Source organism: Bradyrhizobium sp. GW821-FHT13H06, assembly GCF_058803975.1.
The window spans coordinates 446752-499447 of the sequence record NZ_JBXAPN010000005.1 but is presented as its reverse complement, the minus strand read 5'-3'; the positions used below and the strand labels follow the sequence as shown (position 1 = coordinate 499447).

The window sequence follows — 52696 nt, the reverse complement described above, 5'->3', positions numbered from 1 at the left end:
GCGCAGCCTATCGGTGACGACAATCACGTCCTGCCGGACCAGGCCGCCATCGCCCAGGACGTCCACATCCAGGACCTGTATCACTTCGTCCTCAGGTGAGCCTGCCCGAGAGCGATCGCTTCCATCCCCGGATGCAGGAAGTGGCGTCGGCAACATGCTGTTGCCAGCGCCGCATGGATGACGCTAACGTGAAACGTGCGCCATCCTCCAATTTCCGGGCCCGGTCGATCATGAAGGTCGTTCTGTTTTCGGCGGTCTTGCTCGCTTTCGTGTTCGAGCCGCATCCAACATTTGCCGGCGGCACTTGTCTTCTGCATCCGAAGCCATTCACTCTACGCTCCGACACCGTGCGTTGGTCGATCAGAATCAGGCCGGGCGACGAGTGCATCCAAGGTCTGCGGTGGTCGACGATTATTATCGACACGATTGGGATTGAAGAGCAGCCGAAACAGGGGCGCCTTGTTATTCAAGGGCCATCTTTTCGATACCAGTCAAACGGCGATGCGCGAGGCGCCGATTCCTTCAAGATCGCGATCAAGGGAACATCACTTCATGTCGGCGGAACGTCGCTGATCGAGGTTGACGTCAATTCGGAATGAAGTTGCTGCAACAGCCACGATGCATGGTCGATCGCGTCATCGAGGCACATTGGTTCGGCCGCTGTTAATATTCGGATTGGCCGATACAGCCGGCGCTACGCCCTGTCCGATGGGGTTGCTGAAGGGATTGTTGCTTGGTTGAGTGGCCACTGGGGGCCGCGTCTGAGAATTGTACGTTGATGATCTCGATGGCTGCCGCGTGCCTTGCGCCAGCGCGCTCGTTGCAGTCGTCGCAACTAGAAGCGCGGCAATCGCCAAACGAATACCTGACATTGGTTCCTCCATGCGACGCGTTACGGCCACTACCTGAAACGCCTGATTTGGTAGCGCCGCCCGTCCCAAAGAATAGCAGCAAAGCAATATTTTCTGCAATCTATGCGGTAGGTTCCATTGGCGGTCCTGGCGCAGCCCTCTAGCGGCGAGTACCGGATATTGGCTTCCAGCGTCCGCTTCGATCGCATCGCCGACATCGGCGGGAAATAGTTGCGCATCGAGCATATAACAAGAGAGGTCATAGACATCTTGTCCCATGGTTCACGGTCTCGATCATGCGGGCGATTCCGAGAGCAACTTGGACGTCAGTGGACGTCTCTCCAGCTTGGTTTCCTGCTGAAGGAGTTGCAGACCTTTCGAAAGGCCATAATCTCAAGCTCCAACCATATGCCGAAGGCGCCCAAAGTTGGTGTATGATGGCACAGACCTCATATTGAGGCTTCCCGACGAGTTACATACGGCTTACTACAAGGCATCTCTGCAGCGCATGAGAGGGAGATAAGATGTTCGTCAGATGGATAGCCGTTACAGCTGGGTTTCTTTACATCTCCGATATGGCTCTTCCTGTGCCCGCGTCGGCGATCACCGCTGAATTGGCGAAGACTTGTCGAGCGCTTATGGCCAAGCAATTTCCGCCGCGCCAACCCGCTAATCCGGCAGCTGGGAGTGCCAAGGGGTCTGGTCGCGATCAGATCGCATTTTACGAAAAGTGCGTTGCAAACCAGGGCAAGGTAGATGACAGCGGCAACAAGTAAGAGCCGGGAAATGGTCGCGAGCTTCTACCCGTCATGACTCTTTTGGAGGGGGCGGCTCGGGGACATCGCCTTGCCTGGTCATGCAATCCTTGAAATAGGATTGGCGATCGCCGCTCATCCTGACCGAGCCCGGTCGCTTGTACGGATAAGCCAAATATGAAAAGCGCAGGCACTTCCTGGCCACGTTTGGGCTTGGTCCGGCCACCGCTTCTTCCGGCGACAATTGAGCCAGGACCAGGAAGGCCAAAGATGCCCCCAAAATCACCTTCAGCAACGCGCTTCCTTCCTGCGCCGGATAACGTCTTGCGTAAAGCTTAGCCGACCGAGAGTCACGACGCTACAGCTCGTCTGAACGCTCTTGTTGCCTGCCATAGGTTCGTAGCTGATCTTGCGACGGAGTATTACTGGCTCCGCTTTTTGGTATCAACAATCAATGTCGCATTTCCAGGACCTTAACCACGCGATCAGGCGGTTGGTGGCTCTTACCAAACCTTCAAACTCGATGACATAGGCTCGCTCAAATCCTTGCTGAGGTCAGCCATGTTCCGAGCAGTCTCCTCGCCAATTGTCTCCGCTACGATCATTTTGGGGGCTGCATATCCTGCAGCCGCGACGCCGAATTGCATGCGCGACATCCAACCGTACAAACTCGCGGGCGACACCATGCAATGGTCGATGAGGATCAAGCCTGGTGATAACTGCATCCAGGGTTTGCGCTGGTCCACAATGCAGATCTACAACGTCTCGGTATCCGAAAAGCCGAAAATGGGTCATCTCGTGCTTGTCGGTCCCGGGTTCCGCTACTTCGCGGAATCGGATTTTAGTGGAACTGACACGTTCACCATCGTCGTCAACGGCAAGAACCGTCATGAGGTCGGTGTTTCGACCATCCAGGTTGCGATCTCGCGCCCCTGAAACGCCCCTGGTCGTTAGCGCCGCCTCACACGTCGAATAGGAGCGAATCCTTCAGTTGGAAGGTGAGAGCAGCTTCGGCGTCTCTCGTGGATTCGACGCGCATCTGTCGCATACGTCGAATGCAGCGGGTGCATGTCGTACATTTCAGGCGATGTCCGCAAAATCTTGTCGCGCATGGCGGTTGAGATTTGTTCGATTCGCGCAGCAGCCTGCCCTAATGTTGGGCGCGCGGTCGGATAGTGAAATGGTCTAGGGTGTCGGTGGAACATCCGTCATCAACGGAAAGAGTTTTTATGCGCATCGCGATGATCGGAACGGGCTATGTCGGACTGGTGTCCGGAGCCTGTTTTGCGGATTTCGGTCACGACGTCACCTGCGTCGACAAGGACGAGAAGAAGATCGCGTCGCTTCAACGCGGCGAGATTCCGATCTACGAGCCTGGCCTCGACGAATTGGTTGCAGCCAACGTCAAGGCCAAGCGCCTCGAGTTTACGACTGACCTGTCCAAGCCGGTCGCGGACGCCGATGCCGTCTTCATCGCGGTCGGCACGCCCTCACGCCGTGGTGACGGGCACGCCGATCTCTCCTACGTCTATGCCGCTGCGAAGGAGATCGCGCAGTCGCTCCAGGGGTTCACCGTCGTGGTGACGAAGTCGACCGTTCCGGTCGGCACCGGCGACGAGGTGGAGCGCATCATCCGCGAGGCCAATCCGAAGGCCGATGTCGTCGTCGCCTCCAACCCCGAGTTCCTGCGCGAAGGCGCGGCGATCCGCGACTTCAAGTTTCCCGATCGGGTCGTGGTCGGCACCTCCGACGAGCGCGGCCGCAAGGTGATGGGCGACATCTATCGTCCGCTGTCGCTGAACCAGGCGCCGCTGATGTTCACCGCGCGCCGCACCGCCGAGATGATCAAATACGCCGCGAACGCGTTTCTCGCGACCAAGATCACCTTCATCAACGAGATCGCGGATCTCTCCGAAAAGGTCGGCGCCAACGTGCAGGAAGTCGCGCGCGGCATCGGTCTGGACAACCGCATCGGCACCAAGTTCCTGCACGCTGGTCCCGGCTTCGGCGGCTCGTGCTTCCCGAAGGACACCAAGGCGCTGATCAAGATCGCGCAGGACTACGACGTGTCCTTGCGCATCGTGGAGTCCGTGCTGGCGGTGAACGAGAACCGCAAGCGCGCGATGGCGCGTAAGGTCAGCCAGGCGCTCGGCGGCAGCTTGCGCGGCAAGACTATCGCGGTGCTCGGCCTGACCTTCAAGCCCGACACCGACGACATGCGCGATGCGCCGTCGATCCCGCTCGTCACCGGCCTCGTCGACATGGGAGCGAAGGTCAAGGCGTTCGATCCCGTCGGCATGGAGCAGGCAAAGGGCGAACTGCCGAACATCGCCTATTGCGAGGATGCCTATTCCTGCGCGCAGGGCGCCAATGCGGTCGTCATCGTGACCGAATGGACGCAGTTCCGTGGCCTCGACCTCGACCGGCTGAAGGCGACCATGGCCCAGCCCATCGTCGTCGATCTCCGCAATGTCTATCGTCCCGAAGAGATGGCTGCGGCCGGCTTCGTCTATGAGAGCGTCGGTCGGTCCGCGGCTGCGCCTTGAATATCCGAGGCCGCGCTAGGTCCGGCGAATGAACATCTGGTCGCCTATTGTGTCGAGCGCGGAGCCAGTCTCGCTACGCGCAATCATCGCGCATCTGTAAGGACAGGTTGACGAGTCGGTCGTCCGTGAAGAATTGCCAAGCCGTTGCTGTCGGCTACAACTTCCGTCGCCTCATCCGCTGGCTCAGCCTGTTGCTGCGCCAAATCCTCTCGGCTCTTATTGCCACGGTTCAGATTGTTCCAGCCTGAAACCAGGGTTCTTCACGGATGACGAGTCGGTCGCGACGAACCCTGAAGCTTATGTGCGGGCATAGATAAAGAAATCTGCGAACGAGGTATTGTCTTGATCTGCTGGATCGAAGGGGTACCGGTTCGGAATTCTTTCGCTGAGGTCCCAACCCTTGACATGTTTTGAAACCCATTTCGTGAAATTGCGGTGGCGAACGTGCTTGCTTGACCAGTTCTCGTCCCTGTCGCTGGCGTAGATGATCACATACCGCGAGGCAGCCTCGAAAAGCGTAAGCATGTAGCGTTCGAAGACGGCATCTTCAACAAGATGATAGATCACATCGAGTGAGAGTGCGAGTTCAGCAGTCGTCGTCGGGTGCTCTCCCAGAACGTAGAATGTCTTAGTGGGATCGCTCGAAAATTTTGCTCGGCAGCGCTCTACGACGGTTTTCGAGACGTCGACCCCCACAAACGAGGGGTATTCCGCCAACGCGAGTTGTGCACCATCGCCGACACCAAATTCGATGACCGAGGCCACGGAGTGATCCTTGGCAAACTGGTTGATGATCTCCGCCTTGAAGCTCGCGAGACGGTTGTAAGAGCCTGCGCCTGAGTTTCCACCCAAGGCATACCGGTCCTCCCAATACTGACTGGAATCGCGAAATTCGAGCCGCTTGGAAAACGCATCTTTCGCTGCAACCAGAGTATCACCGACTACTGGGAGGGAGCGCAAGAGCCGTTTCAGAGTCTGCATATTGTTACCTCGGACTTTCCCTCTCATTGCAGAATAGCGGTAGGCAGTGGTGCAAGGAAGCGCTTTTCGCTCACTATCGGAGGCACGCGCGAAAATTCTGTCCTATTCAATCTTAAAGAAGCTTGTCCGATTGCTTGCCGCCAAGGACCGGACACTTTCGCAGCTTGTGACTAGAGCATTGCGACATTCTGTCGTCAGCGTCTGGCCGAGCACAAAACCAAGCTCTGGTCAGTAGAAACGCACGCCGCAGCTGCGAATGCCTTCAGGGCCAGAGTTCGCGAAGAAGTGAGATGGAGGCATTACCGGCGACTCCGAAACGATCACCGCTGAAGCGGCGTGGACGAATTGTCTACGTTCTTCACCAGGAACGAAGGCACTTGCCGTTGCGGTCGAACATAGGGCTCGTACAGGCGAAACTGCTCCCGGCGTCGCTTCGATATCGTATCCCGCAGGGAATATCCTGCGGCAAAAGATGCGACCGAGATGGCAAGCATCAGGAGGAGCAAGATTAGCATGAGGCACTCTCGTCGCGCGTGGGTTCCGTGCGTCGTCTATCTTGGTTGCGAGTCGTTCGAGCGGTGCGACTCACCCCCAACAAAGCAGTTGAACACAACTTCGATGTGACCAGACTTTGTTGATGTTAGGGCGACGTCATGCAATCCGCGCGCCATGCAGATTCAAGCAGCGCAAATCGAACGATGTGCTATTCTTTTGCGCAGATTGCTTGCAATTGCATCTGTTCGTCGAGGTTTGCGCTCAATGTGGCGTTAAGAGATCGGTTTTGGGGTCTTCCAGAATGAGGCGGGCATCCAGTCGGAGTAAGTCTGTTATTTACAACTTTGGGGAGAAATGCGATTGTGTCGCCCTCGCTTTGATCAGAAGGTATCATCGAGTATTGCGGTAGGTGCTTCCCGGCGCCCTGATGGCCAAGCTCCGCAAGGGGAGTTCGCTGCTTTTCCTAGGGTGATTTTGCCGCGTAGGCATACAAAGGGAACATCTATACAGATCCCCAGTTGGTTTTAGCCGCACTCACTTGCAGAAACGAGCCGTAGACATACAGGGCGTTGCCCTTACATGCGAAATCAAGATCAGTGGAAGCCCACCAAGTTTGTCCCGACGAGAGCAGGTTGGCGTGCCTCGAGAGATCCCGCGCAGGTATCGCCTGCCTCGCGATTGATTGCTGATATCGTTGCGCGCCAATACGAGGACCTTATTCCAAGGCACGCAAAGGGGCGGTTGCTCGATCACGGTTGTGGCCGGCTGCCCCTTTATGGACTGTACAAGGACCTGGTGTCGGAAGTGATTGCAGTCGATTGGGGCAATTCGTTGCACCCGACAGAGCATATGGATGAGGCCCACGATCTCAACGAGCCCTTGCCATTCGCGAGCGAAAGCTTCGATACCATCATCAGCTCAGATGTAATCGAGCATCTGTGGAATCCCGCTGCAGTTATGGTCGAACTCGCACGGGTCTTGAAGCCGGGTGGCAAGATTATCTTGAATACACCATTCAACTATTGGGTACATGAGGCCCCTCACGATTACTTTCGCTGGAGCCGATATGCAATCGAAGAGCTTGCGCGGCGTGCCGGTCTGCAGGTCGTCGTAAGGCTTCCGTGCGGCGGGCCGAGGGAGGTGCTCGTCGACGTTGCTCTCAAGATTGCTCTGCGGGTTTCGACCAAAGCTGTGTCGCTCGCCGACAGGATTGTCCGGCCTCTTCTCTCAATTGAAGCGACTGGCGATAGTCCATTCACGCTTGGCAATATTGCCGTGCTGGAAAAACGACGACCGATGCAATGACCGCCGAATTTGCCGATCTGCAAGTTAATGGCCGTCCCTAGGGGAACGACGTTCCCAAATTGCGCCATTGGCAGAGATCATTTAAGGGCGCAGCTATCGCCAACAGGCCATTTCAGTATTCTTCGCGCCAGAATTCCAGCGTCAGTTTCAAGACACAGAGGACGAAGCCAATTGCTACGCTCGCAACGAATGCCACCGAGATATATTCGACCATGAACCCGCTCCCCTGCTGCGATGTATCCGTCCGGTGAAGCTTGCAATTACCCACAAAGTCTTCTCCGATCATGACGCCCCAGCGCGATGTCGGTGAGTCGTGACAGCCCGCGCCACATAACGGTGTTGCCGGGCCGCGGATCGCTGGCGCGGGCGAGATAGGCGCCGAGCCGGGCGATCTTGATCAGATAATGCGAGAGCGCTTTCTGTCTTGCTTTTGGTTTGTCGTTGACGAGGTGATCAAGCACGCCGATTTCAGTCGTAGTCAACGCAAGGGTTGGAGGTGCGTCTGGGGCGGAACGGTTGAGCATCGTCATCCAGAAGATCCGCCAACTCAGGATGCAAAAGAGCGAGATCAGATTGGTCAGACGCTGAGCGATCCTGAGCTTTGACTCCTCAGCTTTGCAGCCCGATTTGCGGATCTTGTGGAACATCTCGATTTTCCATCTCAAAGCCTACCATTCGAGCTTCTCAATGGCGTCGGCGCGGGAACCAACAGGCAGGTCGGTGATCAGCTTCCAATCGATCTTCTTTCTGTTTCTCGGCGTCCCGCGCTCTTCGGCATGGATCACCGTCAGGGTCAACGCGGGATAGCGATTCTGCTTTCCGATCGGCGGTAGGGCGCGAATCTTGCGATACCTGATCTCAAGACGGCCTGTTCGGGATCGCCATTGCTGTCTCTGACTTCGATGCGATGGAGCCCTTTGACGGCGACCTCGTCCATTTCGTCGGCAGTCGTGCGATCCCCGTCTCCAGCCAAGCGATCGACGCAGGTTCTGATCAGGAAATGAGTTCCGATCTCCTGTGCTGCGCAGAAGAGCTCGTAGATGTCCACTCTCGCGATCACCGATATGGATGCATCGTCCCGGATGATCCAGGAGTTGCGAAGACTGCTCGAGATTTTCCAACCACCGGACGCTTTCCTTTTTCTCGTTGGGAATTCGTGTCGGATTGATCTTCTTTTTAAGCGCTGCCGTCCCCTTGAATGTCTTCCGGGTCCAGAACCTAACGGCCGCCAACCCCAGCGGCACACCCTCGATTGTAACCGCGAGGCTCGAATGCATCAGGATGCCGCAAACCGTGTGCTATCTGAGGCGACCCCCCTTATCCCATCCACTGTTTATGCTCTTGGTAATGCCGATCGCTTCTGACTTCTCGCGTTGACAGCTAAACGCGGTTGTGTCGTGCAGCACAAGAGCGAGACCTTCAGCGGCGGCCGCACGATCACGTGTCGATTGGAAATGGCCGGCCAGAATGTCCGTTTTGCTGACCCGGTCATTGGAGAAGAAGCGGTGGGCTGCCTTGGTATTCGCCCAATCCTGGCAGACAAGCGGAATGCTTTGTCCCATGGCGCTTCCAATCTGCGTGAGCAGTTTGCGGAATCTATCGCCGAGCCGCGCTTCCCTAAACTCGCATCCACCAGTCTCTCGACCAATCCAACATTCACCTTCCAAGGATCGCAAACAGCCTTTTGCCGATCGATCCCTTAATGTCAGCCCCATAGAGCACCCCTTCGCGAATCAGGTGCTCAGCAAAGAATCACAAGTGATTCTTTCGACTCAAGATTTCGCGATCAGCGGATCAGTCCGAGTGGTCAAAGTTATGGGTAATTGAAAGCCGGTGAAGGCCGCCTTGCCGAATGAGGCGTGTTGTTGAGAACTGTCCTTATGGACAGTGATAGCCGCAGTGCCCAAGTCGAACGGCTTGAGGTGGTGGACACGGGCCGGCGACGGCGCTGGTCCGAGGACGAGAAGCTCAAGATCGTCCTGGAGAGCTTACAGGCGCCGCGCCAGGTTGCGGCAACAGCGCGGCGGTATGGGGTTTCGCGCTCGTTGCTGCTGCGATGGCGACGCTCGTTTCGGCCTGAGCCGAAGGATGCCGCCGATCAACCTGGCTTCGTACCGGCGATGGTGGTCGCGGAATCTGGTCGGCCGCCGCCCTGTCCAGTCGCGCCGGTCAGCAGCGGCGGGGCGATCGAGATCGAGTTTGCGACCGGAGCTCGGATGCGGATCACGGGTTCGGTCGACGCGGCGACGCTGAAGGCCGCCGTGGCGGCGCTGGCAGATGGGCGCCTACGGTGATCCCCATTGCGTCGGGCGTGCGGGTGTGGATTGCGACCGGCCACACCGATATGCGTCGCGGCATGAACTCGCTGGGTTTGCTGGTGCAGGAAGCCTTTAAGCGAGACCCGCACGGCGGCGACCTCTATGTGTTCCGTGGCAAAAGCGGCAAGCTGATCAAGATCCTTTGGCACGATGGACTGGGCATGTCGCTTTATGCCAAGCGGCTGGAGCGCGGCCGGTTCCTGTGGTCGTCGTCGGCTGATGGCGTGGTGACAATCACCCCTGCCCAGCTTGGCTACCTGCTGGAGGGCATCGACTGGCGGATGCCGCAACGTACCTGGCGACCGCAGGCGGCCGGTTGATCGCTGGGATTTGAATCGGTGGCACGATCAGCGGTTCGGACAGCGACCGCATCTTGTGATTCTCTGGTCGGCGATGGGCGCTGATGATTCTCTTCCCGATGATGTGACCACGCTGCAGGCGATGCTGCGCGCCGAGCGAGCGGCCCGGTTGGCCGCGGAAGCCGAGGCTCAGGCGGGGACCTTGCTGATCGAGAAGCTCAAGCTCACAATCAAAAAGCTCCGGCACGAGCAGTTCGGACAGACCTCCGAGCGAGGCGCATTGCTGGACCAGCTCGAGCTACAGCTTGCCGATCTGGAGGAGAACGCGGCGCAAGCTGATACCGCGGCGCAGTTGGCAGCCGAGAAGATTGCGGTGCCATCGTTCCAGCGCCGCAAGCCAGCCCGCCGGCCGCTACCGGAGCATTTGCCGCGGGAGCGCCTTGTCTATCCGGTGCCTGCCACCTGCCCATGCTGCGGCGACAGCCGATTGCGCAAGATCGGCGAGGACGTGACCGAGACGCTGGAGCTCGTTCCGCGCCAGTGGAAGGTGATCCAGCACGTGCGCGAGAAGCTCGTCTGCCGGGCCTGCGAAGCGATCACCCAGCCGTCGGCCCCCTCGCATCCGATTGCGCGCGGGCGTGCAGGGCCCAAACTGCTGGCCCATGTCCTGTTTGCCAAGTACGGCCTGCACCTTCCGCCTCATCGTCAGAGCGACGTCTACCAGCGCGAAGGCGTCGACCTCGATGTCTCGACGCTGGCGGATTGGGTGGGCGCTTCCGCGGCAACCCTGATGCCGCTGGTCGATGCAATCCGAAGCCACATCTTCGCGGCCGAGCGCATCCACGCGGATGACACTACGGTGCCGGTCCTGGCCAAAGGCAAGACCCGGACCGGCCGGCTCTGGACCTATGTGCGCGACGACCGTCCGTTTGCCGGCCCAGATCCGCTGGCGGCCGCGTTCTTCTACTCGCCCGATCGTGGCGGTGTGCATCCGGAGCAGCATCTGGCGGGCTATGCCGGACTGATGCAGGCCGACGCCTACGCCGGCTTTGGCAGGCTCTACGAGGCCAATCGCAAGGGGTCCGATCATCGAGGCCGCGTGCTGGGCGCACGGCAGGCGCAAGTTCTTTGATCTCGCGAGGCTCAGCAAGGCGCCGATCGCGGCCGATACGGTCAAGCGCATCGATGTCCTGTTCGCGAGCGCGAGATCAATAGTCTTGCGCCCCAGGAGCGCCTGCGCGTGCGCCAGGAGCGTAGCCGCGCCCTGATCGTGGAGCTGGAGGCATGGTTGCGCAAGCAGCGCGCCAACCTCTTCAGGAACAACGATACGACCAAGGCAATCAACTATTGCCTCAGCCGCTGGGACGCATTTACTCGCTTCCTTGAGGACGGACGGCCTTGCATGTCGAACAATGCTGCCGAGCGCGACTACGGGCGGTTGCCGTGGGCCGAAGAAATTGGACTTTCGCCGGCTCCGAGGAGGGCGGCCGCGATCTACACCCTCGTCGCTACTGCCAAGCTCAACGACATCGATCCACAGGCCTGGCTCGCCGACGTGCTCGCCCGCCTGCCGGATCATCCCGCCAAGCGCATCCACGAACTCCTGCCTTGGAACTGGCGCCCTCAGAACATCGCTTACGCCGCCTGAAGGCTATCGGCTGTCTGCTCAAAGCGACCTGGCCAGGGCCGTCGCCGGATGCGTACCTCTTGAGCGCCGTGCAGCACGATGGCGTTAGGGCGCTATAACTCTTGATAGGTGCATTCCTAAAAGATTGCGGGTCCGCGAGTAGGACGTGCAGCTTCTAGTCGCCTCGGGCGCTTTTCGGTGATGACTTCAGCTGCGCGTGCTTTCTTCGCTCCCAGCGCATCAGCATTTGACCGAGCTCGCCCTGCGGCTGAGCTTTGTTATTTTGGTTCGCTGGAGGAGCACTTAGCCGGTTGGGTTGAGTGTAAGGGGCCCATACTCGGGCTTCGGCTCGGCGCCGACGAGATACGATATCTCTGGTCAGATAGCCGGCCGCAAAGGATGCCGACAGCATTGCCAAGAAGACGCAAATAGTTAGCACGCAAGCATCCTCGATGATCGGCGAGGCAGACTTGCGGGCGAAGGTTAGCCGCTTTCTATTCCGCCAACTTGACAACCCTCAAAATGCTCGACCCGCGATGATACTTTTCTTTGAAAGCCTTGCTAGACCGGCTCGCAGGACGTCAATGGGAAAAGCAGCTTCCAATGAACTACGGAAAATCCGAGCGCTTTTCTTTGTATATTTGAGCGCCGGGAGCGCGCTGATAGCGATAGCGATGTTGGCCGCACCGTTCTTCCTCCAATCTATGCAGACGTTGACTCTGAAGGCAATGTTTCTGGCGGGCTGCCCAGCCCTATTGCTTTTAGTCCTGTCATGGTTCTGGCATTTGCAGGCCTTGCAAATTGTGTCTGAGATTGAAGACTGAACGGCTGAGACCTCTGTTCGCCGTCTTCAGTTGAGCAGACCGGTGCTCGTATAGAAGCCAGCCACTAGCGCCACCGGCGGAGCGTTGGTGGTCCGAGCCGCTGCGAGCGACGAAATCACAGCGAGAGCCGAACGCAATTTCCGCTACACCAGGGTTCTTCAGGCGACCCCGGCCCCGAGCCAACCGTTCCAATCGGAAGACCGTTGGGCGCGTGGCCCGCGCCTGCATTGCGGAGCGCCTGGTCCCTTGGCGAGCAGGATGCGGACACGACTTCGGCTTTTGCCGAAACGTTCAGGATAACAGCACAAAGGGCTGAAAGGCCAATAACTGTTTTTGCCCACATAGAGAAGATCTATGTGAGATTGGCACAACCGAGTTGACGCATCTCAACTTCGACGATCCTTCGGGCTCGCGATGCACTCTGTAAATAGCACGGCTGCTTGTCGGCATTATCCACTCCCTTCAAGGGAGCCAGTTCGCATCGTCGATCGTCTACCTCCGCCCGTTACCTAGTTTTGAGATTTCGTCGCGCGTCTGTGCCGTTCTGAATCAACCGTGCCTCCTGGCGCCAACATCGCCATCGCCCCGCTGATTCCGCGCTGATTCCCTCCTTGCCAAAGAGGGAAACGGCATGAGGCTGCGTAAGCTGATCAAGCTGTACCAGGAGGTGCCGTTGTCGCGCTGGCATGGCCTGCGCTACGCGACGAAAGCCAATCATCGCAACCTGCTGGGCTAGGTCGAGCGGCGCTACGGTCACGTCAAGCTGAAGAAGATCAAGGGCCGCACGCTGATCAAGTGGCACGCGCAATGGCTTGACTGTAAATCGGCGCGTCCTTTGACCCCCAATCGGGCCCAAGGCTGACCCCACCCCATGCATCATAGGTGTCTCGACACATTCTCGATTCTGCCGCCGCACTGGGGTCAATGTTGGAAGCCGAAAGGGGGCAATATTCGGAGCCGAAACACACTTGGCGCCGAATAGTCTTGTTGGGCGTAATTCTCCGAAGTGTCCTCGCCAAATCTGGAAATTCCTCGTTCGGAAAAGTTGCCTCGTTTAGAACGAGCCAGCCAGAGAGATTTGATTCACGCCCGGTCGGGCCTTTGTTTCCGCCCGGGCGCATACCCAGCTGTGGGCTAGTTGCCTGCTTGGGCAGCCGAGAACTAGTTCAGGCGCGCGTCTTTGCGCATCGGCTGGGAGGCTGCTCAGCAACAGCCAGAGCAAGCAGAGCACATATCTGTGGTGGTTGCCTTCTAGCATCGAAGAACAGCTCAGATCAATCGAGGACAGCGCAAACGCGATGTCGAGGCAGGATCGCGAGCAGCAGCTTGGCGAGCTCGCGCAGCAGCAGCTTACCATAGAGCGGCGAGAGGTCGCGCTGATCCGGCGCGCACGAGCGGAAGGCCAGACCATCGCTTATCGCGTCGACACTAATCCGCAAGCGCTGCTTGGCGTCACGTCGCAAGTGGTTACGACGGCGTCCAGCACCGCGCCGTTCGGCGAGGCAGCGAGGGCGCTGGCCCAAGCGCGCGCGGGCACGGAGTCGACGCGTGCCACTTTCCCAAGACGGCCAATGGTTTGTGCCCAGAATGGCGCTGTATGGTGCGCTCCCTTGTGGAGGGCCGCAGGGCTTGCAGCGCGGCCCGTGGATGAGGCGCCGGCACGAGACGGCCCCGAGAGACCGCTGGCTGCCGGCGGGAGGCCCCACGTGGCTCGTCTGGGTCCTCCTGGAGGGGTGTTTGAGTGCGGGTACGCTGACCCGCTCGCGTCGAGGATATTTGGCACTCGGAATTCGGAGGTTGCAGTTGCAATGAATTCGACACCGAACAAGGTTTCCGCCACGCAAATGGCGACCCACCTGGGTTTGTCACGGCCTTACCTGGACCGCCTTGTTGCCGATGGCACAATCGCGAAAGATGAAGCCGGTAGGTTCGATCTCGACGAAAGCCGGCTTCGCTACATCCGCAAGCTCCGCGAAGCGAGACGAAGCTCGCCAGTGGCCGAGGCGCAAGCCCAATATCAACGTGCCAAAGCCCGGCACCTTGAGCTGGAGAATGCCCGCAAGGAAGAGACGCTAATGGAGGTCGAGGACCACATCGCCGCCATCGATGAAATCGTTGGCATCATGTTGACCCACCTCAGCGGTTTGCCCGCGAGGTGCACCCGCGATCTAGCAACTCGCCGCGCCATCGAAGCGGCAATCGTTCAGATGCGGCAAGAGATCGCCGACACAGCCGCCGAGCGGACGCAACAGCATAAGTCGCACGAACTTGCTAGTATCGAAAAGCGGTGAACGCGGGAGCGACTAGGTCAGTGAACCAATGGAGCACGTTCGGCATGGGCCGTTGCGGCTCGGTCACGAATGCGCAGCTCGCTCGCCGCGATATCTTCATGCGGTAGACGCTCTATTGAGAAGCGCCGATCACCATCAAAAATAGAGGCTGGCAAATCGTGGTGCCGGATCAGCCGATCGGCCGTCACCAGACGCCATGCCAACCGCCGGTGGCGCAACCTGTAAATTAACCGAAACATTACTCAATACTCTACTAGGGAAACAAAAAGGACAAGGAAACGAAATGGTTACTCCAGATTGCTGCGCCCAAGCAACATGGGACTGCGGTTATCTCGCTTGTATGGTTTATTCAGCGATCAAATGCTCGCCTCGTGACGTACTCCGAACCTTCCGCGGTGAAGTGGCCGTAGTCGAATTGAATCGGCACATTGCCCACTAGGAGGCGGCAGGAAGGAGCGCAGACCGCCTTGTAGACGGAGGCGTAGAAAACGCCAGCTGGAAGTGTTGCAGCGCTGAATAGATCGTCGGTAAAGCGCTGGTCCGCCCTTCGATGCATTTCCGCCCATCGGTTTGCATCTGCGCCCCTCGCAGCAGCCGTTGCGAGAATGCGGGGAAGCGTCTCGTCATACTCGGGCGCGGGTCCAGAGATGATAACGCGATCTGCATATTTGAGCAGGCCATTCGCCCGCTCGATCGCACCGGGAACGTCGGCCGGTATCCATCGGGCTGACAGCACGATCGTGTCAACGCGGTGCGCAGGCAGGAAGTCGTCAAAAACCTTCCGCATCAGCAGCATGCAATACTTCGTACCCTGAAGATCCTGAACTGGTTTGCAGCCGGACGCCGTAGCCTGCATGATGTTGGCGCTGAGCGTAGTCCGATATCCATGCCAAAGATGCGCTGCGTGGCTGTCTCCGATTATCAGAACGTTCATCCGGTTCGCGTCGACCTTGAGGCACTCTCCATCCTTGAAGTACAACAGCGAGTTGTAACCGGACGTTAGGAAGCATGTGCCGTCCCGCATAAATGGGACCGTCTTGTAGTTCTCGTAAGCTAGCAGTTCGGCCACCCTGGGCGGCACGGGCGAGATGAGGTTCGAAACTGGCGCTGCGATCAAGGCGACGAGACAAGTGACTGCCATCGAGGCTGCGCCAGTCATCAGGATACGATCAGTGGGCACTTTCATCCGGCGGAACGGCCGTTCGACAAACCACCACGACACTATGGCGAGCAAAATCGCGGTCACGCTCAGGAGCAGCTTCTTGCGGAGGTCAAAACTGCTATCCGCGAAGAATACGAACAGCGGCCAATGCCAAAGGTAAAGCGAATACGAGATCAGGCCACCGAACCGGACGGGCGCCATAGACAAGAGACGGCCAACCAGTGTGCTCCCCGAGCTGCCGGCGTAAATGATCGCTGCGGCTCCAAGGCAAGGGAGAGCCGCCGTGGGCCCCGGGAACGTGGTTCCCTTGTCGAATGCCAATATCGCAACAACAATGCCGAAAAGTCCGGCGATCGCGATCGTCTCTCGCAGTCGACTGCTGGTGATGGTAGGGAGGGCGCCGATCGCGATAAGCGATCCGACTAGCAACTCCCACGCACGTAGATGGACGAGATAGAACGCCGCGGTGGCGTCGATCCGCACCCAGATGGCAGCGAATGCAAACGACAGTACCGCGACGCTGGCAATGATGCGGACGCGGGTTCGGTGCGAAAGTCGCCTGATGGCCAACATCAGGATCGGGAAGATGATATAGAACTGCTCCTCAACTGACAGCGACCAAGTGTGCAGGACTGGGTTGCTCGCGAGGTGTGGGTCGAAATAGTTGGCTGTGGCGTAGAAGAAGATGTTCGAAACGAACAGCACGGCAGAGTTGATGCTGATTCCGACGTAAGCCGTTTCGCTTGGGAAGCGCTTGAAAGCTGAAAGCAGAATGGTCGCGGCAAACACCACGAAGAGCGCGGGAAAGATGCGGCGGATTCGGCGCTGGTAGAATTCGGCAACGCTATAAGTATTGCCAGCAATCCCGTCGTAGATAATTTTCGTGATGAGAAATCCGGAGATCACGAAGAAAACATCGACGCCGACATATCCACCTGAGCACCAACGAGTGATCTCGTAGTGAAAGGCCAAGACCGGGAATACGGCGACCGCTCGCAGCCCGTCGATGTCGGGCCGATACTTCAGAATTGCCATTTCTGTTCGGCGGCTTCTTCGTTGCGCTCTTCCGGAGTCATAGTAGTCCGGTATCGCCTCCAGTAAGGAACTGAGATTGGCAGTGAGAGGAGGATCGTCACCACAGCAACGAGAAGAAACAGAATAATCACAAACATACACAGTGGTAGACTGCGGGTTGAATCCATTTCAAGGGCTATCGAGACGATGCTTGGAATTAAGCTGGGGATGGCCGGCTCGACGTCGTGTCGGTACCGAAATCCTCGAGCGCCGACAGCGCCCGCACCGATTAAGACGATGGCCGAATTCGCCGTGCCGAGCGTGGGCGGATGGTGGTTCGCTCTTGACCATGTCCGATCAGGCTGATGATGCGGCGCACGTCGATCTTGGATTGCTGCGCCGCCTCCTTGCTGAGATGGAAGCGCAGGTGGCGCCGCTGTCGCGAACAGCTCTCTGGTGCCGAACCGCGCTGGAAAGCCGATCCCAAAACACGCATGTCATAAGTAGTAGCGGGATCATCTTGGTCCGATTTTTTGTTTCTGTTTTTGACCCTGGAAAGGGGGCGGCTCCTTGCTGAGTTTCTTCCGGAAATAGCGAAGGCGATCACTGACGGACGTCAGTGACGTCCTGCCAATCAGACGCGTAATCTCCTTGTGTGGCAAGCCACGAGCAGAGAGAATAATCAGCTTGAGGTCATCTTCTTGGGACCAGCGAATAGTTTCGTCCTTTCAATCCCCTGCTTTTCAGGCGCCATCGCAAAGCTGCCGAATTTTCCCGGCCAATGTCAATAGGGCATCAGTGCGGCGGCGCTGGGTTCGAGCGAGAGCCACGGCCCACTGCGAACTTCAGGGAGGGTCGTTGTGCTGAGGAGTATGCAGGGTCGTTAGGAATATAGTTCGCCGACCGGATTGAGAGCTCAAGGCAAGCATCATGGTCAAGAAAATGGGCTGGCCAAGCAACCATCGGCAGGTTCAGAGGTTGCTGCTTCTTCCTGGATTGTCCGGAGGGCAAATGGCCACGGTTCAGCGCGCGCAGAGTGAGCAAGATGACGTATCTTTACGCAGCAGAGGAAGCGACCTTGCGGTATTCTCAGGCTATTTCCTCTGGGTTATTGCCACGACCGGCATATGGATTTTCATATTGCTGCGCGCGGTATCGACGGGCATTTCTTGGCTTCTAAGCGCGCTATAGGGGCCCGGATGCGATGGGCGCCCTGCGACCCATTTTCTTCATTTCGGCGCGGGCTTTGCCCCAGGGTTCAGCGTCAGAGCCGCGATTTCGCACCGGAGATTGAACGCCCACGCTCGGCGTTCAAGCCGCATGCTGCAAGCGAGAGACCGAAGCTTCACTTTCCCGAGCCGTAGGCTTGTTCCGGGGATCCCGGCCCAGACCCGGGTGTGCCGATCGGAAGCCCGTTCGCGGAATGTCCAACCCCAGTGTTCCTTTGTGCCTGTTGAGCGGTCGGCGACCCGGCGGGCGCGCTGGTCGGATTGCTTGAGATATTCGATGGATTGGTTTGCGTTGGAGCCGCGCCCGTAGTCGATCCGGCCGGATAGGCAACATTTCCCTGATTGTTGTTTTGGGCTGCCGAGTTGGCGGCGGGCGCACCGGGGTTGAAGTAATTGGTGCTCTGGGTGGGCGTGGATGAGCTTTGCGGCGCGGAGCTGCTCATCGAGTTCGAAGTTGCTCTGGCTCCAGCAGGAGGCGCCGCATTAACGCCAGTAGAGGGAGAGGTCCCCGAAGCCGAGGACGAGCCCGCAGCTCCCGAGCTCGCTCCGGCAGCCGCGCCGCCTGCTCCCCCGGCACCGCCTCCGCCGCCACCACCACCGCCTTGGGCGAACGCGGCGGATGTAAGAGCGAACAAGGTGGCTGTGAGAACGATGGCGGTGCGCTTCATGGCGGTCTCCTCAATTTTGAGGACAACCGCCGGTCGTTTCCGAAGTTCCTGTCTGATGCTTTGGCGCGATCTCAGGACGGAACGTAAGTAGGCTTTTTCATCTCCGCCAAGCCTGTAGGCGTGATGCGAAGCCAAAGGCCGGGCGAGACGTTGCGCCGCTCGATGAACCCTCGCTCAAACAGCATTTGCCTGATTTTCGGTGCATTCGGCAGGGTCCGGGATCGGACCCACTCGCCATGCCGCAGATACTGCAAAAACTGGCGGTGGTTGTGCGTGAAGTTGGTCATGCTCGGTCGATTTGCGTTGGACCCGATTGCGATTTGTACGGCCGAGCCGACACCTGCGATTGTGCACTTATGCACAATTCCGTGCAGTGATCGCGGTCATGGTTTAGATCGGGTTTCGAAAATTCGACTTTGGTCGATGGTGGCGCGCAATGACGGAAGCGGGCCAACCAGGTCATCAGCGGTCGAGATTATGAAACGCCTTTTCGGGCGTCCAACCCGATCGAATCGTAAAGTTGGATGGGCGGAGTTCCGCCCGGATTTCGGTGAGTGAAAAGGATCAGCGGGGCTTGGACTAGTCCTGCGCACCGTTGAAGCAACGGCATCGTCGTGTTGTCCGCAATTAGATTACGCAATGTGGCTGCTATCGAGCGGACATGATGATGCTTGCCATCTAACAGATGTCGTTGAAGGTCCTTGAGCGTGAGAACGTGTTCACGAAGCGCCTCGAATGTCTCGTCTGGCGTTTCCAACCTACGTCCCGGCTCTGCCGTCAAACGTAAACGTCTCCCAATGCGAGATTAGGGTATTTTGCGGAGTAGTAGGCGAGGGACAACGCTCGAAATCGAGCTAAAACCGGTTCAAAGTTATCAAGGTCTTGACCATCTACCGGCAACACCCGCAGGGCAGCGCGTGTTGAGAGGACGGTGGACCATTGGCGGGGCTTGTTCTGCAGCCAAAACCCAAATGCTTCGGGATTGGCGAAAGCTGCGAGATGATCTCTAGGGTCTCGCGAATTGGTGAGCTTGGCCACTCAGGTCCCCCCATTCCCACGGCGGTAACGCTGCCGATTGTCGCTACGGTTTTTACCGCAGCGTGCGTGGCCCGTAGCTGTTTTCTTGAGAAGCGAGCGGCTTATGCCCATTTTTTTGTTAGGACGCCCTGCGTCACTTTGTGTCGGCCTGTCGGACGATAAGCCGTCCTTTGCTTCCAACCGGATTTCACAGAGGGTTGTGAACCAAGCTGGCGCATAAAATCAAGCGACGACCCGAGAGAAGGCGAAGTAGAACGGCCGCGCAACTGAGCAGCCTGACGATGCCTGGAGAGGTCCCGGTGTTATTCAAGAGCTCGCCGACAGGATCATCAGGCGAGCCAGGGCGCGGCGTACTCGCCCGCGTCCCTGAGCGTCCGCAGCGGCTCCCGGGCGACGATCTCTATCGGCTCCTCAAAGGGCCGCCCCCAGCCCTTGCTCATGTCGTGGTTCGGTATCCCCTGATCGCCATCCGCAAGTCGCCTCGCTCGAAGTCGGGCCGCACGTCGGCGCCGCGACTGCCGCAAGCCTGACACACGCACCGGAGTTCACATCGCCACCATCAAGAAGCGCGATCCCATGCGTCCATCTCGATCAGGTTAGCTAGATTGTTGCGCCACGCATTCACATTCTTCAGAAGGGCTAGGTGCTGATCGTTGATGGTGTTGAAGTATGTGAGGTTGCCCGGCACGATCAACGCCGCGATCGTCAGCTATTACGCTTCGCCCGCCTTCAAGGATTTGAAAGCATCGACGCAGGGCAACCGGCGTAACATCCTCGAACGCTTCCGTGCCGACTATGGCGATCTGCCGGTAAAGGGCCTTACGCGCACCGTGCTTGACAAGATCATGGGCGACCGCTCGAACACGCCGATGGCGGCTAACAACCTGATGAAGGTGCTGCGCTACTTGTTGGACCATGCCCTTGCACTCGGCATGATCGCTGCCAACCCGACTATTGGCGTCAAACGGTATCGCTCCAAGAGCGAGGGTTATCACACCTGGACCGAGGACGAGATCGCGGCGTTTCTGGCTCGCCACCCGCCGAGCACGCGCGCGGGACAGGCATTGTCGCTGTTGCTGTTCACCGCTCAGCGAAGCGGTGACGTGGTCCGCATGGGCTGGCAGCATGTTCGCGGTGACCTGATCGCGGTGAAACAAGAGAAGACGGACACGCCGCTGCTGATCCCGATGCATCCCGATCTAGTGACGACGTTGCACGCGCTGCCGCGCTCGAACATGACGTTTCTGATGACCGAGAAGGGCGCACCGTTCACCTCAGCGGGGTTTGGCAACTGGTTTCGTGACCGCTGCGACGAGGCAGGGCTGCGGCACTGCTCCGGTCATGGTCTGCGGAAGGCTGCTGCGACAAGGCTTGCGAACATTGGCTGCACCAACGAGCAGATCAAGGCCATCACCGAACATCGATCCGACGCATCCTTGGCGCCGTACACGCCGGCTGCAGATCAACAGCGACTGGCGCGGCAAGCTTTGGAGATGCAGATCAAAGCAAGATCAGAAGTGGTCCAGCACCCAATCCACGCTGGACCAAAACGAGGGTAAGCGATGGAAGATACACCGCTTTTGTCAGGCGGTGGCGATCCCGGCAGGACTCGAACCTGCAACCAGACCGTTATGAGCGGCAGGATATCGATCAGGTTCGTTGATTTGTCTGGGACGCGACGCCGCTTGAAACAGAGCTGCTCAACCAGGCGGACCGACTTGTCGGTGGCAGAGATGCGGTGCTGGTTATTGATGACGCCTCGCTGCCGAAGAAGGGGGAGCGGTCAGTCGGTGTCGCAGCTCAATATGCGTCGGCGCTCGGCAAGACGGCAACGCTGGCCCTTGCGCGCGGTGAAGTGCCGGCAATGGTCGCGTTGCGTCTCTTTCTGCCCGACAGGTGGACGAGCGACGTGTCTCGTTTGAAGCGCGCTCGCGTGCCCGTCGAACACTGGACCCCACGGTCGAAGCCGGAGATTGCTTTGGCCGAGATCGACCGCGCGATGGCAGCCAACGTGCGCTTTGGATGTGTGCCGGCGGATGCAGGATACGGCCTCAGCGCACCGTTTCGACAAGGGCTAACAGAGCGCGGGCTGGCCTGGGCTGTCGGCATTCCTCGGCACCTGAGAGTGTATCCGGTCGATGTGAAGCTCATTTGGCCGATCACCAAAGTCCGCGGGAAACCACGAAAGCACCACGTGCCCGATATCTTATCGATTGCGGCAGAACAAATGCTGGCCAGCGCCAAATGGAAAACCGTGAGTTGGCGTAGCGGGACGAAAGGTCGGCTCAAAGCCCGATTTGCTGCTCTCCGTATCCGGACCGGCGACGGCCCTCCGCAGCGGATATGGGATAAAGGTCAGCAGCATCTCCCAGGCGACGAATCCTGGCTCATTGGCGAGCAACGTGCCTCCGGGGAGAAGAAATACTATCTCGCCAATCTTCCGGCGGCGACGGATCTGCGCACGCTGGCCGCCATCATCAAGGCACGGCGGATTTGTGAGCAGGCGCATCAGCAGTTGAAGGAGGAGCTTGGACTTGATCACTTCGAAGGGCGATCATGGCAAGGTCTTCATCGCCACGCCCTTATGACAATGATTGCCTACACCTTCCTGCAATATCGTCGCCTCGCATACGCGGGGCGGAAAAAGAATCAACGGGCCTCCGCCCCAACCAACGATGCCCGCCGTACGTCACGCCATCGTCGATCTCATCCTACGGCCGTCGCCTCAGCGGTGCCCATATTGCCGAAAGCAAATCATTGAAAAACAGCGGCGAAAACACATTCTGCCAAAGTAGTGCTAGGGCGTGAACCCGTAAACTTTAGAGGGGATGACGTTGCTCGGCTTTGCTTAAGCCGGACATATGTTCATGTCTGATAAGAACCGGACTGTCGGCCGACGTGTGAAACGAGTTGGCGCGACATGGCGATGATAGCCCCGGCGGTCTCGGCTGGACTGAGCGTGGGATGAAGATGCGCGCCCTGCAGACGTGAAACTGGCCACCCCCGCCGCTGTGCCTCCGCGGCCGAATGATTATAGATTTCGGAAGTCTGAATGAAGCCAGCGGGGATGTGATCCCAGTTGGCGAGCTCGAACGTGTCATCGAACCTCTCGACAGAGAGTTCCGGCAATCCGTTTTCGAACTCGGCAAACGTGATCGGATCACTCGCCAGCAAATCAAGGCCAACGAGCGACGCGCGACGTGTATCCCCCGACCATCTTGTCGCGGATAAGAGAGTATGTGCAGAGGCTCCGGCAACGACTTGCACTTTGGGCGTCGAGCTAGGATCTGGTCAGGCGTGTCGTCACCAGCATAAATTAGCTCGCGCAACAAAGCGCGGCATGTGAACTGGATCACAAATTTAGCCTCCGCTCCCTCAGGGCTGGCCGTTGATGCCCGCGCTCCTCTCAGGAGAGGGGGTGAATTCAACGGTCTTTCGGTTAAGGGAAACGCTCGAGGCGCGGAAGCCGGCTTCAACCCAGGCCCTCGCCTGTACGTGGCCTGCCTTCATGGCACTTTCATTCCCCCACCAGGAGCTGAACCTAAAAGCAGACTTTGGCAGCGGCCTCCCGAGAATATCCTCGATTTCGGAAAACGAGAGAGTGATCGCCCGACCTCGCATCGTTTCGAGCTTCCGCCGGAGTGGATCGTAAATGCTCATTGGACCTTGATCCCAAAAAGCCACAATGAACATCAACACGAATTGGTGTGCAAGCCGTAGAGGTGCTTACGGGCGGAGCCTTGATCGGTGATGCCGGCATCCAAAGACGAGTTTCGTTACGATGACAGAGGTCCTTAGGGCGAGGCCCACCACTCGTCGGGAAATGGCTCCAGCGGAATCTCGACTTGGTTGTCGTTCGCAGGGCGCGGAGACCGACCGTTCTTTCCTGCTTGGTGGAGCGCAGCGATGGATGGATTTGGGTGGATTTGAGTCTCGGATCGGCTCGGATCCGTCTTGCTATTATCCCTCAATAGTCCCCCGCGCTTTGAATCGAATGGTGGATGGAAATTCGAGAGGGCTCACCTCGTTCCAAGCGGCCTGCGCATTGGAAGCGGTCGTGACTTCTTAGCACCACGATGTGTTCCTAGGCCCATCCACTCCTCCTCAGGTAGCGTCCGGGCGTACGGCAATATATTATTTTTTGGTCTGCATTGCGGGAGTTGTCGGACGTCAAGTTTGTCTCGCAACAAACCGCTAGAATGCAGCTCCACAGGAACGATTAGATGGGGTGGGCGGGCCCCACAGCGCACTAGACGCTTGAAGCCGGGGCGAAGGCCTGGCTTCGAACCAGTTCCATGCTACACGACTACCCACCGGAAGGGATAGATCTACCGATTATACTCGGCGATGCCACTGTTATCAGCAGCAAGGTGGTTAGCTCGTCGCCGGGCAGAATTGAGTTGGACGACGGTCATCTCCGACGTCTAACGCTGGGTGCTTCCGGCGTTTCGGCTCGCTCATTTCCAGGCGCGGAGTGGATCGTGCAGTGGCGTACGTAGTTAGCCTGTGGGTCGATTGTCGTGCGTCGAGAGAAGGGATTGATACCGATCAATCTGATTTGCGAGCCGAACCCAGCTTTGCGATAAAGATTCGAGAAGTCTTGCCTCGGTTTCGTTCCGCGTTGATTGCATCAAGCTAAGGCATTCAATCGATTGGGCTCGGCAATGTTTCGCGGTGTCCACGAGCGTATCTCCATCCTAACCACAAAGTAGCTTCCACAAATTTCGACCGAAGATCTGTATATCAGTTCACGTGTTCAATGATTCCTCTTGCGCCCGCGTTCACTCCCTCAGCGCCATGGTCCACTCCCGTCAAGGAGGCGAGTTCACTGCTGGCGATTGACTCGCTTGCTCCTTCAGATGTTCGGGCCAGTCAATCGGCGTGCACAATAGGCCTCTCCGCTCGATTTCGGAAAAGAGTCTGTCGGCACGGCGCTTCGCCGGCAGGCCAACGAACCGTGTACCAGCCCAGGCGTCGGCTTGGATTTCCTGCCGGAAAAACTCGTACATGCGGAGAATAAAGTAGTCCGACAGGCCATCGAATTCGCCCATGGTCGCTCCGCTTAACCGAAGATCAGATTGAAAAGGCGGTGAAGAAGCTGCCACGCGATCCACGCAATGGCTGCGAACCAGAGCACCGTGAGCAGAATAGCGGCGGCACCAAAACAAGCGAGGAAGGTCAGGTCGAACATCCCAGGTTTTGAGGGGCTTCGGTCTCCGGCTGCATCGGACATATAAATAAACCTCCTGATCGCAGCAGATATCCTGGCCGGTGCAGCGTAGCCAAACGCCCGTTGGAATTAACCTGACCGGTCAACCTTAATCGGTCTCGTTCACGGCCTCAGGGTATCCGACAGCCTATTTGTGGTCCCAACCCATCACCTGGTAGAGCCGCGCGGCCTTGGCTCTTGCCAGGTCTCGGCTGTGGGTGGTCCAGATCGTCTTGTGCAGCAGTAGGGCACCGTTGACGAAGGTGCAGTACATGCCGGGCTGAAGATCGACGCGCTGCTCTTCGGGCACGTCGAGCAGCTCCATGGCAAAGCCGGTGACTCCGTCTTCGGCGAAGCGCTCAGTAAAGATTTGGCGCCCGCACAGAACGGCGTCGCAGCGGAAGCGGCGGGCGACCACCAGGAGCTGTACGATACGCCCCGAAAGCGGGAGATCAGTTACGCGTCGCCGATACCGGCTATGGACACGCCGGGAAACTGTTCCGCACAAGGGACACAGACCGACGCTTCCGGACGCCCGGATATTGGCCTGAGCCCCTCGCTTCATCCAGCAATGGAAAGAGTCCCGGTTGAATATGAGCCCAAGGGGCTCGGTGAAGCAACGGGGCGGGGCGCGGAGCCCTCGGCATAGCGCAGCGTCCCGTCCCGTTGCGGCCCAAGAGCGTTGCGTTTGGCGTATTCGGTCGGCGTGAGGTTGCCCAGGGCGCTGTGCGGCCGGGCGTTGTTGTAGTCGTCTTTCCAGGCCGCCAGCACGGCTCGCGCCTGTGCGAGCGAAGTGAACAGCGTCTCATTGAGGAGTTCATCGCGCAGGCGGGCGTTAAAGCTCTCGATGAAGGCATTCTGGGTCGGTTTGCCGGGCGCGATGTAGTGCCACTCGATCTGCCTCTCTTGGCTGAAGCGCAGCACGGCCATTCCGGTCAGCTCAGTGCCGTTGTCGGACAGGCACATCGCTGGCCGGCCGCGCCAGGCAATGATGACATCGAGCTCGCGTGTGACCCGCAGGCCCGGCAGCGAAGTATCGGCGAGCCACGCCGGCGGACTTGCAGCCGTTCCTCGCGATACAGACGTCGAAACTTCTTTTGGTTCATGACCAGCCCCTCGCGGCGCATCAGCACCAGCAGACGACGGTAGCCGAACTGGCGGCGGATCGCCGCCAGCTCGCGCAGGCGGGTGCGTACGGCCGCATCATCGGCTCGCCCGCTGCGATAGCGCACCGATGCGCGGTCTACCCCCAAGGCTTTGCACGCCCGCCGTTCGCTCACCTCGAAGGTGGTCCGCAGATGAGCGACGGCCTCTCGCCTCGCGGCGGGCGTCACCATTTTTTTGACGCAACGTCCTTGAGCATGGCGTTGTCGAGCATCGCCTCGGCCAGGAGCTTCTTCAGCTTGGCGTTCTCGTCCTCCAATGCCTTCAGCCGCTTGGCATCGGATACCTCCAGGCCACCGTACTTGGCCTTCCATTTGTAGAACGTTGCGCTCGAGATCCCGTGTTTGCGGCAGACATCAGCCGTCGCCACACCCGCCTCCTGCTCCCGCAAAATCCCGATGATCTGCTCTTCCGTGAACCGACTTGGCTTCATGGTCCATCTCCTCAGAGGTGACGGACTCTACCCATTCTTGGAGGAGTTTGCGGGGCTCAGACCAGAATCCAACAAAGTAATCAATGGCGTCCACCTCAAAGCAAACAGAATGCCGCGGACGGAACGCATCGTCCACTTCCTCAGGGCAGCAAAAAGCCCGCCAACCAGGCGGGCTTTCGCAGAGGAAGTTCGCAAGGTTCAAATCTCATCGCGCCAAGTTTCGAGAAAGCTTACTAAGGCGTTGGATGCAAGGATCGCTACGATAATGATGCTCAAGACAATGCAGATGATGAGAGCGGTCATTTCTGCCTCCTCTCGCTGCCCCTTGTTCTTAAGCCTACGCCGTTTAGTTTTGTCGACTTGCCATTGGTCAACACTTCAGCGCAATGCAGCATTCTTCGTTATTCCGCTCCCTCAGGGCTGCTGCTTCACTGCCCTCCTTGCAAACCCATGTCCCGCATCAGCCGCTATACCGCGCAACGGGCCACATCGAAGCATTCGCGCTTGAGCTGTCGCCAGACCTTGCGCACGCCATGGACGGAGAAGTTCTGATCGAACACGCGCCGAATCGCACGGGCCCGGACCTCGCGTGAAAATTTGTTTCGTCGTCTTGCTTGTCATGGCTCCATCCTCTCAGGAGTTGGGGCCTCCGGCAAACCCGGGGCGGTTCAGAGCGACGAGGAGTGTGAGATCCTGCTCCGCTTTGTCGCCAGTCGGCGTGCGGATGATTGCTCAGACTTTGATCATCAGTTCGTTGCCAGGTCCTTGAGGAGAAGGCTGTTCCGTAACGCCTCGGGCTGCCGACCCTTGCGGCTCTAGGGAATTCCCGGGCCCGCGACCTTCGGGCGAAACTGGGAGTTGCGCATCCCGATGCTACTGAGCCGGGCCTGCATGTCAAACCGCTACGTCATCGTTCAATTAGATTTCGTAGTTTCGCAATTCATCTCGCCTCGCTTGCACCGACGCCAAGAAGGCTGTACTCGCAACGGGGTCCCCATACAGTCGACATCAAGCAACAACGTCTGTGGAGCGGAGCCACGACAACGGCGGCGGTAAACCCGCCGACCAACTGTTGAGGCGCCGATCGATAGAAGCATTTTTTGCTATTGCACCTCCGATGGTCGCTGCAGGCGGGCAACAGATTGAAGCGTTTGGTCCTTCATATGCACGGGACTGCCGTCCCACAGCTCCTTGGCAATCGGTAGCGGAGCAATCTGCAGGTTTGTCCACCAGGCTCGCTCATCGCCGTTTCGATGAAGCGATTGATGGTGCGACCGGCAAAGGGGCACCGTGAATTCGTCGCTGACTTTTCGCCCCAATGTTCGTGGCTGGGCGAACTTGAGATGATGGGCGTCGGCAGGCGTCTTCTGACAAACAAGGCAACCCTGGCTGCGGACAAAAGCAAGGTGCTCCTTGCTTCGGTGTCGCGGAGGGTCCTTTGGAAACGCGAGGCCGGCATGGTCCGGCCCGAGGCGAGCTCGTGGTAGGCCGCCCCCGCTGGATGCCGCCAAGGGCCGGTGGTTGATTGCAGATGGAGCGGCCGGCATGGGAGAGGGCCCTGCGCCGTAATGATCGGTAAGATTGGCGGATCGCTCTAATCTCGTCTGATAGGCGTTCTCCAGAATGCGGGCGCCCGCATCCTGTAGGGTGTTCTTGAGAGGCGGGCATTCTTTGGCCCAGGCGGGCAGCCCCTCAGTGCCTTTTTGATAACCCAGAAGCCGATACGGAAGCTCGGGGGAGTGTTCAGGCGGAAGGACGAGCGGTCGATTTAGGATATCCTGGGAAGGCTCGCCTCGCCCGCCAGGCTGGACGGGCGGCTCGGCCGCGGCCGGGGGGCCCGTGGTGACGTCGGGAGCATCGAGATCGTCTTCGCTAGAGATCCCGACCAACGCAAATAGAGCATAGCGGCGGACATAGGTCAGCGCCGCTCCCATACGGTGTGGTGCTTCGACTTCCTTGCTGGCGCAAACCGGAAGGTCTGAGGAAATCCACTCTCCCGAGGCGTGGGCAAGCAAGGTGGTGAGGTGGATCTGGCCGGTCGTGGGCTCGATGCGTGTGGTCTGAAGGGTCGCAATCTCGTGCTGGCTGAGGGTTTTGCGGACGATGTCTAGACCCGAAGCTAGAGAAGCATTGCGGAAGGCGCGGTCATCCTCCCGAGGAAACGGCGAGCGGATCACCGCTGTCAGGGTCTTCTGAGGGTTTGTGATTTCAGCCTGGGCTCTTGCAAGAGCCGCCGCGATGGCTCCAATGCGCTCACTGGACTGATGCACGGGGCGCCTCCGCGGATTTTGCTTCGACCTTCTTCAAGTCGGCCTGCGCGCTTACGTGCTCATGATCTGCATCTTGCGTGCGGAGATGGGTGGCCGCCAGCTGCGCCCATCCATTGGAGCTCGAAATGTCGATGACCTTGACGGCTTCCAACCTTGGCCGTGGGGTCTCGATATTGAATAGTATGGGTGGCTCCCCGGTCTGCACGCAGCGCCAGAACTTCTTTTCTGCTGTCAGGAGAAGGTGCTGGTACAGCGGGTCCGCATGAACCGTGATCTCCGCCCATTTTCCGCCACCGGTGATGATCGACAGCACAGCCGAGCAGGCCGCGACAACCCACATGTTGTGTTGAAGCTGGGCCATAAATTCGTCTGCGGCGGTTTTTCCGGAGAAATTCCAGGGCAGCATGAACTTGGCTTCGTACAATGCGCCTGTCTGCTGAACGCGACCATCCAAAGTTGCCCCCATCCACTTGTGGACTGGATGCCTGACCTTTCGGTGCACGTCACCGACTGTGTGGCCGCTCGTGCGTTCGTACCAGGTCCGGTTGAGCTCCTGAGTGATGCTGCCAAGTTGGATCATAAAGTCGTTGGTCAGGTCGACGGGCAGGGCTTCGCCGCGCTTCTCGCGCCAGAGTCTGACTAGCTTGTCTTGATCGTCTCCCATGATGATTCGGGCATCGGATCCGCCAATGCAAATGCGGCGATTGGGGTGCAATTTCTTGTGGACTCGCGTATCCATCTGATCCTCCATGTCGAGAAGTATGATAAAAATATATCAGATGATATAAATTAACCCATATGGTAAAAAATGTCAAGAACGATCTCCCACCACTTCTTGCGGCTCAAATTCGCGCAGCCCGAGCCCTTCTGAGGTGGAGTGCGGAAGAATTGGCGCGATCTTCTGCTTTAGGGGCGAATACCGTCCGAAGAGCAGAGATTGCGGAAGGCGCGACCGCCCTGACGGCCGCCAACGACCGCGCCATAAGAAAGGCGCTCGAGGAGGCTGGCGTGGAGTTTATCGACGAGAATGGTGGAGGCGCGGGAGTTCGATTGCGTAAGCCGGTCCGCTAGAACATCGCCATATTTCCTGCCCACTCGCTGGTCTTGTCCGGCGTGGAGCAGACCAAATCACATAGTGTTTGGACAATACGATCGGTTGCAAACAACCCGATCTTTACAAGACAATTGGTTTACGTCTTTTCTGCTTTCGCGTTTCCGAAGGCGCGGTCGCCCTGACGATGAGCTTGATTCCGTCTTCGATTGTTAGCGTCGAATACTTTCCGCCGAAGTGCTCGCGCTCTTTCAGCAGTTGGTGCGCCGCTCGGCGAAGCGCTCCATTTACGATCTTCTCCATGCCTACTGCATACTCAAATTCACGATACTGCGAATCCGCTTCCCCTCGATGTAGATCTACGTCTGGAAGCCCAAGCGCTTGCTTTTCGTCGTCAGCCGCAAGAAAGGACCCGCTTAGGGACTCGAGCTTCCGCTGAGCACTGATCAACCTGAAAACGATTGGCATGATAGGTGCAGCCGATCCGCTTCCAGCTATCGTTCTAAGCACGGCTGCAGCAAGATCGGCCAAATGGCTCATTGCTTGCTGTTTTGCATGTAGGATCTCTATGTCGCGAGCAGCGTTTTCGCTCACAACCCTGAGCCCGGGCGGCCTGCTTTCACTGTTGGTCATGCTAAGCATCACTCCTGATGGGCTTATTAGAAAGTTCGATGGCGTTTCATTGACTGCCAACGTCGCTGAGCTGTTCGCGCGTTGGAAGTTCGAATGACGCTGTTTGGATAGCGACGATCTTGGCGACCCATTCGATTTGAACGTCGTGGATTGCATCAAGATGGCGCGAGGTAAGGTGGAAAAGCCTTTGTTCGGCGGCCGGCGAAATGTGTCTCCACCAAGTTGTTCCGTCGGTGATATGCGAGATGAAGTACTCGTTAGCGCCTTGTCGGCTTAAAACATCGGCAGTCATCGGCTCCAAGCTTCTTTCATTATAGACCAGCAGCCAGCCCCGCATCTTGCCGTGTCTTATTTCCAGTGCGACCGAACCAGCAGGAAGGTGAGCGGCGCCCGCGCGGCAGCGACTAGTCTGCTCGAACATCACTTCATCGCCGTCACCGATAGATCCGACGACAGGAAGCACCCTTGCTGCCCATCCGTAGGCATCTTGCGCATAGCTGAATCCCAGAGCTTCCTTCGGGACGCCGAGGATCAAGCCTATTTCAAACGCGCGTTCTGCATCGAGCCAGGTGTCGCGCTCTTCCAGGCGCCGAATAGTTTCACGGGTCACCCCGATCAATTTGCCGACTTTCTCAAGGGACAGGCCCGCACGACGTCGAAAGAAGCGTATCGAGTTCGGAGGCGGAGCACATTCCAGCCTGCTCTCCTGTGCGCGTCGTCTACTCCTCCCGGCGTTGAGCCGCGTTCCGGAGGAATTGACCAATTCGTGGGAAGAAACGAAACTCGTTCGTGGAGAATGACCTTCTTGAGATGCGGGCGAGACAGAAACAGTGCTGGGCATTCCCTCGTTCCTTGCTGGTAAGGAGGGAATTGTAGACGATAGTCATCAAGGCCGCAACAAAAATGAGATTCATAGTCCGTAGACTCAGAGTCGTCACATTGGCCTTGTTGAGGCATGGAAGATGAAACAGGTATCATCGCAGTAGTCGCGTTGGCGGTGCGGAGAGCGCGCCAAAGGCTGGGATTGTCCCAAGAGACTTTAGCTTTAGAGGCCGGGTTAGACAGGACTTACGTTAGTCAAGTAGAGCGTGGCACTCGCAATTGTACCATCGTTGTCCTAGCTCGCTTGGCTCGTGCGTTGAAGACGACGCCTGATCAGTTGCTCGTTCCTCAAAAGAAAGGCCGTAGTTGATACGCGGTCTTCCTTGATCGCGCAGAACTACGCTTCACCCACCTGCGGCACATCGGTTGCTAACTCGAAGATCTACGACACGCCGGCATGCGCCGGGATCTAGCCTTCCAAATCTTAACGTGATCAGGACGCACGCTGTAGTCCCGTGCTGCTATCAGCATCAACCTGTGTGCAGATCGACGATGCCGAACTAGGCGCAGGCGAGACGGCGACATCGTTGTTGCGGGACCTGAACTCCTTGCAACCCAACTTCGTCGATCCGCCTTCGCGAAGGCCCCGTCAATCAGCCTTAGTTCACGAAGTGTCGATGGTCGGAAGTGCCGCAACGGCCGCTTCAATACGCCAATTGCCATTTGCACCAGGTTGAAATGCCTGATAGGACGCCGCCGCTTGGGAGAGCATCGTCGATACGGCAGGCGAGATGCAGGTTGTTCTCTGGACATCAGCCTTTAATCGCCGTCAGCGCATGCGCGCCGGGCCAAGTAACCGGCTAAAGGCACGATCGCCACGCTGCGACGGAGCTTCCATTTGCCGCCGGGATCTTTATTTCGGCTCGATCGACTTCGGTGCCCGGACGCGCGACATACCCATTCTCGACCTCCTTAATTCTCGGCCTGCTTAATGTCTCGCTGTATGCCCAGAGATTGAGTGCGTTCGCGGCATCGAGCATCATGGCTCCCAAATGCTTAGATCACAAAAGCGTTCCTAAGCCAGCGCGCCCGCGTATCGCATTGTCCCTTCCATAGTATTGACTCAAGTGCCCGCATCAATCTCTTATAAGCCACCATCTGCCTTTCAGCAGGCCAGCTGACTTGGTCCTTAATCAGAATTAACGCAGAAATTTTAAATCGCGCATCAGCGGTTCGGAAATACGCGAATCATAGTATCGTCTGATCCGACGGGCCGCGTAGTCGGAGTAACAATGAGAGTACCAGTCGAAGCGCAGAATAGGGCTGCGCACGTGTTGGCCGCCAAGATCCCAGATCATATCGTTGGATTGTTCGTCGAGCCGGTTCTGCTCGAGGGTGAAGACCCCAAGCTCTATTGGAACATGGTCTCCGCGGCCATCGATGAGCACCAGCCCGCGAGCTTCTTGGATTGGATCGAAATCAACGACCTTGTCACAAAGCTCTGGGAAGAGCGTGTTTATCGACGTGCCACCAACGCCGTTATATGGGCAGGTCAGCGAACTGCAGTGGAGCAGTTTGTGACTGAGATAATCCCGGGTGACGGTCGATTGAAGTCGGTTAATATGGCCGCGCGCGAGGCGAATAATTATTTCAGCGCGAGTAAGCAAGAAAGGGAAGAAGTGCGATCTCAGCTCGCGACCTATAAAATCGGGGAAGCAGAGGTGCTCGCCCGCTCAGCGCAGAACAACAGCGATGCCATCAAAATGCTTGAGGGGATGGTATCGTCACGCGAATGCACGCGCCGAAAGCTGCAAAAGGAAATGAGGCGGCGCCGGTCTTCCCAAGGGGTGAAATCAGAAACATGTGGCGATGCAAATTCGCACCATCCGAGTCCCCACGGGTCTTGCCAAAGGGGCGAAACAACAGGCAACGTGGATTTTGACGTGCATCATCGTGGTGAAGCTGGCGCTTCCAGAAAGCTCACAGCGACTATGAACGAGGAAGTCGATCTTCATCCCATGAGCCAGTCCCGGTCTTGCCGGGGGGTGAAGGCGGAGGTGGATCTGGACGGAGGTCAGCACAATCTGGACCGGTTAGGCTCTTGCCAAGAGGCTAAAGCCAAAATTGTCGGTGAGCGAGACATCCGTAATCATGGCCACTGAAAAGCAGATCAAGGCGAACCGAGAGAATGCTAAACGAAGCACAGGGCCGAAGACCTTGGCCGGGCGTCTCAAGTCAAGCCGCAATGCCTTGCGCCATGGTCTGTCTATTCCTGCGACTGCGGATACGCCGGCAGACTCGCTGGCGTTTGAGTTCATGGAATTTCTGATGCCCGAGGTCGCGAGTCATGCGCAAATGCTCGCGGCGCTCGAAATGGCGCAAGCCCAATGCCAGTTGCAGAGGGTTGCAGCTGTTCGGAGCGGGCTAATCGCAAAGCTGGATCTGCAATCTCCATCTCACGAAGAGGTGCGGCGCCTGGCGGCATTGGAGCGCTATGAACGTCGAGCCTATCGGCAACGCCGTCGAGCGGCCGGTCTACTTCACAGCGCGGAAGCGAGGAGATGATGCAGTTCAAGGGCGAGCGCAAAATTGGCAAAACGAACCCAATTTTATCGCGCCCATAGGCTCTGGCGAAGGATGAGTTGCGTTATCCCAGTCGGAGGCGGGTGAAACAAGCCGAAATGCCTAGAGATCTGTCGCCATGCCCAACGATACCTATTCTCTCCGCAGCGGCTCCCTCACGGCGACCATCAAGGCGCACGGTGCCGAGCTGTGCTCGCTGAAGGCCGACAGCGGCATCGAATTCGTTTGGCAGGCGGGGCCGGAATGGCCGCGCCACGCGCCGCTGCTGTTTCCGATCGTCGGGCGCCTCGCCAATGACGAATTGCGGCACCGGGGCAAGACGTATCGGATGACCCAGCACGGCTTTGCCCGCGACAGCCGCTTTGCGTGGGCGGAACGCGGCGAGAGCCGCTGCACCCTGGTGCTCGATGACAGCGAGGCGACGCGCGCGCTCTATCCGTTCGCGTTCCGGCTCACGGCCGCCTACGCCATCGATGACACCGGCCTCGACCTGACGTTCACGATTGCCAACACCGACAAGGAGACATTGCCCGCGTCGCTCGGTGGTCATCCCGCCTTCAATTGGCCGCTCCGGCCCGGTCTGGCAAAGGAGAGCTATGCGCTGACTTTCGCGCGCGCGGAGTCGTCTCCCGTCCGCCGTCTCGATGGTGGGCTGCTGCGGTCGGCAGCGGAGCCGAGCCCGGTCAAGGGCAGCTCGCTTCCTCTGTCCGACTCCCTGTTCACCGACGACGCCATCATCTTCGACCGGATCGAGAGCACGTCGGTCCGCTATGCCGCGGGGCAGGGTGCATCGACCGGGCCGTGGCTGGAAATGTCCTGGCGCGGCTTCCGCGAGCTCGGCGTCTGGTCGAAACCGTCAGGTGCTCCGTTCCTCTGCATCGAGCCGTGGCGCGGCCATGCCAGTCCCGCGGGCTTCGACGGCGAGTTCACCGACAAGCCCGGCCTGATGCACATTGCGCCGGAGGCGCAAGAGCAATTGTCGTTCCGGATCGAGGTCGGATCGTCCTGAGGCCGGAGGGCGGGCTGATCGACGGGCCTCAGACCTCGATCCGCGTGAGATCCTCGCCGAGCACGACCGGCCCCGAATAGTCCTGCCGCACATCGTCAAGCAGCGCCTTCAGCATGGTGTCGTCGGTGCGCGGCCGGTGGTGGGTCAGCGCCAGCTTCCTGACGCTGGCCTTGGCCGCGACCTTGCCGACCGTGTCGCCGCAGGCGATCGTGTATTTCGCAAGCCGGCGGAGGTGCTCGTTGTTGATCTCGGGCGTTGCGAGGAAGCAGCACTGGACGAGCAGGTCGGCTCCCTCGGCCAGTCGCTCGAGCCCGGGGCAGGGGACGGTGTCGCCGGAAATCGCAACGACCTTGCCCTCCGCTTCGAAGCGGTAGCCGAGACACATCCAGCGCTGGAGAAACGCGGGCGACATGCCGAGGCCGTCGCCGTGCGAGACGAGTTCGGCGCTGAGCTTCCAGCGGCCGGTGTCGCGAACGGGGCCCGGCACGATGTCGGTTGCGACGACAGGCTTCCAGCCGCCGAAGCTCGGCTCACCTTGATCGCGCCAGGCGATGTCCTTGTCGTAGACCTGCGTGAGCAGCGTATTGACCAGCCGCTCGGTATCGGGCGGTCCATAGATGCGCAGCTCGTCCTTGCGCCCGTGCATCCATGAATTCAGCATCACATCATAGAGGTCGCCGATGTGGTCGAAGTGATGGTGCGTGAGAAAGACCGTGTTGATGGCGCCGAGCGGCACGCCGGCCTTGCTGAGCTGCACCACGACGCCGCGGCCTGCGTCGAACAGGATGTTCTCGTCGCCGAGCCTGATCAGCGTGGTGGTCGCCATGCGGTGCGGGTCCGGGCGCGGGCCACCGGTGCCGAGCAGTATGACCTCCATGACGCGACCTCCAGGTACGCACTTTTGCGACACACAGTAGATGCGGAGCTCGCGGCGGGGCAAGCCGATGGCGCCGACGCGCGCCAAATTCGATCTGGTCGCAGCGCTCGTCGCGACCGGCACCGGCGTCGACTACAGCTTGCGCTCCGTGAGCGGCTCCAGGGACCCGCCGGTTCGCCGTCAACGCGATGCGACGCGCTTCCATCTGGCTCCGATGCGCGCCTTGATCTGGCTGATCCGGGCCTCGTGTGCGGCCCAATAGGCGCGGCTGGCGGCCGCGGTGCCCTGACGATAGCGGGCATAGACCGTTTTGGGCCGTACCGGCATGTTCGGGCGGCTCGCCGGTTTTGCCGGAGCCGCAGCAGCGACCGGGGGCGCCGCATCGGGGGCAGCCGCAGCTTCGGTCCCTGCCGGCATCGCGTTCATGGCGAGGAGACGGTTGCGGGCTCGGTTGCAATAGACCTGCGACCGCGCGGTCATCTCTTCTTCGCCATGACCTGCCCGGTACTTCATCAGCGCGCGGCAGAGGTCCCCGCCCGCCAGGCGCCAGGCCCGGCTGAGATAAAGCACTCCGTAATGGATATTGACGTCCAATTCAGCGAGTTCCGCATTGCTTCCGCGGAATCCCAGCATCGCCGCCGTCTCGGGCCGCACCTGCATCACGCCGATTTCGCCAACGCTGCCGATGACCGCCGGGTTATAGCCGCTTTCGACAAAGACGACCGCTTCGGCGACATCGGCCGGCAAATTGGTCTTTGCGGTTTCTCTCTCGATGATCTTCCGGATCATGGCCCGGGATGATGGCGTCTCGCCGGCGCCGAGCTCGGTCCCGGCGCTGGAAATCGTCGACATCGTGCGCGGCCCGTCGCTATCGCCGTCACTCGCATGTGCGCCGATCGGGGCCGACAACAGCAGCGCGACCGCCACGTGTCTCCACGTCGCGCCCAGACTGAAGCGTGCCCGATCCCGCAGCATGGGTTTGTCATAGAGCGCCGGAGTTAACAAACCGGCCATTGGCGCGCGGTCATTGCCGCGCGGGCGCCCTGATCCGTGACGGGACGTCCACCGTCACGCCCCAGGGAACGCCTTCCCCTTCGCGCGTGTTGTGGCCTTGGCGGGAGCGCGGCCGATGCTATGGTGTCCCGCTATTTCCGTGACGACATGACGAGGATATTTCAGTGGCTGATGTTCATCCCGCGGCGGGCAAGCAGGCCTCGCCGGACGCGCTCACCAATATTCCGCGGCTGGTGACGCAATATTTCGCTGGCAAGCCCGACGCATCGGATCCGGCGCAGCGCGTGGCGTTCGGCACCTCGGGCCATCGCGGCACCTCGTTCAAGAACACGTTCAACGAAGGGCACATCCTCGCGACCACGCAGGCCATTTGTGATTACAGGCGAGAAAAGGGGCTGACGGGCCCGCTCTTCATCGGCATCGACACCCACGCGCTGGCCGAGCCGGCGCTCGTCAGCGCCATCGAGGTGTTCGCCGCCAATGGCGTTGATGTCATGATCGACAAGGACGGCGGCTACACGCCGACGCCCGTCATCTCGCATGCCATCCTCACCTACAACAAGGGCCGCGCCAGCGGCCTCGCCGACGGCGTCGTCATCACCCCCTCGCACAATCCGCCGGAGGACGGCGGCTACAAATACAATCCGCCGCATGGCGGTCCCGCTGACACCGATGTGACCGGTGTCGTCGAGAAGCACGCCAACGCGTATCTGGCCGACGGCCTCAAGGGCGTGAAGCGCATCGACTACGCCAAGGCGCGCAAGTCCGCGAACGTCCACGCCTGCGACTTCATCACCCCTTACGTCGCCGATCTCGGCAATGTCGTCGATCTCGACCTCGTCAAATCCGCCGGCGTCACCATCGGCATCGATCCGCTCGGCGGTGCCGCCGTGCATTACTGGCATCCGATCATCGAGCGCTACGGCCTGAAGGCCACGGTGGTGAACGAGGCGATCGACCCGACCTTCCGCTTCATGACGGTGGACTGGGACGGCAAGATCCGCATGGATTGCTCATCGCCCTACGCCATGGCGAGCCTGATCGGGATGCGCGACCGCTTCGACGTCGCGTTTGCCAACGACACCGATGCCGATCGTCACGGCATCGTCACGCGCACCGGCGGCCTGATGAATCCGAACCATTATCTGGCGACCGCGATCTCCTATCTGTTCGCGCACCGCCCGCACTGGGGCAAGGATGCCGCGATCGGCAAGACCGTGGTGTCGAGCTCGATCATTGATCGCGTCGCGAAAAAGCTCGGCCGCAAACTGGTGGAGACGCCGGTCGGCTTCAAATGGTTCGTCGACGGGCTCCTCACCGGCGGCTTCGGCTTCGGCGGCGAGGAGAGTGCAGGCGCCTCGTTCCTGCGTCGCGATGGCACGGTGTGGACCACCGACAAGGACGGCATCATCCTCGGCCTGTTAGCTGCCGAGATCATGGCGAAGACCGGCCGCGATCCCAGCCAGATCTTTGGCGACCTCACCGCAGAGTTCGGCATGCCCCATTACGCGCGCATCGACGTCGCCGCGACCGGGCCGCAGAAGAACATCCTGAAGTCCGTCACGCCCGAGCAACTCGGCCTGAAGGATCTCGCCGGCGATCCGGTTCGCGCGACGCTGAGCAAGGCGCCCGGCAACGGCCAGCCGTTCGGCGGCATCAAGGTGGAGACCGACTATGGCTGGTTCGCCGCGCGGCCGTCGGGGACGGAGGACGTCTACAAGATCTACGCCGAAAGCTTCCGCAGCACCGAGCATCTGAAGAAGATCCAGGAAGAGGCGAAGGCGGGGCTGGCGAAGGTGTTCGGGCCGTAAGGCCCTAAGAGCAGAACAAGATCACATGCGTTCACGATAGGTCGTCATGCCCGGGCTTGTCCCGGGCATCCACGTTCTTCGTACCGCGTGGCAACGCGTGGATGGCCGGGACAAGCCCGGCCATGACGCTGTTGAGGCGCTAGCGCCTACGCTCGCAGGCCTCATGCGGCGAGGCTGTATACCGGACAACCATTAAAGGTAATTTGGTAAGGTAATTTCGGTCTTGAATGGCCCATCCTCCGCTAATAATGTATACATAACGTATTCATAAGCCGTGGGAGCGAGACCGATGACCAAACCCTTCCCCATGAACGCCTGGTACGCCGCCGCCTGGGACGCCGAGGTGAAGCCGGCGCTGCTGCCGCGGACGATCTGCGGCAAGCATGTCGTGATGTACCGCAAGGCTGACGGCTCGGTGGCCGCGCTGGAGGATGCCTGCTGGCATCGCCTGGTGCCGCTGTCCAAGGGCCGGCTCGAAGGCGACACCGTCGTCTGCGGCTATCACGGTCTGAAGTACAATGCGCAGGGGCGCTGCACCTTCATGCCTTCGCAGGAAACCATCAATCCGTCGGCCTGCGTGCGCGCTTATCCCGTGGTCGAGCGTCACCGCTACATCTGGCTCTGGATGGGCGATCCCGCGCTGGCCGATCCCGCGCTGGTGCCGGACATGCACTGGAACCACGATCCGGCCTGGGCGGGCGACGGCAAGACCATCCACGTCAATTGCGACTACCGCCTCGTGCTCGACAATCTCATGGACCTCACCCACGAGACTTTCGTGCACGGCTCTTCGATCGGCAACGACGCGGTCGCCGAGGCTCCATTCGACGTCACCCATGGTGAGAAGACGGTGACCGTGACGCGCTGGATGCGGAACATCGAGCCGCCGCCGTTCTGGGCCAGGCAGCTCGGCAAGCCCGGCCTCGTCGATCGCTGGCAGATCATCCGCTTCGAGGCCCCCTGCACCATCGCGATCGACGTCGGCGTCGCGCCGGCCGGCAGCGGCGCGCCGGAAGGCGACCGCTCGCAGGGCGTCAACGGCTTCGTGCTCAACACCATCACGCCGGAGACCGAGAAGACCTGCCATTATTTCTGGGCGTTCGTCCGCAACTACCGCCTCGGCGAGCAGCGCATCACCACCGAGATCCGCGAGGGCGTCTCCGGCATCTTTCGCGAGGACGAGCTGATTCTGGAAGCGCAGCAGCGCGCGATGGACGAGAACCCCGATCGTATCTTCTACAATCTCAACATCGACGCCGGCGCGATGTGGTCACGCAAGCTGATCGACAAGATGATTGCCAGGGAGAATGCGCCGCAACACCTCCAGGCCGCGGAGTAGGCCATGGCCGAGCGTGAAGTCGACCGCTCCGTCTCGCAGACCGTGAAGGCGCAGCTGGCGCTGCGCGACCAGATCCTGTCGGGCGCGTTGCGCCCGGGCGAGCGCATCTCCGAGCTTCAGGCGGTGGAGACCACCGGCGCCTCGCGCACCCCGGTGCGCATGGCGCTGGTGCGGCTGGAGGAGGAGGGCCTGCTGGAGGCGATTCCCTCCGGCGGCTTCATGGTGAAGGCGTTTTCGGAGCGCGACATTTCCGACTCCATCGAGCTGCGCGGCACGCTGGAAGGCTTGGCCGCGCGCTTCGCGGCCGAACGCGGTGTTTCCGCGCGCGAGCTGGAGCCGCTGAAGGAATGTCTTGCGGCGATCGACGAGCTTCTGCGGCAGGTGCCGATCTCGGTCGATGCCTTCTCGTCCTATGTCACGCTGAACGCGCGCTTCCACGCCGTGCTCACGGAACTGTCGCGCAGCCCGCCGCTGATCCGCCAGATCGACCGGGCCTCGGCGCTGCCGTTTGCGTCCCCGAGCGGCTTCGTGATGGCGCAGTCGGCGCTGCCCGAGGCGCAGCAGATCCTGATCATCGGGCAGGAGCACCATCGCGTCGTGATCGACGCCATCGAGAACCGCGAAGGCGCGCGCGCGGAGGCCGTCATGCGCGAGCATGCGCGGCTCGCGGTGCGAAACCTCCGCCTTGCGCTTCGCAACCGGACCCATCTCGACCTCTTGCCGGCGCTCGCGCTGATCAAGACCGCAACCGATTGAGGGCAGTCACCATGCGCTTCATCGAAACCTGGATTCCTGCAACGCTCGTCTCGACCCGCGACCTTGCGCCCGGCATCCGCGAATTCCTGATCAGGCCGGATCAGCTCGACGTCACGGCCTATCCGGTCGGCAGCCACATCAATGTCAGCGTGACCATCGACGGCCAGCCGGAGACGCGGTCCTATTCGCTGGTCGGCGAGGCCTCTCCGCATGGATTCAGAATTGCGGTGCGCCGCGCCGAGGATTCCCGCGGCGGCTCCCGCTACATGTGGTCCCTGCAGCCGGGCGCACGGCTCGACATCACGCAGCCCGCCTCGCTGCTCGCCGTGGACTGGACGCGGCAGAACTATTGCCTGATCGCTGGCGGCATCGGCATCACCCCGATCCTCGGCGCGGCGCAGGCGCTGGCGCGCCGCGGGTCGGATGTCATGCTGCACTATGCGGTGCGCTCGCGCCGCGAGGCCGCCTATCTCGACGAGCTCGCCGCGATGCTTGGTGATCGCCTCGTCGTCCATGCGAGCGACGAAGGCAGGCGGCTCGATCTCGATGCGCTGTTCGCCTCATTGCCGCAAGCAACGCTGGCGCTGTTCTGCGGCCCGATGCGGCTGCTGGACGCCGCGCGCCATGCCTGGATCGGCGCCGGCCATGCGCTCCCCGATCTCCGCTACGAGACCTTCGGCTCCAGCGGCACGCTGCCGACCGAAACGTTTCGCGTGCGATTGAAGGACTCGAACATCGAGCTCGAAATCCCGCGCGAGCGCTCGATGCTGGACGTGCTCAACGCCAGCGGCCATGACGTGATGTTCGACTGCAAGCGCGGCGAATGCGGCCTGTGCGCCATTGACGTGGTCGAGGTCGACGGCGAGATCGACCACCGCGACGTCTTCTTCAGCGACCACCAGAAGCACAGCAACCAGAAGATCTGCGCCTGCGTCTCCCGCGCCCGCGGCACCATCACGGTGGACACGCTGTTGCGGGCGGACGCGGTCTGATCGAGCCCGGGGCGGAATTTCGTTGGAGAAATCGGCGGGCGCCGCGGTCTCCACCTCTCCCGCTTGCGGGAGAGGTCGGCGCGTCCGGGCGATGCGCAGCATCGTCCCGCGCGCCGGGTGAGGGCTCTGTCCTCTGGGGGAATCCCTCTGCGGAGACAACCCTCTCCCCAGCCCTCCCCCGCAAGCGGGGGAGGGAGCGCACCTTCTTCCTCTCGGGAGTGTGTATGAGCAACGGCCAGTGCCGCGGGCCCACCTCTCTCGCGTGCGGGAGAGGTCGGCGCGAAGCGCCGGGTGAGGGCTCTTTCCTCTTGGGGAGTCTCTCTGCGGTGACCTACGCCGCGCAAGTCGCCCGATACTTCTTCGTATCCAGCAATGCCAGCACGCCATTGGCCGACACCGGCCGGCTGATCAGATACCCCTGCACCTCGTCGCAACTGATCTGGCGCAGACATTCGAGCTGGTCGGCAGTCTCGACACCCTCCGCCACCACGCCGATCCGCAAATCGCGCGCGAGCCCGATCACCGATTTGACGATCGCGGCGCAGTCCGGCTGCACCAGCATGTCGCGGATGAAGGACTGGTCGATCTTGATGCGGCTGAACGGCAGCTTGCGCAGGTAGGTCAGCGAGGAAAAGCCGGTGCCGAAATCGTCCAGCGCCACCGTGACGCCGAGCTCCAGCAGCGCGTTCAGGACCGTCGCGGCCGAACCGTATTTCGACAGCAGCATCGATTCCGTGATCTCGATCTCGAGCCGGTGCGGGGCGATCTTGGCATCGGCGAGCGCCTGTACGATGATCTGGAGGATGCCTGTGTTGTGAAATTGCGCTGCCGAGAAATTGACGGCGACCCTGATGTCTTCCGGCCACTCGGCAACACTTGCGCAGGCGCGGCGGATGACCCATTCGCCGATCTCGTGGATCAGCCCGGTCTCCTCCGCGATCGGGATGAACTCGCTTGGCGGCACCAGCCCGCGCGAAGGATGCTGCCAGCGCAGCAGCGCCTCCAGGCCGGTGATCCGGTTGGTGTCGAGATCGAGGAATGGCTGGAACACCAGGAACAGCTCGTTTCGCGCGATCGCACCTTCGAGGTCTGATTGCAGCGCCTTGCGGTCGCGGGACAGCCTGTCGTCGGCTTGTTCGAAGAAGCACACCGTGCCCGGCCCCGCCTTCTTGGCGCGGTAGAGCGCCGTGTCGGCGTTTTTCATGATGTCGAGCGCGGTGTTTCCGTCGCGTGGCGCCAGCACGATGCCGACGCTGGTCGCGCCGACGATCTGGCGGCCCTCGATCTGGAATGGTTCGGTGAAGGCCGCGACGAAGCGCTCGGCGATTTCGAGCGCATCCTCCGGCCGCGCCAGATTGGCCATGACCAGCGCGAACTCGTCGCCGCCGATGCGCGCGACATGCTCGGCCGCGCGCGTGCAGCGTTGCAGGCGGCTTGCAACCTGGACCAGGAATTCGTCGCCGGCGGGATGACCCAACTGGTCGTTGACCTCCTTGAAGCGGTCCAGGTCGAGCAGCAGCACCGCGAATTCCTCCCCCGACAACGCCAGCCGTTTGAGAGCCGCATCGAGCGTTTCATTGAAGGCGACGCGGTTGGGCAGATGGGTGAGGGGATCCAGCCGCACCGTGCGCTCGGCTTCGATCTGCCGCATCACGCGCCGCGCGAACGAGAACGAATTGACGAACACGCCGCGCAAGAGGACGCTGCCATAGACCACGACGAGAAAGGCGATCAGCAGGAAGGCCAGGTCGCCGTTCCTGCTGAGGCAGATGGCGATCCCGACGAAGATGGGGGCCGTGAAAGCGATGGCCGCGATCGGGATGGTGGCGAAGGCCAGTGCGCCGCCGGCCAGCATGCCCGAGCACAGGCAGGTGATGACGAGCTGGCCGCCGGTCGAAGCGTCGGCGAAGAAAGCGACCGGGACGATGCCCCAGGCGGCGCCGAGGATGAAGGCATTGCGCACCAGCCGGTGCATGGCACGACGAGAGACGAATTGCGGCTTGGTGATGCGGCGTGACGCGCGCGATTGCAGCCCGAAAGCGATCGCGGCGCCGGCGACGGTGACCGCCCAGATCAGGGCCGGGATCTTGGCCGGCGACTGCCACAGTGCGATGGCGAGAACGATGGCGTTGCAGGCATTGGCGAGCATGATGCCGACCGAATAGCCGAGCACGAGCGACATCTGTTCGGCCCGGATATGCCCGGCCACGACCTCGTCGGTTGCGGGACCGCCAAAGGCCGACAGATCGCCGGCGAACAGCCGTGCGACATAGTTGGTCGTTTGAGTCCGCATGCGATAGCCTAGCAGCACCGGCCGTTGTCCGGCTCGATCAGGAGAATTCGTTGCAAACCTTTGACGAACTATGAATTATCCCCGTTTGCCACGACCAGCGTGACCACATCTGCGTGTTCAATTCACGGTATCGATAACAAAATCGATACAACGCGCGGCGAGGGCGCCGTGCTCGCATCCTGTTGAACTCGTGCGCAAGCGGCTCGGGCGAGGTTCGCTTCACCCTGGCCGCGAAGCCCCGCAGGTCACCGTGAGAGGGCGTCCGGGGTTAAATTGAGCGAGCGCGCGGCCTTACTTGTGTGATGCCGACCCCGGAAATCGCGAGCAACCCGCCGATGATGAGCTTCGGCGTCATGCGTTCGCCAAGGAAGACAACGCTCGAAAGCAAGGCAAATACAGGAAGCAGCAGACCGAAGGGCGCGACGCGAACCATCGAGCAACGGGCGATCAGCCAAAACCAGAGGCCAAACCCAATGATTCCGCCGATGAAGACCGTGTAGGCAAGCGCCAGCCAGCCCCGTTCGCCTGCCGTCACGAGGCTCGCCGCCTGTCCATATTCCAGCAGCAACGACATCAACATGACCTGCGGCACCGTGAGCAGCGACGACCATCCCATCAGCATCAAGGGATCAAAGGGGCCATAGCGTTTCGTCAACACGTTGGATACCGCGAAGGCGAAAGCTGCTCCAACCACAAGCAGCAGCGGAAGCGGGTTGGCGGACTGGCCCGGCTCCGCTGCCAGCACGGTTACGCCGACGAATGCAAGCAGCACTCCGGCACAGGTGGCGAGTGACGGCCTCTCCGCGAGCAGCGGCCAGGCCAGCAGGACGGTGAAGGGCGTGGCGAGTTGGTACGCGACCGCCGACATGCTTCCCGAGCCGAGCCCAAGGCCCACATAGAAGAGCCCGAAATTCAGCCCACCAAGGAAAAGCGAAATGGCCGCGACAGGGCCGAGCTGCCGACGCGTGGGCCTGTCGACGAACGGAACAAGCAGCAGCGTAATGGCCAGAAAGCGCAGTGCGAGGAAGAAGAGCGGTGGAAACTCCGCAACGCCCACTTTGATGGCCACGAACTGATAACCCCAGATCAGGGGAACGGCGACCGCGCAGACGATCTGGATGGCAGACATGGCGCACGTCCCTTTCAAGACCGATCAGTCCAAATATAAGCCCGGCATCAGCGGAAGCGTTGCGGTGTCCTTACCTGACGAAACGGCCGATGAGAGCGTCGACGGCGGCCTGCGATGTCGTCCGTGCCGGTGCCGTCTTGCCGACCACGCGCAGCCCTTCAACGAAACAGATGAGAACCCGGGCGGCCGTTGCTGGCTCGACACCATCGGCCAACCTGCCCGCCGCTTTCGCGCGGGACAGTGCATTGGTCACTTTGGCCTCCATCGCCTTGAAGAAGCCCGCAACGCGTCGACCGACTTCGGCATCCCCGCCAGCCAATTCCATGGCCGTGGCCACCAGGAGGCATCCGCGCCGGCCGTTGCTCCCGCTGGTGCGATCGACGTAGCCGGCCAGGTAGGCCCGCAGGCCGTCGACCGGGTCGTTTCGGGGATCGAATTCGACATCCATCCGCGCCAAGGCATCCGCGATGTAACGATCAAGCGCGCGCAAGAAGAGCGAATGCTTGCCGCCGAAAGCGGCGTAGAGGCTGCCCCGCGACAGCCTGGTCGCACGAAGGAGATCGGGCAGCGCCGTGGCGTGATAGCCGCGCGACCAGAACACATCCATCGCGCGTTCGACAGCGGCGTCCATGTCGAAACTTCGCGGCCGGCCACGGGGCAAGGGCGCTGGGGTGTTTTGCCTCATGCGGATATATAGACCGATCGGTCCTTAAATGACAAGCCCCGCACAGGAATCGCCGCGCACCGAGCTCAGGGTGATCTCCAGCCTCCGGTCCGGGCGTCAACACCGCCGTCCGTGCTGATGTGTGCCTCGCGTCAGCGTCCGAGCTGCTTCGGATCGTAGTAGAACCGCTCCTCGACCAGCTTGTCGCCTCGCCAGGTCTGCCACGCGATCTCGTCCAGCGTCCGCGTGACGCCTTCGGCATTGGTGAAGCTGAAGCGCCAGCGGGTTGCGACATGGTCGCCTTCGATCAGGCTCGGTCCGATGCGGACGGCCTTGACCTCCCTGGACGCCGCCAGCACGCCGCGCTCCTTGGCGACGAGCTTGTCGCGCCCGACCGTCGGGGTGGCGTTGTTCTCGTAGGTCACGGCATCGGGCGTGCAGAACTGTTCGATGGCACCGACGAAGTCCCCGGCTTCCAGCCGCTGTGCGAAGGCTTCGACGACATCGCGGCTCGGCATAGCGTGCCTCCCGGAAAAACCGACTGATAGTCGGTAAATACCGACCGGTGGTCGAAAAGTCAACTGGTTGCCTATGGCGAATTGGATTACAGCGAGGGTGAGTTCGAATCGATGCGAGCCAAGACCTCGGAACACCTCTCCCGAAGGGAGAGGTCGGATCGCATCTTTCGATGCGATCCGGGTGAGGGTTACGGTCCCACCGACTGTTGCGGCCCCTCACCCGGATTGCTGCGCAATCCGACCTCTCCCCGTCGGGGAGAGGTGGAGACGAGAGTGATGGCGAAACAGGCGGAGCGACGGGCGGCGACTTCGGAGGCGATCCTGACGGCGGCGCGCCGTCTGTTCGGGACGCATGGCTTTGCCGCCACCACCATGGACGAGATCGCCGAGGCAGCCGCCGTCGCCAAGGGCGCGGTCTATCATCACTTCAAGACCAAGGAGGCGGTGTTCGAAGCCGTGTTCGACCAGGTCTCGCGCGATCTCGTTGCCGAGATCGACCGCACCGCACGGGCCGAGAAGGACGTCCTCGCCGCAATGGTCGCCGGCACCCAGCATTACTTTGCGGCGACCGCGAAGGGCCCGACCGGCCAGATCATTTTGCGCGACGGTCCCGCCGTACTCGGCTGGGAACGCTGGCGCGAGATCGACGCCAGGCATTTTGGCGGCAAGCTGCCGCGCGCGATTGCGGCTGCCATGGAGGCCGGCCTGATCGCCCGCCAGCCGGTCGAGCCGCTGGCGCGGCTGCTGCTCGGCGCAGTCACGGAAGCCGCGGTCGCCTGCGCCGGACGCGCTGACATCGCAAGGGCAGGCGCGGAATATGCCCGTGCGTTCAAGTCGCTGGTCGAGGCGCTGCGCGTGCGCGAATGATTGTGCTAAGTGAACGACGGAAACGCCCACACCAACAAGAAGAACAGTAGCGCATGAACGCAAATTCCTCCCTCGCGCCGTCCGATCCCGAATTCGACTACGTCATCGTCGGCGCCGGCTCCGCCGGCTGCGTGCTCGCCAACAGGCTCTCCGCGAGCGGCAAGCACAGCGTGCTGCTGCTCGAAGCCGGCCCGAAGGATTCCAACATCTGGATCCACGTCCCGCTCGGCTACGGCAAGCTGTTCAAGGAGAAGACGGTCAACTGGATGTACCAGACCGAGCCGGAGCCCGAGCTGAAGGGGCGCCAGGTGTTCCAGCCGCGCGGCAAGACGCTGGGCGGCTCGAGCTCGATCAACGGCCTGCTCTATGTCCGCGGCCAGCACGAGGACTATGACCGCTGGCGCCAGCTCGGCAACACCGGCTGGGGTTACGACGACGTGCTGCCGTATTTCAAGAAGGCCGAGAACCAATCGCGCGGCGCGGATCAGTATCACGGCACGGGCGGTCCGCTGCCGGTGTCCAACATGATCGTCACCGATCCGCTGTCGAAAGCCTTCATCGACGCCGCGGTCGAGACCGGCCTGCCCTACAATCCCGACTTCAACGGCGCCACGCAGGAGGGCGTCGGCCTGTTCCAGACCACGACGCGCAACGGCCGGCGTGCCTCGACGGCGGTGGCCTATCTCGGACCCGCCAAGACGCGCAGCAATCTGAAGATCGAGACGTCCGCGCTCGGCCAGCGTATCCTGTTCGAAGGGCGTCGCGCGGTCGGCGTCGAATATCGGCAAGGCGCGGTATTGCGCCGCGTGCGGGCGCGGAAGGAGATCGTGCTGTCGAGCGGCGCCTACAACTCGCCGCAGCTGCTCCAGCTCTCCGGCGTCGGTCCTGCCGATCTCCTGCGCAAGCACGGCATCGATGTAGTGCTGGACGCAGCCGGCGTCGGGCGCGATCTCCAGGACCACATGCAGGTCCGCATCGTGATGCGCTGCTCGCAGAAGATCACGCTGAACGACACCGTCAATCATCCGCTTCGCCGCACCATGGCCGGCGCACGCTACGCGCTGTTCCGCAAGGGCTGGCTGACGATTGCGGCCGGCACGGCGGGCGCGTTCTTCAAGACCAGCCCGCGGCTCGCCTCGCCCGACATCCAGGTCCACTTCCTGCCGTTCTCGACCGACAAGATGGGCGAGAAGCTGCACGATTTCTCCGGCTTCACGGCGTCAGTGTGCCAGCTCCGGCCCGAGAGCCGCGGGACCTTGCGCATCAAGAGCGCCGACCCGACCGTGCCGCCGGAGATCCGCATCAACTACATGTCGACCGAGACCGACCGCACCACCAACGTCGAGGGTCTGAAGATCCTGCGCAAGATCCTGAACGCGCCGGCGCTGAAGCCGTTCGTGGTCAGCGAGTACGATCCCGGGGCGAAGGTATCGACGGACGCGGAGATACTGGATTATTGCCGCGAGCGCGGCAGCACCATCTATCATCCGACCTCGACCTGTCGTATGGGCAACGACGCGCTCGCGGTGGTCGATCAGCGGCTGAAGGTGAGGGGCCTCGAAGGCCTTCGCGTCGTCGACGGCTCGATCATGCCCGATCTCGTCTCGGGGAACACCAACGCGCCGATCATCATGATCGCCGAAAAGGCCTCCGACATGATATTGGAGGATGCGCGCTGAGCGCGCGTCCGGGATGGAGAACGACTTGGCTACACGACTCAGGATCGGCACACGCAAGAGCGCCATGGCGCTGGCACAGACGGAAGAAATCGCGCGCCGCCTGACAGCCGCCGTGCCTGGTCTCGATGTCGAGATCGTCAAGTTCGACACCACGGGCGATCTCGACCAGACCAGCAAGCTCTTGCCGCATGGCGGCAAGGGCGGCGCCTTCGTGGCGCAGATCCGCGCCGCCGTGCTGTCGGGCGAGCTCCAGGCAGCGATGCATTCGCTGAAGGACATGCCGGGGAACGAGGATACGCCCGGCCTCGTCATCGGCGCCACGCTGTCGCGCGATCCGCCGAGCGACGCGCTGGTGCTGCGCGACGGCGTGACCCTGGAGGCGCTGCGCCAGTCCCGCGGCCAGGGCTTCAAGATCGGTACGAACGCGGTGCGCCGAGCGGCCTATGCGCGGCGGTTGTTTCCCGATGTCGAGGTCATCCACTTCCGCGGGGCCGCCGACACGCGCGTGCGCAAGCTCGACAATGGCGAGAAGCAGCGCCTGCCGGATGGCGGCGCGGTCGGGCCTGCCGATGCGCTGATCATGGCGCGTTCCGGCCTCGATCGCGTTGGTCTGGCGAACCGCATCGCCTATGAGTTCACCGCGGCGGAGATGCTGCCGGCGGCGGGGCAGGGCATCGTCGCCGTCGAATGCGCTGCGCAGGACTGGCAGACGCGGCAGATCCTGTCATCGATCGACGATCCCGCCGCGCACGCCTCGGCCGATGCCGAGCGCGAGGTGCTGTGGGTGCTGAACGGCCACTGCAATTCACCGGTCGCGGGGTTCTCGACCATCACGGGCGATCAGATGTCGCTCACCGCCTCCGTGCTCGATCTCTCCGGCAACACCATCATCGAAGCCTCGCGCGCGGGGCCCGCCAACCGCCCCCGCGAGCTCGGGCGTGCCGTGGGATTGGATCTGCTGGCGAAGGGGGCGGCCGAGATCATCGAGCGCAGCCGGCCGCGCTGAGTCCGGCCGAGATCACCATCGGCGGTCACGTCGTTCTGCGCCTGTTTTGCCCGACGTTTCAAACGGGCGGGACGAGCCATGCCAGCCCAAGGTTTTCAATGACTTGTCTACTGTGCATGGGGTTGTTTTCGCGGTTTTTGTTGGAGCGCGATCACATGAGGTCGTCATGCCCGGGCTCGTCCCGGGCATCCACGTTCTTGGTACCGCTTGGTTAGGCGTGGATGGCCGGGACAAGCCCGGCCATGACGATGCGGAGAGTCCGCCCGCCGTTCAACCCCGCACGCGCTTGATCATCTGCTCGACATGGGCGATCGGCGTTTCCGGCTGGATGCCGTGGCCGAGATTGAAGATCAGCCGCCCTTGCGCAAAATTGGCCAGCACATTGTCGACCGCGCGGTCGAGCGCGGCACCGCCTGTGATCAGCACCAGCGGATCGAGATTGCCCTGCACGGCGACCTTGCTTTGCACGCGCTCGCGGATGAAGGCCGGCTCTGCGGTCCAGTCGATGCTGACCGCATTGACGCCGGTTGCCTCGACATAGCCGGGCAGCAGCGCACCGGCCCCGCGGGGGAAGCCGATGATCTTCGCATCCGGCACCTTGGCCCTCACGCCCTCCACGATGCGCCGCGTCGGCTCGGTCGACCAGCGCGCGAACTCGGCGGGCGGCAGCACGCCGGCCCAGGTGTCGAAGATCTGTAGCGCGTCGGCACCGGCGGCGAGCTGTGCCAACAGATATTCGATCGAGCTGTCGACCAGCACGTCGATGATCTTCGCAAACGCCTCCGGATGACGGTAGGCCATCATCCGCGCCGGCGCCTGGTCCGGCGTGCCGTGGCCCGCGACCATGTAGGTCGCAACCGTCCAGGGCGCGCCGCAAAAGCCGATCAGCGCGACCTTGGGATCGAGCGCGCCGCGCACGATCTTCAGCGCCTCGGACACCGGCGCGAGCTTGCCCAGGTCGGCGCGCGGCGCCAGCGTCGCGACCTTGGCCGGATCGTCCAGCGGCTCGAGCCGCGGGCCCTCGCCGACCTCGAACCGCACCGAGCGTCCGAGCGCATGGGGGATCACCAGAATGTCGGAGAAGATGATCGCCGCATCGAAGCCGAACCTGCGGATCGGTTGCAGCGTCACCTCGGCCGCAAGCTCCGGGTTGAAGCAGAGATCGAGGAAGCCGCCTGCCTTGGCGCGCACCTCGCGATATTCCGGAAGGTAGCGCCCGGCCTGGCGCATCATCCACAGCGGCGGGATGGTCTGGCGCTGGCCGGAGAGCACGTCGATGAAAGGTTTCGTCGGAGACTGGGGCACGAATGATCCTGCAGAAGGTTATGGTTCCTGATACACCCCCAGCCCTCAGCGGAACAGGGGAACCAGCGCGATCGGACCGCGTTGATCAGCCCATGGAGGAGATCATGGCTGAGACATTCAATCCCGCGCCGCACGACAAGCATGCCGAAGACCCGCGCGAGGCGCTCGCTGCCGACCGCAACGCCAAGCTCGACGCCGGGCTGCAGGATACGTTCCCGGCTTCCGATCCCGTGAGCGCCGCGCAGCCGACGCCCTCGAAAGCCGATGCGGATGCCGACCATCCCTCGCTCTGGGACAAGGTTAAGGCCATCTTCAGCTAGCAGCGTCGGGCGCGCCGGATTCCGGCAGGGTCGCTAATGCCTTGTTAGCAATGCGCCGATTGTTGCGTCCGTAGGACTACTGGAAGCGGCTCGAATCGCCGCGCATTCCGGTAGCGGGTTCAGAATTCGATAACAGAAGCGGCAGAGTTTCCGATCAATCGGAGGACCTTGCCGCGTGAGCGCCGTTACCCAACGAGCTGGATGGAGCCGCCTGCCGCTGCGCGCGGCGGCCTTTGTCGTGCTGACCTGCGCGATCATCCTCGGCGGCAGCAGTTGGCGCGAGTGGGCGGCACGCGAGGCGGTGCTCAAGGGCGCCGAAACGGAGATGGCGAACGTCGCACGTTCGCTGACCCAGCATGCCGAGGACAGTCTCGATCTCCTGGACTCTGGCGTGGTCGGCGTGGTCAGCCGGCTGGAGATGGACGGCACTGCACCAGCCACGGTGGCCAAGCTTGGAAACCTCCTGGACGCGCGCAAGAAGGCGATCCCGCGCATCCACAGCCTCGACATCATCGACGGTCAGGGCAACTGGCTGACCTCGCCCGGCGCGATCGGCTCGACCCTCAGCGACGATGCCCTCTTCCGGTATCACCAGCTCTCGCCGAAGCGCGAGGCCTATGTCGGCGGTCCCGTGAAGAGCCTGCTCGATGGCGAATGGGTCGTCCCTCTGTCACGCCGCTTCAACAAGCAGGACGGCAGCTTCGGCGGCGTGGTGCTCGCGACCATCAGCTCCAGATATCTTTCGCATTTCTATGAGCAGTTCGAGATCGGCCGCAACAGCTCCGTGACACTGGCGCACCGCGACGGCATGATCCTCGCGCGCGATCCCGGCAACGACAAGTTCGTCGGACGTAGCTTCGCCGACACGCCTTTCTTCCGCGAGCCGAGCCTGCAACGGCCGAGCGGCGCCTATCACTTCAAGTCGCCGCCGGACGGTGCCGAACGCGTCAGCTTCTTCAATCGCAGCAGCCGTTTCCCGCTCCTCCTGGTTGCCACGGTCGGCAAGGACGAGTTGCTCGCGCCCTGGCGCGCCGCGGCAATCTCCCGCATGCTCTACGTGCTCGCGCTGGTGATGCTGATCGCGGTCATCGGCGGCGTGCTGGTGCGGCAGTTGCACCGGGGCCAGCGCATGGCCGTCGCGTTGGCCGAGAAGGAGGTGCATTTCCGCCTGCTCGCCGAAGGCTCCAGCGACATGGTGACGCGCGTCGGGCTCGACGAGCGGCTGCGCTATGTCTCGCCCTCGTCGGTCCGCGTCGTCGGCTGGCGTCCCAATCAGCTGATCGGCACGCCGGCTCTTGCGGGCATCAATCCGGAGGATCTGCCGGAGGTCCAGGCGATCGTCGACGCCATGAAGCGTGGCGAGAAGGAGGAGGCGCGCTTGACCTACCGCAACGCGCACCGGCAGAACGGCGAAGTCTGGCTCGAATCGACCATGCGGGTGACACGCAAGGGCAACGGCAACGTCGATGGCGTCGTCGCGATCTCGCGCGACATCACCGAGCAGAAGAGGCTGGAGACCAGGCTGGAGACGCTTGCGATCGAGGACAGC

The 52696-nt window shown here is 60.9% G+C and carries 52 protein-coding genes and 4 pseudogenes (1 of these 56 cut by a window edge); 28 read left to right on the top strand and 28 right to left on the bottom strand.

Annotated features, from left to right (window positions below):
- The first annotated feature begins 230 nt into the window (after positions 1-230).
- Complete coding sequence (locus AC1RQP_RS23925; protein ID WP_492938724.1) at positions 231-599, top strand: hypothetical protein; 369 nt, start codon at positions 231-233, stop codon at positions 597-599.
- A 36-nt stretch (positions 600-635) separates the two neighbouring features.
- Here the strand turns inward: AC1RQP_RS23925 and AC1RQP_RS23920 are convergent, their stop codons facing one another.
- Both AC1RQP_RS23920 and AC1RQP_RS23915 read right to left on the bottom strand, forming a co-directional pair.
- Positions 636-1130, bottom strand: coding sequence for a hypothetical protein (locus tag AC1RQP_RS23920; protein ID WP_492938723.1), 495 nt, complete (start codon positions 1128-1130; stop codon positions 636-638).
- A gap of 528 nt (positions 1131-1658) precedes the next feature.
- Positions 1659-1892, bottom strand: a complete 234-nt coding sequence (locus tag AC1RQP_RS23915; RefSeq protein ID WP_492938746.1) for a hypothetical protein — start codon at positions 1890-1892, stop codon at positions 1659-1661.
- A gap of 275 nt (positions 1893-2167) precedes the next feature.
- On the opposite strand from AC1RQP_RS23915, the gene AC1RQP_RS23910 reads away from it, so the two are divergent.
- The gene (locus AC1RQP_RS23910; protein ID WP_492938722.1) at positions 2168-2542 is read left to right on the top strand and encodes an Ig-like domain-containing protein; all 375 of its coding nucleotides are present in this window, start codon (positions 2168-2170) and stop codon (positions 2540-2542) included.
- Between the two features lie 293 nt (positions 2543-2835).
- Positions 2836-4152, top strand: a complete 1317-nt coding sequence (locus tag AC1RQP_RS23905; protein ID WP_492938721.1) for a UDP-glucose dehydrogenase family protein — start codon at positions 2836-2838, stop codon at positions 4150-4152.
- A 297-nt stretch (positions 4153-4449) separates the two neighbouring features.
- Here the strand turns inward: AC1RQP_RS23905 and AC1RQP_RS23900 are convergent, their stop codons facing one another.
- The gene (locus AC1RQP_RS23900; protein ID WP_492938720.1) at positions 4450-5133 is read right to left on the bottom strand and encodes a class I SAM-dependent methyltransferase; all 684 of its coding nucleotides are present in this window, start codon (positions 5131-5133) and stop codon (positions 4450-4452) included.
- Positions 5134-6207: 1074 nt separating this feature from the next.
- Here AC1RQP_RS23900 and AC1RQP_RS23895 point away from each other — a divergent pair.
- On the top strand, positions 6208-6933 hold the full coding sequence (locus AC1RQP_RS23895) for a class I SAM-dependent methyltransferase (protein ID WP_492938719.1): 726 nt from the start codon (positions 6208-6210) through the stop codon (positions 6931-6933).
- A 260-nt stretch (positions 6934-7193) separates the two neighbouring features.
- Here AC1RQP_RS23895 and AC1RQP_RS23890 read toward each other — a convergent pair whose 3' ends face one another.
- The 4 genes from AC1RQP_RS23890 to AC1RQP_RS23875 form a co-directional block, all read right to left on the bottom strand.
- A complete protein-coding gene (locus AC1RQP_RS23890) occupies positions 7194-7580 on the bottom strand; it encodes an IS4 family transposase (RefSeq protein ID WP_492938718.1) in 387 nt (128 codons plus the stop codon).
- Between the two features lie 21 nt (positions 7581-7601).
- Positions 7602-7730, bottom strand: a complete 129-nt coding sequence (locus AC1RQP_RS23885; RefSeq protein ID WP_492938717.1) for a hypothetical protein — start codon at positions 7728-7730, stop codon at positions 7602-7604.
- On the bottom strand, positions 7727-7981 hold the full coding sequence (locus AC1RQP_RS23880) for a hypothetical protein (protein WP_492938716.1): 255 nt from the start codon (positions 7979-7981) through the stop codon (positions 7727-7729). The genes AC1RQP_RS23885 and AC1RQP_RS23880 overlap by 4 nt, the downstream gene beginning before the upstream one ends.
- Before the next feature lie 250 nt (positions 7982-8231).
- A complete protein-coding gene (locus tag AC1RQP_RS23875; protein WP_492938715.1) occupies positions 8232-8648 on the bottom strand; it encodes an IS4/Tn5 family transposase DNA-binding protein in 417 nt (138 codons plus the stop codon).
- A 165-nt stretch (positions 8649-8813) separates the two neighbouring features.
- Between AC1RQP_RS23875 and tnpA the strand changes: the two genes are divergently transcribed.
- The 6 genes and pseudogenes from tnpA (at position 8814) to AC1RQP_RS23845 (ending at position 12001) form a co-directional block, all read left to right on the top strand.
- Entirely contained in the window at positions 8814-9227 is a 414-nt protein-coding gene (gene tnpA, locus AC1RQP_RS23870) for an IS66-like element accessory protein TnpA (RefSeq protein ID WP_492938714.1), read from the top strand.
- A complete protein-coding gene (gene tnpB, locus AC1RQP_RS23865; RefSeq protein WP_492938713.1) occupies positions 9224-9571 on the top strand; it encodes an IS66 family insertion sequence element accessory protein TnpB in 348 nt (115 codons plus the stop codon). Before tnpA ends, tnpB begins: the two co-directional genes overlap by 4 nt.
- 103 nt (positions 9572-9674) lie before the next feature.
- Positions 9675-10682 (top strand): IS66 family transposase, encoded by a 1008-nt coding sequence (gene tnpC, locus AC1RQP_RS23860; RefSeq protein ID WP_492938712.1) that lies wholly within the window; start codon positions 9675-9677, stop codon positions 10680-10682.
- Positions 10600-10919, top strand: a pseudogene (locus AC1RQP_RS23855) (IS66 family transposase); the annotation flags it as partial. The gene tnpC and the pseudogene AC1RQP_RS23855, both read left to right, overlap by 83 nt.
- 33 nt (positions 10920-10952) lie before the next feature.
- On the top strand, positions 10953-11198 hold the full coding sequence (locus AC1RQP_RS23850; protein ID WP_492938745.1) for a transposase domain-containing protein: 246 nt from the start codon (positions 10953-10955) through the stop codon (positions 11196-11198).
- Positions 11199-11629: 431 nt separating this feature from the next.
- The gene (locus AC1RQP_RS23845; RefSeq protein WP_492938711.1) at positions 11630-12001 is read left to right on the top strand and encodes a hypothetical protein; all 372 of its coding nucleotides are present in this window, start codon (positions 11630-11632) and stop codon (positions 11999-12001) included.
- A gap of 1274 nt (positions 12002-13275) precedes the next feature.
- On the opposite strand, the gene AC1RQP_RS23840 is transcribed toward AC1RQP_RS23845, so the two are convergent.
- Positions 13276-13464 carry a hypothetical protein gene (locus AC1RQP_RS23840; protein ID WP_492938710.1) on the bottom strand — a complete coding sequence of 63 codons (189 nt, stop codon included), beginning with the start codon at positions 13462-13464 and terminating at the stop codon, positions 13276-13278.
- A gap of 345 nt (positions 13465-13809) precedes the next feature.
- On the opposite strand from AC1RQP_RS23840, the gene AC1RQP_RS23835 reads away from it, so the two are divergent.
- On the top strand, positions 13810-14292 hold the full coding sequence (locus tag AC1RQP_RS23835; protein WP_492938709.1) for a hypothetical protein: 483 nt from the start codon (positions 13810-13812) through the stop codon (positions 14290-14292).
- 349 nt (positions 14293-14641) lie between these two features.
- On the opposite strand, the gene AC1RQP_RS23830 is transcribed toward AC1RQP_RS23835, so the two are convergent.
- Entirely contained in the window at positions 14642-16489 is a 1848-nt protein-coding gene (locus AC1RQP_RS23830) for an acyltransferase family protein (RefSeq protein WP_492938708.1), read from the bottom strand.
- Between the two features lie 322 nt (positions 16490-16811).
- On the opposite strand from AC1RQP_RS23830, the gene AC1RQP_RS23825 reads away from it, so the two are divergent.
- Both AC1RQP_RS23825 and AC1RQP_RS23820 read left to right on the top strand, forming a co-directional pair.
- Positions 16812-17045: a hypothetical protein gene (locus AC1RQP_RS23825; protein WP_492938707.1), complete on the top strand. Its 234-nt coding sequence runs from the start codon at positions 16812-16814 to the stop codon at positions 17043-17045.
- 353 nt (positions 17046-17398) lie between these two features.
- Positions 17399-17659 (top strand): hypothetical protein, encoded by a 261-nt coding sequence (locus AC1RQP_RS23820; RefSeq protein ID WP_492938706.1) that lies wholly within the window; start codon positions 17399-17401, stop codon positions 17657-17659.
- A gap of 777 nt (positions 17660-18436) precedes the next feature.
- On the opposite strand, the gene AC1RQP_RS23815 is transcribed toward AC1RQP_RS23820, so the two are convergent.
- Together AC1RQP_RS23815 and AC1RQP_RS23810 are read right to left on the bottom strand one after the other, a co-directional pair.
- A complete protein-coding gene (locus AC1RQP_RS23815) occupies positions 18437-18652 on the bottom strand; it encodes a hypothetical protein (RefSeq protein ID WP_492938705.1) in 216 nt (71 codons plus the stop codon).
- A gap of 490 nt (positions 18653-19142) precedes the next feature.
- Positions 19143-19403 carry a hypothetical protein gene (locus AC1RQP_RS23810; RefSeq protein WP_492938704.1) on the bottom strand — a complete coding sequence of 87 codons (261 nt, stop codon included), beginning with the start codon at positions 19401-19403 and terminating at the stop codon, positions 19143-19145.
- Positions 19404-20059: 656 nt separating this feature from the next.
- On the opposite strand from AC1RQP_RS23810, the gene AC1RQP_RS23805 reads away from it, so the two are divergent.
- Positions 20060-20962: a tyrosine-type recombinase/integrase gene (locus tag AC1RQP_RS23805; protein ID WP_492938744.1), complete on the top strand. Its 903-nt coding sequence runs from the start codon at positions 20060-20062 to the stop codon at positions 20960-20962.
- Positions 20963-21069: 107 nt separating this feature from the next.
- A pseudogene (locus tag AC1RQP_RS23800) lies at positions 21070-22164 on the top strand (IS701 family transposase); the annotation flags it as partial.
- A gap of 614 nt (positions 22165-22778) precedes the next feature.
- On the opposite strand, the gene AC1RQP_RS23795 reads toward AC1RQP_RS23800, so the two are convergent.
- The 10 genes and pseudogenes from AC1RQP_RS23795 to AC1RQP_RS23750 all read right to left on the bottom strand — a co-directional run bounded on the left by AC1RQP_RS23795 (position 22779) and on the right by AC1RQP_RS23750 (position 31004).
- Entirely contained in the window at positions 22779-23063 is a 285-nt protein-coding gene (locus AC1RQP_RS23795) for a DUF7662 domain-containing protein (protein ID WP_492938703.1), read from the bottom strand.
- A gap of 1151 nt (positions 23064-24214) precedes the next feature.
- Positions 24215-24454, bottom strand: coding sequence for a hypothetical protein (locus AC1RQP_RS23790; RefSeq protein WP_492938702.1), 240 nt, complete (start codon positions 24452-24454; stop codon positions 24215-24217).
- 11 nt (positions 24455-24465) lie between these two features.
- The gene (locus tag AC1RQP_RS23785) at positions 24466-24636 is read right to left on the bottom strand and encodes a hypothetical protein (protein ID WP_492938701.1); all 171 of its coding nucleotides are present in this window, start codon (positions 24634-24636) and stop codon (positions 24466-24468) included.
- A gap of 124 nt (positions 24637-24760) precedes the next feature.
- The gene (locus AC1RQP_RS23780; RefSeq protein WP_492938700.1) at positions 24761-25177 is read right to left on the bottom strand and encodes a transposase family protein; all 417 of its coding nucleotides are present in this window, start codon (positions 25175-25177) and stop codon (positions 24761-24763) included.
- Positions 25174-26209, bottom strand: a pseudogene (locus tag AC1RQP_RS23775) (integrase core domain-containing protein). Before AC1RQP_RS23775 ends, AC1RQP_RS23780 begins: the two are co-directional and overlap by 4 nt.
- A gap of 470 nt (positions 26210-26679) precedes the next feature.
- A pseudogene (locus tag AC1RQP_RS23770) lies at positions 26680-26778 on the bottom strand (IS3 family transposase); the annotation flags it as partial.
- Between the two features lie 534 nt (positions 26779-27312).
- Positions 27313-28479 carry an ERF family protein gene (locus tag AC1RQP_RS23765; protein WP_492938699.1) on the bottom strand — a complete coding sequence of 389 codons (1167 nt, stop codon included), beginning with the start codon at positions 28477-28479 and terminating at the stop codon, positions 27313-27315.
- Positions 28463-29218: a YqaJ viral recombinase family protein gene (locus AC1RQP_RS23760; RefSeq protein ID WP_239621755.1), complete on the bottom strand. Its 756-nt coding sequence runs from the start codon at positions 29216-29218 to the stop codon at positions 28463-28465. The genes AC1RQP_RS23765 and AC1RQP_RS23760 overlap by 17 nt, the downstream gene beginning before the upstream one ends.
- Positions 29219-29653: 435 nt before the next feature.
- Entirely contained in the window at positions 29654-30163 is a 510-nt protein-coding gene (locus AC1RQP_RS23755) for a hypothetical protein (RefSeq protein WP_239621757.1), read from the bottom strand.
- Between the two features lie 46 nt (positions 30164-30209).
- Positions 30210-31004 carry a helix-turn-helix transcriptional regulator gene (locus AC1RQP_RS23750; RefSeq protein WP_492938698.1) on the bottom strand — a complete coding sequence of 265 codons (795 nt, stop codon included), beginning with the start codon at positions 31002-31004 and terminating at the stop codon, positions 30210-30212.
- 114 nt (positions 31005-31118) lie between these two features.
- Between AC1RQP_RS23750 and AC1RQP_RS23745 the strand changes: the two genes are divergently transcribed.
- The 4 genes from AC1RQP_RS23745 to AC1RQP_RS23730 all read left to right on the top strand — a co-directional run bounded on the left by AC1RQP_RS23745 (position 31119) and on the right by AC1RQP_RS23730 (position 34577).
- Complete coding sequence (locus tag AC1RQP_RS23745) at positions 31119-31355, top strand: helix-turn-helix domain-containing protein (protein ID WP_239621758.1); 237 nt, start codon at positions 31119-31121, stop codon at positions 31353-31355.
- A gap of 922 nt (positions 31356-32277) precedes the next feature.
- Positions 32278-33147, top strand: a complete 870-nt coding sequence (locus AC1RQP_RS23740) for a hypothetical protein (protein ID WP_492938697.1) — start codon at positions 32278-32280, stop codon at positions 33145-33147.
- Positions 33137-33550 carry a hypothetical protein gene (locus AC1RQP_RS23735; protein ID WP_239621760.1) on the top strand — a complete coding sequence of 138 codons (414 nt, stop codon included), beginning with the start codon at positions 33137-33139 and terminating at the stop codon, positions 33548-33550. Before AC1RQP_RS23740 ends, AC1RQP_RS23735 begins: the two co-directional genes overlap by 11 nt.
- A 136-nt stretch (positions 33551-33686) precedes the next feature.
- Positions 33687-34577, top strand: coding sequence for an aldose 1-epimerase family protein (locus tag AC1RQP_RS23730; RefSeq protein WP_492938696.1), 891 nt, complete (start codon positions 33687-33689; stop codon positions 34575-34577).
- A gap of 28 nt (positions 34578-34605) precedes the next feature.
- Here AC1RQP_RS23730 and AC1RQP_RS23725 read toward each other — a convergent pair whose 3' ends face one another.
- Positions 34606-35454 (bottom strand): MBL fold metallo-hydrolase, encoded by an 849-nt coding sequence (locus AC1RQP_RS23725; protein WP_492938695.1) that lies wholly within the window; start codon positions 35452-35454, stop codon positions 34606-34608.
- Between the two features lie 180 nt (positions 35455-35634).
- Positions 35635-36381: a transglycosylase SLT domain-containing protein gene (locus tag AC1RQP_RS23720; RefSeq protein ID WP_492938694.1), complete on the bottom strand. Its 747-nt coding sequence runs from the start codon at positions 36379-36381 to the stop codon at positions 35635-35637.
- Positions 36382-36632: 251 nt separating this feature from the next.
- Between AC1RQP_RS23720 and pgm the strand changes: the two genes are divergently transcribed.
- The 4 genes from pgm to AC1RQP_RS23700 all read left to right on the top strand — a co-directional run bounded on the left by pgm (position 36633) and on the right by AC1RQP_RS23700 (position 41366).
- Positions 36633-38279: a phosphoglucomutase (alpha-D-glucose-1,6-bisphosphate-dependent) gene (gene pgm, locus AC1RQP_RS23715; RefSeq protein WP_492938693.1), complete on the top strand. Its 1647-nt coding sequence runs from the start codon at positions 36633-36635 to the stop codon at positions 38277-38279.
- A 289-nt stretch (positions 38280-38568) separates the two neighbouring features.
- Complete coding sequence (locus AC1RQP_RS23710; RefSeq protein WP_492938692.1) at positions 38569-39618, top strand: aromatic ring-hydroxylating dioxygenase subunit alpha; 1050 nt, start codon at positions 38569-38571, stop codon at positions 39616-39618.
- A 3-nt stretch (positions 39619-39621) separates the two neighbouring features.
- Positions 39622-40374 carry a GntR family transcriptional regulator gene (locus AC1RQP_RS23705; protein WP_131866054.1) on the top strand — a complete coding sequence of 251 codons (753 nt, stop codon included), beginning with the start codon at positions 39622-39624 and terminating at the stop codon, positions 40372-40374.
- Between the two features lie 11 nt (positions 40375-40385).
- On the top strand, positions 40386-41366 hold the full coding sequence (locus AC1RQP_RS23700) for a PDR/VanB family oxidoreductase (protein WP_492938691.1): 981 nt from the start codon (positions 40386-40388) through the stop codon (positions 41364-41366).
- A gap of 331 nt (positions 41367-41697) precedes the next feature.
- Here AC1RQP_RS23700 and AC1RQP_RS23695 read toward each other — a convergent pair whose 3' ends face one another.
- From AC1RQP_RS23695 to AC1RQP_RS23680, 4 genes are all read right to left on the bottom strand, one after another.
- Positions 41698-43659, bottom strand: a complete 1962-nt coding sequence (locus AC1RQP_RS23695) for a putative bifunctional diguanylate cyclase/phosphodiesterase (RefSeq protein WP_492938690.1) — start codon at positions 43657-43659, stop codon at positions 41698-41700.
- 268 nt (positions 43660-43927) lie between these two features.
- Complete coding sequence (locus AC1RQP_RS23690) at positions 43928-44788, bottom strand: DMT family transporter (protein WP_197967405.1); 861 nt, start codon at positions 44786-44788, stop codon at positions 43928-43930.
- Positions 44789-44858: 70 nt separating this feature from the next.
- Positions 44859-45419 carry a TetR/AcrR family transcriptional regulator gene (locus AC1RQP_RS23685; RefSeq protein ID WP_239621768.1) on the bottom strand — a complete coding sequence of 187 codons (561 nt, stop codon included), beginning with the start codon at positions 45417-45419 and terminating at the stop codon, positions 44859-44861.
- A 185-nt stretch (positions 45420-45604) separates the two neighbouring features.
- Entirely contained in the window at positions 45605-45970 is a 366-nt protein-coding gene (locus AC1RQP_RS23680; RefSeq protein WP_239621769.1) for a nuclear transport factor 2 family protein, read from the bottom strand.
- A 276-nt stretch (positions 45971-46246) separates the two neighbouring features.
- On the opposite strand from AC1RQP_RS23680, the gene AC1RQP_RS23675 reads away from it, so the two are divergent.
- The 3 genes from AC1RQP_RS23675 to hemC are packed head-to-tail and all read left to right on the top strand — an operon-like array spanning position 46247 to position 49522.
- Positions 46247-46837 carry a TetR/AcrR family transcriptional regulator gene (locus tag AC1RQP_RS23675; RefSeq protein ID WP_492938689.1) on the top strand — a complete coding sequence of 197 codons (591 nt, stop codon included), beginning with the start codon at positions 46247-46249 and terminating at the stop codon, positions 46835-46837.
- Positions 46838-46890: 53 nt separating this feature from the next.
- Positions 46891-48516 (top strand): GMC family oxidoreductase, encoded by a 1626-nt coding sequence (locus tag AC1RQP_RS23670; protein ID WP_492938688.1) that lies wholly within the window; start codon positions 46891-46893, stop codon positions 48514-48516.
- A gap of 25 nt (positions 48517-48541) precedes the next feature.
- The gene (gene hemC, locus AC1RQP_RS23665; RefSeq protein WP_492938687.1) at positions 48542-49522 is read left to right on the top strand and encodes a hydroxymethylbilane synthase; all 981 of its coding nucleotides are present in this window, start codon (positions 48542-48544) and stop codon (positions 49520-49522) included.
- A gap of 270 nt (positions 49523-49792) precedes the next feature.
- Here hemC and hemE read toward each other — a convergent pair whose 3' ends face one another.
- Positions 49793-50827, bottom strand: a complete 1035-nt coding sequence (hemE, locus tag AC1RQP_RS23660) for a uroporphyrinogen decarboxylase (RefSeq protein ID WP_492938686.1) — start codon at positions 50825-50827, stop codon at positions 49793-49795.
- Between the two features lie 104 nt (positions 50828-50931).
- Here hemE and AC1RQP_RS23655 point away from each other — a divergent pair, with 104 nt between their 5' ends.
- On the top strand, positions 50932-51147 hold the full coding sequence (locus tag AC1RQP_RS23655) for a hypothetical protein (RefSeq protein WP_239621774.1): 216 nt from the start codon (positions 50932-50934) through the stop codon (positions 51145-51147).
- A gap of 175 nt (positions 51148-51322) precedes the next feature.
- A protein-coding gene (locus tag AC1RQP_RS23650) for a diguanylate cyclase (RefSeq protein ID WP_492938685.1) crosses the window boundary here: on the top strand, positions 51323-52696 show its 5' portion. The gene runs 537 nt beyond the window's last position; the window shows 1374 of its 1911 coding nt (coding positions 1-1374); its start codon is at positions 51323-51325; its stop codon lies off the right edge, out of view.

Coding starts and splice junctions, on each gene's coding strand:
- AC1RQP_RS23725 (WP_492938695.1), bottom strand. CDS start 35,454: ATGGAGGTCATACTGCTCGGCACCGGTGGCCCGCGCCCGGACCCGCAC.
- AC1RQP_RS23655 (WP_239621774.1), top strand. CDS start 50,932: ATGGCTGAGACATTCAATCCCGCGCCGCACGACAAGCATGCCGAAGAC.
- AC1RQP_RS23845 (WP_492938711.1), top strand. CDS start 11,630: ATGATCGGCGAGGCAGACTTGCGGGCGAAGGTTAGCCGCTTTCTATTC.
- AC1RQP_RS23700 (WP_492938691.1), top strand. CDS start 40,386: ATGCGCTTCATCGAAACCTGGATTCCTGCAACGCTCGTCTCGACCCGC.
- AC1RQP_RS23710 (WP_492938692.1), top strand. CDS start 38,569: ATGACCAAACCCTTCCCCATGAACGCCTGGTACGCCGCCGCCTGGGAC.
- AC1RQP_RS23830 (WP_492938708.1), bottom strand. CDS start 16,489: ATGGCAATTCTGAAGTATCGGCCCGACATCGACGGGCTGCGAGCGGTC.
- AC1RQP_RS23890 (WP_492938718.1), bottom strand. CDS start 7,580: ATGTTCCACAAGATCCGCAAATCGGGCTGCAAAGCTGAGGAGTCAAAG.
- AC1RQP_RS23670 (WP_492938688.1), top strand. CDS start 46,891: ATGAACGCAAATTCCTCCCTCGCGCCGTCCGATCCCGAATTCGACTAC.
- AC1RQP_RS23820 (WP_492938706.1), top strand. CDS start 17,399: ATGGTCAAGAAAATGGGCTGGCCAAGCAACCATCGGCAGGTTCAGAGG.
- AC1RQP_RS23905 (WP_492938721.1), top strand. CDS start 2,836: ATGCGCATCGCGATGATCGGAACGGGCTATGTCGGACTGGTGTCCGGA.
- AC1RQP_RS23695 (WP_492938690.1), bottom strand. CDS start 43,659: ATGCGGACTCAAACGACCAACTATGTCGCACGGCTGTTCGCCGGCGAT.
- AC1RQP_RS23895 (WP_492938719.1), top strand. CDS start 6,208: ATGCGAAATCAAGATCAGTGGAAGCCCACCAAGTTTGTCCCGACGAGA.
- AC1RQP_RS23850 (WP_492938745.1), top strand. CDS start 10,953: ATGTCGAACAATGCTGCCGAGCGCGACTACGGGCGGTTGCCGTGGGCC.
- AC1RQP_RS23920 (WP_492938723.1), bottom strand. CDS start 1,130: ATGGGACAAGATGTCTATGACCTCTCTTGTTATATGCTCGATGCGCAA.
- AC1RQP_RS23790 (WP_492938702.1), bottom strand. CDS start 24,454: ATGGGCGAATTCGATGGCCTGTCGGACTACTTTATTCTCCGCATGTAC.
- AC1RQP_RS23675 (WP_492938689.1), top strand. CDS start 46,247: ATGGCGAAACAGGCGGAGCGACGGGCGGCGACTTCGGAGGCGATCCTG.
- AC1RQP_RS23900 (WP_492938720.1), bottom strand. CDS start 5,133: ATGCAGACTCTGAAACGGCTCTTGCGCTCCCTCCCAGTAGTCGGTGAT.
- AC1RQP_RS23690 (WP_197967405.1), bottom strand. CDS start 44,788: ATGTCTGCCATCCAGATCGTCTGCGCGGTCGCCGTTCCCCTGATCTGG.
- AC1RQP_RS23925 (WP_492938724.1), top strand. CDS start 231: ATGAAGGTCGTTCTGTTTTCGGCGGTCTTGCTCGCTTTCGTGTTCGAG.
- AC1RQP_RS23745 (WP_239621758.1), top strand. CDS start 31,119: ATGGAAGATGAAACAGGTATCATCGCAGTAGTCGCGTTGGCGGTGCGG.
- AC1RQP_RS23680 (WP_239621769.1), bottom strand. CDS start 45,970: ATGCCGAGCCGCGATGTCGTCGAAGCCTTCGCACAGCGGCTGGAAGCC.
- AC1RQP_RS23780 (WP_492938700.1), bottom strand. CDS start 25,177: ATGAAGCGAGGGGCTCAGGCCAATATCCGGGCGTCCGGAAGCGTCGGT.
- AC1RQP_RS23815 (WP_492938705.1), bottom strand. CDS start 18,652: ATGACCAACTTCACGCACAACCACCGCCAGTTTTTGCAGTATCTGCGG.
- tnpA (WP_492938714.1), top strand. CDS start 8,814: ATGGACAGTGATAGCCGCAGTGCCCAAGTCGAACGGCTTGAGGTGGTG.
- AC1RQP_RS23730 (WP_492938696.1), top strand. CDS start 33,687: ATGCCCAACGATACCTATTCTCTCCGCAGCGGCTCCCTCACGGCGACC.
- AC1RQP_RS23910 (WP_492938722.1), top strand. CDS start 2,168: ATGTTCCGAGCAGTCTCCTCGCCAATTGTCTCCGCTACGATCATTTTG.
- AC1RQP_RS23705 (WP_131866054.1), top strand. CDS start 39,622: ATGGCCGAGCGTGAAGTCGACCGCTCCGTCTCGCAGACCGTGAAGGCG.
- AC1RQP_RS23875 (WP_492938715.1), bottom strand. CDS start 8,648: ATGGGGCTGACATTAAGGGATCGATCGGCAAAAGGCTGTTTGCGATCC.
- AC1RQP_RS23685 (WP_239621768.1), bottom strand. CDS start 45,419: ATGGACGCCGCTGTCGAACGCGCGATGGATGTGTTCTGGTCGCGCGGC.
- AC1RQP_RS23740 (WP_492938697.1), top strand. CDS start 32,278: ATGAGAGTACCAGTCGAAGCGCAGAATAGGGCTGCGCACGTGTTGGCC.
- AC1RQP_RS23795 (WP_492938703.1), bottom strand. CDS start 23,063: ATGAGCATTTACGATCCACTCCGGCGGAAGCTCGAAACGATGCGAGGT.
- AC1RQP_RS23760 (WP_239621755.1), bottom strand. CDS start 29,218: ATGGATACGCGAGTCCACAAGAAATTGCACCCCAATCGCCGCATTTGC.
- AC1RQP_RS23805 (WP_492938744.1), top strand. CDS start 20,060: ATGGTGTTGAAGTATGTGAGGTTGCCCGGCACGATCAACGCCGCGATC.
- AC1RQP_RS23750 (WP_492938698.1), bottom strand. CDS start 31,004: ATGCCCAGCACTGTTTCTGTCTCGCCCGCATCTCAAGAAGGTCATTCT.
- AC1RQP_RS23755 (WP_239621757.1), bottom strand. CDS start 30,163: ATGACCAACAGTGAAAGCAGGCCGCCCGGGCTCAGGGTTGTGAGCGAA.
- AC1RQP_RS23735 (WP_239621760.1), top strand. CDS start 33,137: ATGGCCACTGAAAAGCAGATCAAGGCGAACCGAGAGAATGCTAAACGA.
- AC1RQP_RS23835 (WP_492938709.1), top strand. CDS start 13,810: ATGAATTCGACACCGAACAAGGTTTCCGCCACGCAAATGGCGACCCAC.
- AC1RQP_RS23785 (WP_492938701.1), bottom strand. CDS start 24,636: ATGTCCGATGCAGCCGGAGACCGAAGCCCCTCAAAACCTGGGATGTTC.